The 43,709-nt window shown below is 54.8% G+C and carries 39 protein-coding genes (1 of these 39 running past the window's edge); 15 read left to right on the plus strand and 24 right to left on the minus strand.

Annotated elements, in window-relative coordinates:
- Both uvrB and AABZ39_10245 read left to right on the plus strand, forming a co-directional pair.
- Nucleotides 1–2,022, plus strand: partial view of an excinuclease ABC subunit UvrB gene (gene uvrB, locus AABZ39_10240; protein MEK6795147.1) — the 3' portion only. The gene continues 21 nt to the left of window position 1, outside the view; the window shows 2,022 of its 2,043 coding nt (coding positions 22–2,043); the start codon falls outside the window, past its left edge; its stop codon occupies nt 2,020–2,022.
- Nucleotides 2,019–2,423, plus strand: coding sequence for a hypothetical protein (locus AABZ39_10245; protein ID MEK6795148.1), 405 nt, complete (start codon nt 2,019–2,021; stop codon nt 2,421–2,423). The genes uvrB and AABZ39_10245 overlap by 4 nt, the downstream gene beginning before the upstream one ends.
- Nucleotide 2,424: 1 nt before the next feature.
- Here AABZ39_10245 and AABZ39_10250 read toward each other — a convergent pair whose 3' ends face one another.
- Complete coding sequence (locus AABZ39_10250; protein MEK6795149.1) at nt 2,425–3,309, minus strand: DUF4412 domain-containing protein; 885 nt, start codon at nt 3,307–3,309, stop codon at nt 2,425–2,427.
- Nucleotides 3,310–3,498: 189 nt separating this feature from the next.
- On the opposite strand from AABZ39_10250, the gene AABZ39_10255 reads away from it, so the two are divergent.
- The 3 genes from AABZ39_10255 to AABZ39_10265 are packed head-to-tail and all read left to right on the plus strand — an operon-like array spanning nt 3,499 to nt 9,273.
- Nucleotides 3,499–5,850 (plus strand): hypothetical protein, encoded by a 2,352-nt coding sequence (locus tag AABZ39_10255; GenBank protein ID MEK6795150.1) that lies wholly within the window; start codon nt 3,499–3,501, stop codon nt 5,848–5,850.
- A complete protein-coding gene (locus AABZ39_10260) occupies nt 5,847–8,198 on the plus strand; it encodes a hypothetical protein (GenBank protein ID MEK6795151.1) in 2,352 nt (783 codons plus the stop codon). The genes AABZ39_10255 and AABZ39_10260 overlap by 4 nt, the downstream gene beginning before the upstream one ends.
- A 13-nt stretch (nt 8,199–8,211) precedes the next feature.
- On the plus strand, nt 8,212–9,273 hold the full coding sequence (locus tag AABZ39_10265) for a metallophosphoesterase (protein MEK6795152.1): 1,062 nt from the start codon (nt 8,212–8,214) through the stop codon (nt 9,271–9,273).
- Between the two features lie 39 nt (nt 9,274–9,312).
- Here the strand turns inward: AABZ39_10265 and AABZ39_10270 are convergent, their stop codons facing one another.
- Genes AABZ39_10270 through AABZ39_10330 form a run of 13 tightly spaced genes read right to left on the minus strand, consistent with a single transcriptional unit; the run spans nt 9,313 to nt 20,552 of the window.
- Nucleotides 9,313–10,743 (minus strand): NADH-quinone oxidoreductase subunit N, encoded by a 1,431-nt coding sequence (locus AABZ39_10270; GenBank protein ID MEK6795153.1) that lies wholly within the window; start codon nt 10,741–10,743, stop codon nt 9,313–9,315.
- 11 nt (nt 10,744–10,754) lie between these two features.
- A complete protein-coding gene (locus AABZ39_10275) occupies nt 10,755–12,278 on the minus strand; it encodes an NADH-quinone oxidoreductase subunit M (protein MEK6795154.1) in 1,524 nt (507 codons plus the stop codon).
- Nucleotides 12,279–12,288: 10 nt separating this feature from the next.
- Entirely contained in the window at nt 12,289–14,085 is a 1,797-nt protein-coding gene (locus AABZ39_10280; protein ID MEK6795155.1) for a Na(+)/H(+) antiporter subunit D, read from the minus strand.
- A complete protein-coding gene (locus AABZ39_10285) occupies nt 14,075–14,344 on the minus strand; it encodes a hypothetical protein (protein MEK6795156.1) in 270 nt (89 codons plus the stop codon). Before AABZ39_10285 ends, AABZ39_10280 begins: the two co-directional genes overlap by 11 nt.
- Nucleotides 14,341–15,813: a monovalent cation/H+ antiporter subunit D family protein gene (locus AABZ39_10290; protein MEK6795157.1), complete on the minus strand. Its 1,473-nt coding sequence runs from the start codon at nt 15,811–15,813 to the stop codon at nt 14,341–14,343. The genes AABZ39_10285 and AABZ39_10290 overlap by 4 nt, the downstream gene beginning before the upstream one ends.
- A 2-nt stretch (nt 15,814–15,815) precedes the next feature.
- Nucleotides 15,816–16,142, minus strand: coding sequence for an NADH-quinone oxidoreductase subunit NuoK (gene nuoK, locus AABZ39_10295; protein ID MEK6795158.1), 327 nt, complete (start codon nt 16,140–16,142; stop codon nt 15,816–15,818).
- Nucleotides 16,139–16,672 (minus strand): NADH-quinone oxidoreductase subunit J, encoded by a 534-nt coding sequence (locus AABZ39_10300; protein MEK6795159.1) that lies wholly within the window; start codon nt 16,670–16,672, stop codon nt 16,139–16,141. The genes nuoK and AABZ39_10300 overlap by 4 nt, the downstream gene beginning before the upstream one ends.
- Nucleotides 16,669–17,112: an NADH-quinone oxidoreductase subunit I gene (locus AABZ39_10305; GenBank protein MEK6795160.1), complete on the minus strand. Its 444-nt coding sequence runs from the start codon at nt 17,110–17,112 to the stop codon at nt 16,669–16,671. The genes AABZ39_10300 and AABZ39_10305 overlap by 4 nt, the downstream gene beginning before the upstream one ends.
- Nucleotides 17,109–18,116, minus strand: a complete 1,008-nt coding sequence (gene nuoH / locus AABZ39_10310) for an NADH-quinone oxidoreductase subunit NuoH (protein ID MEK6795161.1) — start codon at nt 18,114–18,116, stop codon at nt 17,109–17,111. Before nuoH ends, AABZ39_10305 begins: the two co-directional genes overlap by 4 nt.
- A 4-nt stretch (nt 18,117–18,120) precedes the next feature.
- Nucleotides 18,121–19,230 (minus strand): NADH-quinone oxidoreductase subunit D, encoded by a 1,110-nt coding sequence (locus tag AABZ39_10315; protein ID MEK6795162.1) that lies wholly within the window; start codon nt 19,228–19,230, stop codon nt 18,121–18,123.
- On the minus strand, nt 19,214–19,672 hold the full coding sequence (locus AABZ39_10320; GenBank protein MEK6795163.1) for an NADH-quinone oxidoreductase subunit C: 459 nt from the start codon (nt 19,670–19,672) through the stop codon (nt 19,214–19,216). The genes AABZ39_10315 and AABZ39_10320 overlap by 17 nt, the downstream gene beginning before the upstream one ends.
- Complete coding sequence (locus tag AABZ39_10325) at nt 19,669–20,175, minus strand: NADH-quinone oxidoreductase subunit B family protein (protein MEK6795164.1); 507 nt, start codon at nt 20,173–20,175, stop codon at nt 19,669–19,671. Before AABZ39_10325 ends, AABZ39_10320 begins: the two co-directional genes overlap by 4 nt.
- On the minus strand, nt 20,145–20,552 hold the full coding sequence (locus AABZ39_10330; protein MEK6795165.1) for an NADH-quinone oxidoreductase subunit A: 408 nt from the start codon (nt 20,550–20,552) through the stop codon (nt 20,145–20,147). The genes AABZ39_10325 and AABZ39_10330 overlap by 31 nt, the downstream gene beginning before the upstream one ends.
- Nucleotides 20,553–20,683: 131 nt before the next feature.
- Between AABZ39_10330 and AABZ39_10335 the strand changes: the two genes are divergently transcribed.
- Nucleotides 20,684–21,088: a DUF1761 domain-containing protein gene (locus tag AABZ39_10335; protein MEK6795166.1), complete on the plus strand. Its 405-nt coding sequence runs from the start codon at nt 20,684–20,686 to the stop codon at nt 21,086–21,088.
- A 22-nt stretch (nt 21,089–21,110) separates the two neighbouring features.
- Entirely contained in the window at nt 21,111–21,773 is a 663-nt protein-coding gene (locus AABZ39_10340; GenBank protein ID MEK6795167.1) for a YceI family protein, read from the plus strand.
- Between the two features lie 68 nt (nt 21,774–21,841).
- On the opposite strand, the gene AABZ39_10345 is transcribed toward AABZ39_10340, so the two are convergent.
- From AABZ39_10345 to AABZ39_10360, 4 genes are all read right to left on the minus strand, one after another.
- Nucleotides 21,842–22,540 (minus strand): hypothetical protein, encoded by a 699-nt coding sequence (locus AABZ39_10345; GenBank protein ID MEK6795168.1) that lies wholly within the window; start codon nt 22,538–22,540, stop codon nt 21,842–21,844.
- A gap of 137 nt (nt 22,541–22,677) precedes the next feature.
- Entirely contained in the window at nt 22,678–24,132 is a 1,455-nt protein-coding gene (locus tag AABZ39_10350) for a porin (GenBank protein ID MEK6795169.1), read from the minus strand.
- A gap of 149 nt (nt 24,133–24,281) precedes the next feature.
- Nucleotides 24,282–25,301 carry a HAMP domain-containing sensor histidine kinase gene (locus AABZ39_10355; GenBank protein MEK6795170.1) on the minus strand — a complete coding sequence of 340 codons (1,020 nt, stop codon included), beginning with the start codon at nt 25,299–25,301 and terminating at the stop codon, nt 24,282–24,284.
- Nucleotides 25,294–25,878, minus strand: coding sequence for a response regulator (locus AABZ39_10360; protein ID MEK6795171.1), 585 nt, complete (start codon nt 25,876–25,878; stop codon nt 25,294–25,296). Before AABZ39_10360 ends, AABZ39_10355 begins: the two co-directional genes overlap by 8 nt.
- 359 nt (nt 25,879–26,237) lie before the next feature.
- On the opposite strand from AABZ39_10360, the gene tpiA reads away from it, so the two are divergent.
- The 5 genes from tpiA to AABZ39_10385 all read left to right on the plus strand — a co-directional run bounded on the left by tpiA (nt 26,238) and on the right by AABZ39_10385 (nt 32,208).
- Entirely contained in the window at nt 26,238–26,999 is a 762-nt protein-coding gene (gene tpiA, locus AABZ39_10365; GenBank protein MEK6795172.1) for a triose-phosphate isomerase, read from the plus strand.
- A gap of 69 nt (nt 27,000–27,068) precedes the next feature.
- Nucleotides 27,069–28,073 (plus strand): aspartate-semialdehyde dehydrogenase, encoded by a 1,005-nt coding sequence (locus AABZ39_10370; protein ID MEK6795173.1) that lies wholly within the window; start codon nt 27,069–27,071, stop codon nt 28,071–28,073.
- An 86-nt stretch (nt 28,074–28,159) separates the two neighbouring features.
- A complete protein-coding gene (locus AABZ39_10375; GenBank protein MEK6795174.1) occupies nt 28,160–30,580 on the plus strand; it encodes a PEP/pyruvate-binding domain-containing protein in 2,421 nt (806 codons plus the stop codon).
- Between the two features lie 49 nt (nt 30,581–30,629).
- The gene (locus AABZ39_10380) at nt 30,630–31,124 is read left to right on the plus strand and encodes a hypothetical protein (GenBank protein ID MEK6795175.1); all 495 of its coding nucleotides are present in this window, start codon (nt 30,630–30,632) and stop codon (nt 31,122–31,124) included.
- Nucleotides 31,108–32,208 (plus strand): tetratricopeptide repeat protein, encoded by a 1,101-nt coding sequence (locus AABZ39_10385; protein ID MEK6795176.1) that lies wholly within the window; start codon nt 31,108–31,110, stop codon nt 32,206–32,208. The genes AABZ39_10380 and AABZ39_10385 overlap by 17 nt, the downstream gene beginning before the upstream one ends.
- A 14-nt stretch (nt 32,209–32,222) precedes the next feature.
- Here AABZ39_10385 and AABZ39_10390 read toward each other — a convergent pair whose 3' ends face one another.
- The gene (locus tag AABZ39_10390; GenBank protein MEK6795177.1) at nt 32,223–33,251 is read right to left on the minus strand and encodes a radical SAM protein; all 1,029 of its coding nucleotides are present in this window, start codon (nt 33,249–33,251) and stop codon (nt 32,223–32,225) included.
- 34 nt (nt 33,252–33,285) lie between these two features.
- Nucleotides 33,286–34,092 (minus strand): AraC family transcriptional regulator, encoded by an 807-nt coding sequence (locus AABZ39_10395; protein MEK6795178.1) that lies wholly within the window; start codon nt 34,090–34,092, stop codon nt 33,286–33,288.
- A 111-nt stretch (nt 34,093–34,203) separates the two neighbouring features.
- On the opposite strand from AABZ39_10395, the gene AABZ39_10400 reads away from it, so the two are divergent.
- Nucleotides 34,204–35,415 (plus strand): glycoside hydrolase family 172 protein, encoded by a 1,212-nt coding sequence (locus AABZ39_10400; protein ID MEK6795179.1) that lies wholly within the window; start codon nt 34,204–34,206, stop codon nt 35,413–35,415.
- A 30-nt stretch (nt 35,416–35,445) separates the two neighbouring features.
- On the plus strand, nt 35,446–36,576 hold the full coding sequence (locus tag AABZ39_10405) for a glycoside hydrolase family 172 protein (GenBank protein MEK6795180.1): 1,131 nt from the start codon (nt 35,446–35,448) through the stop codon (nt 36,574–36,576).
- Nucleotides 36,577–36,596: 20 nt separating this feature from the next.
- Here the strand turns inward: AABZ39_10405 and AABZ39_10410 are convergent, their stop codons facing one another.
- The 3 genes from AABZ39_10410 to AABZ39_10420 are packed head-to-tail and all read right to left on the minus strand — an operon-like array spanning nt 36,597 to nt 39,471.
- Complete coding sequence (locus AABZ39_10410; GenBank protein MEK6795181.1) at nt 36,597–37,430, minus strand: sugar phosphate isomerase/epimerase family protein; 834 nt, start codon at nt 37,428–37,430, stop codon at nt 36,597–36,599.
- Entirely contained in the window at nt 37,427–38,467 is a 1,041-nt protein-coding gene (locus AABZ39_10415) for a zinc-binding dehydrogenase (protein MEK6795182.1), read from the minus strand. Before AABZ39_10415 ends, AABZ39_10410 begins: the two co-directional genes overlap by 4 nt.
- Nucleotides 38,468–38,484: 17 nt before the next feature.
- Nucleotides 38,485–39,471 (minus strand): LacI family DNA-binding transcriptional regulator, encoded by a 987-nt coding sequence (locus AABZ39_10420; GenBank protein MEK6795183.1) that lies wholly within the window; start codon nt 39,469–39,471, stop codon nt 38,485–38,487.
- A gap of 275 nt (nt 39,472–39,746) precedes the next feature.
- Here AABZ39_10420 and AABZ39_10425 point away from each other — a divergent pair, with 275 nt between their 5' ends.
- Nucleotides 39,747–40,592 carry a cation diffusion facilitator family transporter gene (locus AABZ39_10425; protein ID MEK6795184.1) on the plus strand — a complete coding sequence of 282 codons (846 nt, stop codon included), beginning with the start codon at nt 39,747–39,749 and terminating at the stop codon, nt 40,590–40,592.
- A gap of 14 nt (nt 40,593–40,606) precedes the next feature.
- Here the strand turns inward: AABZ39_10425 and AABZ39_10430 are convergent.
- Nucleotides 40,607–43,709: hypothetical protein (locus tag AABZ39_10430; protein ID MEK6795185.1), on the minus strand; the 3,103-nt coding region annotated here is incomplete at its 5' end.

The following is a 43,709-nucleotide window of genomic DNA, read 5'->3' on the forward strand; positions in this document are numbered from 1 at the left end:
GACTTCGCCCCCGCGGGGGATCAGCCCGAAGCGATAGATGCGCTCACCGCCGGCCTTACCGCGAATAAAAAGCATCAGACGCTTCTCGGTGTCACCGGGAGCGGAAAGACATTCACCATTGCCAACGTCATCGCCCGCGTCAACAGGCCTACACTCGTGCTCTCTCACAACAAAACACTCGCCGCGCAGCTCTATCGCGAGTTCAAGGATTTCTTCCCCGAGAACGCCGTCGAATATTTCGTGTCGTATTACGATTACTATCAGCCCGAAGCGTATGTGCCGTCGAAAGACCTTTACATCGACAAGGACGCGCAGATAAACGACGAGATCGATCGCCTCAGATTGAAAGCGACGACAGCGCTCCTTGAGAGGAAGGATGTGATAATCGTTGCGAGCGTATCATGCATTTACGGTCTCGGTTCACCCGAAGACTACCGCGAGCTCTATGTCGGTGTGGAATCGGGCAGGGATTACGACCGCGACGACATTCTCCGCCAGCTCGTGAAGATACAGTATACGCGAAGCGCATCGTCGCTCGAGCGCGCGCAGTTCCGTGTCATCGGCGATACGATAGAGGTGATGAGCGCATACTCGGATGACATCACGCGCATAGAGATGTTCGGCCCGACGGTGGAGCGCATTACGCGCATCAATCCCGTTACACGCAACCGCATCGACACGCTCGATCGCGCGGTCATCTATCCGGCAAAACATTTCGTCACCACCGGCGAAAAGATCGCACGCGGCCTTACGCTCATCGAATCGGAACTCGCCGCGCGATACGACGAGCTCAAGGCGCAGGGAAAGCTCCTCGAAGCGGAACGCATCATGCAGCGCACGAAATACGATGTCGAGATGCTCCGCGAGATGGGATACTGCTCGGGCATTGAGAACTATTCGCGGCCGCTCTCGGGGCGCAAAGCGGGTGAACGCCCGGCATGTCTCCTCGATTATTTCCCGTCGGATTTCCTCACCGTCATCGACGAATCGCATGTGACGATACCGCAGGTGCGCGGCATGTATTTCGGCGACAGGAGCAGGAAGCAGACCCTCGTCGATTTCGGCTTTCGCCTCCCCTCCGCGCTTGACAACCGCCCGCTCTTTTTTGAAGAATTTGAAAACATCATCCATGAGCGCATGTACGTGAGCGCGACGCCCTCCGAGTATGAGCTGAAGAACAGCGGCACCGTCGTCGAGCAGATAATACGCCCGACAGGGCTTATCGATCCGTCGATAGAGGTCCGCCCGAGCGAGGGGCAGATCGATCATCTCCTGGGCGAGATACACGCGCTCGAAGCGAAGAACGAACGCATGCTCATAACGACGCTCACGAAAAAAATGTCCGAAGACCTCACTAAATATCTTGCCGAGAACGGCGTGAAAGTGCGCTACCTGCATTCCGACATCGAAACGATAGAGCGTGTGGAGATAATTCGCGATCTGCGCAAAGGCGTGTTCTCCGTGCTCGTGGGCATCAATCTCCTCCGCGAAGGCCTCGACATGCCCGAGGTATCCCTCGTTGCGATACTGGACGCCGACAAGGTGGGATTCCTCCGCTCAGGTACTTCGCTCATACAGACCATAGGCCGTGCGGCGCGCAATGTCAACGGCCGCGTCATCATGTACGCTGACCGACAAAGCGATGCGATGGAGATGGCCATTCGCGAAACGGGACGCCGGCGCGAGAAGCAGCTTGCCTACAACAAAGCGAACGGCATTACGCCCAAGACCATCGTTAAGAAGATACAGGATATCGTCGAGCGTGAGGTGGCCGTTGAACGCAACTACGAAGTACATTTCGATTTCCGGCGCTTCGCCTCCGAGCAGGGGCTTGACCCCGACCGCGACAGGAAGCGTTTCCTCGCCGCGCTCGAGGCGGAGATGAAGAAGGCGGCGGACAATCTTGAATTCGAGAAGGCGATAGAACTGCGCGAACGTATCGCAACGTTCTCAGGGAAGTCCAAACGCGGGAAGCGGATAGCGCCGCAGAGGGCGGATGAGGAAGAGAAGGAGTCATTATGAATATACCGACAAAAAAACGATGCCATCCCGCACTGCCGTTCGCCGTTGGCGCATTTCTGCTAATGTTCTCATGCGCATTCGATCCGATGGTGACCTACGGACCCGAAGGGCGTGTTTCCGACGATCGCATACGCGTCATCGGCGTGGGGAGCGCAGGCAGGATAGACAACCGTTCACAGCGGCGCACGATGGCGAGCGAGGCAGCGCTCATCAACGCGAAGGAAAAACTTGCCCGTGTTGTGACCGCGATCATCGCGCCCGAGTCATCCGGCGTCCGCGAGGCAGTGGTGAAGACCGTGCCCGGCGCGCGCATCGTGGCGATGGAATGGTCAGGCGATGATACCTGTTATATTATTTACGACCTCGAAACAAAAGAGCTTGCGAAAATAAAGAAGCGATAACCTATTTAAATAGGTTCTTCATCATCTCTTTCGCGGCTTTCTCCGCCTTCTTCGCATCGTCCTCATCGTCGCCGGCTTTGGCTTTCGACTTCGTCGTGCCTGCGCCGGTGGACGTTCCGGTCGATGCCGGTGCCTTCGTATCAGCGAGCGATGTTTTCTTGTAATCCGCGGGGACGGTGAAGAGATCGTTCCCGAGCGCTTTTGTCGTTATCGATTCTATCGTCATGACCGATGTGTTGACCGTGGTCTTTCCGTCGGATGTGCTCTTCTGCGTCATTATCGTTTTGACGGGGAAGGCGTTCCCGAGCGCCGCCATTTCCCTGGCGACGAGCTTGTCAAGGTCCTTCATCCCGGTCTTCGCCGCCTTGCCGCGATAGGCATCGCCGAATTCACCGACCGATACGTCCTTCGTCGCCCATATCTCCTGCGTCTGTTCGACATGCGATTTGGTGGTCATGAACATTACTTTCATTTCCATGTCGTATGAGCTCGTTATCACGATCTTTTTGCAATTATACCCGGAGACCTTTTCGCCGCCCTCCGCTTTCGAGCTCACTTTCGGGTTCGATACTTTCATTTCCATCATGCCGCCCATCATCTGCCCCATGGCGTCGAGCGGCATTTCCATATAGCTTTTTTCCTTCGTGTCTACGATATACATGGTGTTCTTGTCCGAGCGATAGATGATGTAATCGCCCTTCTCCATCGCGGCCGCCCCGCGCACTTCCGCGAACTCCTCGCGGACATTGCCTTTCTGGGCATACCCGTTCATGACGGTGACGGTCTCTTTGCCGTCGTTCTTCGATGTCATCGTGCCTTTCCAGGTGACCCCGGCGAATGAAACCGCCGCGCAGAGAACGGCGAGTGCGACTGTCCGTACTATCATGGAAAACTCCTTCTATGTACTTGTAACGCAGCGACGACAGTATATGCAACTGCTGTCCGATGTCAACAGCGATATTCGCTTGCCAATAAGCATGGCTCCCTGTATAATCTCGCCGCATTTGTCGGCCGGCATTCCATAGCGGCTTTGCCGCCAGGCTGCGTGCGTCCGTTCATTATCGCGAGGACAACAGTGAACAAAAAGAACATCCCGCTCTATATCGGAGTTTTCGTCATATCCCTCGCTGCGCTCGCGTATGAGGTCGTCGTCAACCGCGTGTTCTCGCTCGTGTTCTGGTACCATTTCGCGTTCATGATAGTATCGATAGCCCTCTTCGGCATCGGCTTGGGTGCGCTCATCGTATTCTTTCTTAACCGCTTTCTCAAAGAAAAGCCGGGCATCGTCCTTGCAGTCGCTTCGCTCCTTCTGGCGATAGCGCTCCCCATAACGCTCATGGCGATAAATGCCATACCGCTCCAGATGGAAAAGATAGCGCTCGAGGCCGTGCAGCGCGGATATTTCATCCGATACTTCCTTCTTCTTGCAGCACCGTTCGTGCTCGCGGGTTTCATCTTTTCCTATCTCTTCACGAATTTCCGCGAGGACATAACGCGCATATATTTCTTCGATCTCGTCGGCGGGGGCATCGGCTGTTTCGCCGCGCTCGCACTGTTCCCGGGACGCGGCCCGTTCATCACATCGATAATACTCGCGATAATGATGATCTGTGCGGCGGGTGCCTTCGCGTTCCGCGACATCAAATGGTATGCGCTCATCATCCCGCCGGTGTTCATCGCGCTTACGCTCATCATCCTCTATCCGATAGCGGCGAAAACGGAGATACGGATAAGCAATGCGAAGCGCTATCTGTGGGGCCTCTCGACGAAACCGGTGTACAGCAATTGGGATAATTTCGGCTACACGGCGGTGCACCCGCGCGAACCGGGGAAGAAAAGCCTTATCGTCACCGGCAATTATTCCACGTATACCTACATGTATGACATGCGCGATGTCGATCTCACGAAGCCCTTCGATATCTCGCGGCGCGGGCTTGAGGGCCATGCCTATCCGTTCGTCATTCACGAGCACGCGGAGAACGTGGGCATTGTCGGCGTGGGCGCGGGCAAGGATATACTCCTGGCGCTTCATCGCGGGGCGAAGAACATATACGGCGCCGAATTCAATCCGACGATATACGATGTGTTCCAGAACCGCTACGCGGAGTACACCGGCGGTCTCGGGAAGCTTTCGAACGTGCATATCGTCTGCGACGAGGGGCGCTTCTTCCTCCGGTCATCGAAACGGAAATACGATATCCTTCTCTTCGATAATGCCATCGCCATTGCGGCGGTGCAGTCCGGCGCGTTCACGCTCGCGGAAGGATATCTCTACACGGTAGAGGCCATCATGGATTACATGGGGAAGCTCACGACCAACGGTGTGCTCTATCTCAGCAACCCCCTCTCGGATGCGGAACGCTTCATAACGATAACGCGCGAGGCGTTCAGGCGCATGGGACGCGAAAAGGAATTCCGGAGCTCGATCGTGACCGCTGAGGACCAGAGCAAGGTGTACCCGCGCTGCAAGATAATGATCAAGAATACGCCGTACACCGCGGCGGAAGTGGCCGCGCTTGAGGCGTTCACCAAGGGCATACGGCAGGTCATGACCTATGCGCCGGGGCGTCCGCCGGCATCATATACGGCACGGCTCATCACGACGAAGAACATCGAGCGTGAATACCTCGCGAGCGAACGGGAGCTTCGCCCGTCTACGGACGACTGGCCGTTCTATTCACAGGCGTTCAAGGACCATGTCAATGCGCGCGATGATATGAAGGCTATGAAGAAAGACACCTATAATTACGGGCCGTTCCTCATGCTCCGGGAAATAGCGCTCTATGTCCTTCTCGGATCGCTCATCTTCCTCATACTGCCGCTCGTGCTGTTCAATCTGAAGGGCTTTACGGCGCTTCCGAACAAAATGGGGAGCATCATCTATTTCGCCTGCGTGGGCATCGGCTTCATGCTCACCGAGATAGTGCTCATGCAGAAGTACATGCTGGTGCTCGGCCATCCGGTGTATTCGTTCTCGGTGGTGCTCGCGTCGCTCCTCATCGCCACCGGCATCGGGAGTTTCGTTTCTGAGCGGATACACAAGCCCTTTATCGCGGTGCTTATCGGGTTCAGCGGCATCGTCGTCATGACCGGGATCGGCCTTCTCTGCATGAAATTCTTCACGGGGAGCATCATCGATCTTGCCTTCTGGCAGCGCTCGGCGATAGTCGCTCTCCTCACGTCGCTCTCCGGCGTGTTCATGGGATTCATGATACCCTCGGGCATTCGCTCCGTATCGAGCGTTGCGGCATCGATACCGTGGCTCTGGTCGATAAACAGCGTATTCTCCACGGTGGCCGGCTTCATCGCCGTCTATGTGTCCATACAGTTCGGCTTCACCGCCGTACTCGTTCTGAGCATGCTCTGCTACGCCATCGGAGTGTTCTTTTTCGTGTTTCGTATATCACCGCGGGAGAATATGCTATGAACGAACCAAGACGCCTCACCGCCGTATACGCCGGTGTGTTCACCGTATCGCTTGCCGTGCTCGCGTACGAAGTGATAATCAACCGCATGTTCGCGCTCATGTTCTGGTATCATTTCGCGTTCATGATAGTGTCGGTGGCGCTCTTCGGCATCGGCGTCGGTTCGCTCCTCGTGTTCTTCCTCAACCGCTTCCTCAAGGAAAAGCCCGGCATCGTTCTCGCGGCGGCCACGCTTCTGCTCGCGGCGATGTTCCCGATAGCGCTCCTCCTCGTGAACGGCATACCCCTCGAAATGGAAATGCTCGGGTCGAAAACGGCGGCGGATGCCCTCGTGCATCGGCAGTACTTCATTCAGTTCTTCATCCTGCTCTCGCTGCCGTTCGTGGTCGCCGGGTTCGTCTTTTCGTATCTCTTCACGAATTTCCGTGAGCGGATAAACCGCATCTATTTCTTCGACCTCGTCGGCGGCGGTCTCGGCGCCCTCGCGGCGCTGCTCCTGTTCCCCAATCGCGGGCCGCTCATGTCCGCGTTCATTCTCGCTGTCGTGCTCATACTCGCCGCGGCGTTCTTTGCCTGGCATGATATCAAATGGCTCGCCTTCATCGTGCCGGCGGCGGCGATACCGCTCCTCTGCGCACTGCTCCTCCCTGTCGTGAACGCGAGCGAGGTGCGCGTGAGCAAGGGGAAGCGCGACCTCAAGCAGTTCGAAGCGAAGAAATTCTCGCGCTGGGATAATTTTGCGTATGTGGCGATGCATGAGCGTTACGGGCATCTCCTTATCACCGCGGATTATTCATGCTATACCGATCTCTTCCGCATACCGAAACGCAATGACTACAGGAAATACAGCGGCGAAGGCCTCATCTTCGATCATTTCTATCCCTATGTGGTCATGTCCAAGCCGTCGAACGTCGGCATCGTCGGCGTGGGCGGCGGCAAGGATGTGCTCATGGCGCTCCATGCCGGTGCGAAGGAGATATACGGTGCGGAGTTCAACGGCACGGTCTTTGATATTTTCGCGAAGGAATACGCTGATTATGTCGGCGGCATCTCGCAGCGTTCCAACGTTCACCTCTCGCGCGACGAGGGGAGATTCTTCATACGTTCATCGCCGAGGGCGTATGATGTCCTCGTATTCGATAATGCGGTGGCGCAGACCGCCGTGTCATCCGGCGCCTTTACTATAGCCGAAAGCTATCTCTACACGGCCGAGGCCTTCGTCGATTATCTCTCGCATCTATCTCCCGGCGGCGTCATCTATTTCAGCAACCCCCTTCCCGACGCCACACGCTTCATCCCAGTCATACGCGAGGCCTTCAGGCGTATGGGGCTCGCCGATGAGGCCGAACGCCTGATATTCGTTTCCGACAACAGGTCGAAGGCGTACCGCAAATGCAAAGTGCTCGTCAAGCGCACGCCGTTCACCGAGAAGGAAGTCGCTGCGCTCGAAGCGTTCGTCGCCTCGATGGGGCATGATGTGCTCCATGCGCCGCGCCGCGAGAACGGGAAGAACGATGTGACGCGGCTGGTGACGACGAAGGACCTTCTGCGCGCGTACGCGACAGCGAAATCCGAGCTTCGCCCGCCGACGGACGACTGGCCGTTCTTCACCCAGCGCGTGAAGCCCGACCAGAAGGAATACACCTGGGAGAACCATGCGGTCAATAATTTCTATCCGGAACCGTTCCTGATGCTCCGCGAAGCGGCGAAAAACGTGCTCATCGGCGCGCTCGTCTTTCTCCTCTTCCCGCTTGTCGTGCTCAATCTCAAGGGGCTTCGCGCGCTCAAGAACAAGGCGGGGAGCATCTTCTATTTCGCAGCGCTCGGTCTTGCGTTCATGTTCGTGGAGATAGTGCTCATGCAGAAATATATGCTCATCCTCGGACATCCCGTGTTCTCGTTCTCGGTGGTGCTGTCAGCGCTCCTCGTCAGTTCCGGCATCGGGAGCCTCGTCTCCGAACGGTTCAGGAACCCGTTCACGGCGATACGCATCGCGGTACTTGCTGTCGCCGTTGCGCTCGGCATATCGTTCGCCGTCATACATTTTTTCTCCGACGGCATCATTCAGCTCGCCTTCCCCATGCGGGTGATCATCGTTGCACTTCTTACGTCTATGGCCGGCGTCTTCATGGGATTCCTCATGCCCTCGGGGATACGCGCGGTTTCCGCCGTTGAGGAATCGATACCATGGCTCTGGTCGATCAACAGCGTGTTCTCCACCGTCGCGGGTTTCGTATCGATATACATCTCGATATTGTACGGCTTTACCGCGGTGCTCGCGGCAAGCGTGGTCATCTATATCCTTGCGGCGGTATTCTTCACGTTCTCGCTCAAGTTCCGCGCGGGATGATCTCCGGGGGCGCATGAAAGACGGTGAAAACATAGAGGTCTTGCAGGAACTTTTCCAGGCATCCCCGAAGCTCGATCTTGAACGCATCGGCCCCGTGGTCGTCATGTCCGATCTCCATCTGGGCAATGGAAAGCGCTCGGACGATTTTCGGTCGAATTCCGAGATCGTATTGTGCTCATTGCAGTTTTATCTGAAACATGGGTACACCCTTGTCCTCAACGGCGATATCGAGGATCTCTACCGATTCGAGGAACGCGATATTCTCCGGACATGGACCGAATTCTATCGGCTGCTTGATTCATTCCACGCGGCCGGAAAACTGTACAAACTTTTCGGCAATCACGATATGGAGCTCAAATACGCAGGGAAATCCGCGTTTCCTCTCGGCGAGAGCCTTCGTTTGAGCCATACCCAGGGGGAGATATTCATATTGCACGGGCATCAGATGACCAAGTACCACCGGACCTATAATCCGATAGCGGCTTTTTTTCTGCGGTATGTGGCGACGCCGCTCGGCATTAAAAGCATCTCGGTCGCAGAGAACAATCCGAAGCGTTTTCAGGTCGAGAAGCACGTGTACGCGTTCGCCCAGCAGGAGCGCATCCTCACTATCATCGGGCATACCCATCGCCCCCTGTTCGAATCGATGTCGAAGATCGATTCGCTGCGCTTTGAGATAGAGATGCTCTGCCGGGAATATCCGAAAATGCCCGAGGAGAAACGGAAAAGGGTCGCCGCTCGAATCACCGCTATCAAACAGGATATGATCGATGCCATGGCGAGACGAAAACAGCGCGGGGAATCGATCGTGAGCCTCTACCATGAGAACATGCTGGTGCCCTGCCTTTTCAATCCGGGTACACCCATCGGCAAACGGGGCAGCACGTGCCTTGAACTCGATGCCGAACGGATTCGCCTCGTCTCCTGGCATCGAGGGGAACCTCTTGAACGGCGGTTTCGCCCCCGCAGGAAAAAAAGGAAGGCCGGCATTGAATTCATGTCCTGTGCCCGGCAGGTGTTGAAAGAAGAAGCGTTGTCCTATATTTTTTCCCGGATAACCCTTCTCGGCGGATAATGCAGAAAAGCGGTTGATGACAGGCACTGCCGTCCGCGATCAGAACAGGAGTCTCGCCGCTTCGGCGGCCACCGCGAGTATCGGCTGCGGATACACCCCGAATGCGAGAATAGCGGCGAAAAGGATCAAGCCGAGTCCCCACGATATCGGTCCGGTCTTCAGTTTCGGCTTGACATCCCCCTCGGACGCATAGGCGATGCGGACTATGTTCAGATAATAGTAAATACCGATGGCGGTGTTGAGCACGGTAAGTATTACGAGCCAGAGAAGTCCTTTCTGGAATGCCGCTGTGAGCACGAGGAATTTCCCCATGAAGCCGACGAACGGCGGTATGCCGGCAAGACCGAACAGCCCCGCTGCGAGGAGCGCCGCAAGGAGCGGGGAGCGTTTTGCAAGACCGGCGATATCGTCTATCGAAACATTCTCGCCGGATACGGACACTTTATCAATGACAAGGAACACCGCGATGGTCATGACGGCATAGCCGGCAAGATAGAATATGGCGAAGGAAAACCCGTCCTGGCCCATGGTCGCCACGCCGACGAGAAGATACCCCGCATGCGCAACACCGGAAAACCCGATGAGTCGTTTTATATCTTTCTGCATTATCGCGGAGAGATTTCCCACGAGCATGGATGCCGCCGCGATGATCGCGATAATCGTCACCATGAGACCGCCGCCGGAGACGGCGAAGGCGCTTACACGGAGGAGTACCGCGAGCGCGCCGAGCTTGGGCACTGCGGCGATGAATGCCGCTGTTTCATTGGATGCGCCTTGATATACATCGGCTATCCAGAAGTGAAAGGGCACCGCCGCCAGTTTGAAGAGCAGCCCCGAGAGTACGAGTCCGACGGCAGCAATGACGATGGGTTCCGGTCCCGCTTCCTTAAGATGTGCCAGTATCGCATACAGTGACGTCGAGCCGGTAAGCCCGAAGAGATAGCTCACGCCGAAGAGCATGATACCCGTCGATGCGATGCCGAACATCACATATTTGACGGCGGCTTCCATATGACTGCGTATATCGCCTGCTTCGCTGCGGAGCGGCACGAGAAGATACATCGTGCAGGAAGCGAGTTCGAGTGCGACGAAAAGCGTAATGAACTCGACGCTGCTCACAAGGAAGAGAAGTCCGATCGTCGATACGGTGTAAAGGAAATACCATTCCGGGCGGACATTATCATCGATGCCGCGGAGACTGCGTCCGAGATAGAGCACGGCAGCGGCAGCGGAGAGTATGATGAACTTCATGAGCTGCGAAAAAATATCGACATGATAGGCATCGTAAAAGAACGATCCATGCGCACGAAGTGTGATCGCAGAGGCGACTGCACCGAGGATGAGTACCACCCGCGTTGTGTTGCGGGCGACGGCATCCTGCCGTTTGCCGAGCGTTGCGATAAAGAGTGCGAGCGCACCGACGGCCAGTATCGCTTCGGGTGCGAGAGGCGTGTATGCCGACAAATTCATGAATGACTCCTTTACCAAGGCAGTAACGCCTTTACGCCCGCGGCAGCTGATGCTGTCTGCACCTGACCAACGAGATGCGCAACGCTTACATGCATCGCATTGAGGAACGGCTTGGGCGCAAGTCCCAGCCAGAACACGAACACAAGCGGTACACTAAGCGTGATGATCTCTCGTACGGAAATATCTTTCAGCGTCGAATGATCCGGATTGGCTGTACCGCCCCATATCGTCTTCTGCAGGAAGCGGAGCATGTACGCCGCGGAAAAAAGCGCACCTGGAATCGCCGCTGCCATCACCCACGGCGAAATGGCGAACGCACCGGTAAGCACAAGGAACTCGCCGACAAAACTGTTCGTCCCGGGAAACGCCATTGCGCTTAAGCCGAAAACGGTGAGAAAGACGATGAACATCGGCATGAATTTTCCGATGCCGGCCATGGCGGAAAGTTCGCGTGTGTGGAGACGCTCATAGACGATGCCCACTGCGAGAAAAAGAGCACCGGTGGTAATACCGTGGTTTATCATTTGAAGTATCGCGCCTTCGAGCCCGTTGACGGAAAGAGCGAATATACCGAGCGTTACGAATCCCATGTGGCCGACGCTCGAATAGGCGACAAGCTTTTTCACATCTGATTGTGCGAATGCGGTAAGCCCGCCGCACATGATCGATATTATCGAAAGGAGAATGAGCCACGGCATGAGCACTGTTGCCGCGAGCGGCGTCATCGGCAGACAGAATCGCAGAAAGCCGTAACCGCCCATCTTGAGGAGAATACCTGCCAATATCACGCTGCCCGCCGTGGGTGCTTCCACGTGTGCGGCAGGGAGCCATGTATGGAACGGGAACATCGGCACCTTGATCGCGAAGGCGAACGCGCAGGCGAGGAAGACCATCAGCTGGAAACTGAAGCCGAACGGCTGACCCATGAGCAACGGTAGGGAGAACGTATGCGGTTCGCTCATGAAATAAAGCGCGATGATGGCCGCGAGGAGCAGAACAGAACCGACGAGCGTGTATATGAAGAACTTTATCGACGCATATATCCTCCGCGGACCGCCCCACACCGCGATGAGAAGGAACATCGGAATGAGCATCGCTTCCCAGAAGAGGTAGAAGAGCACCGCATCGAGCGCACAGAAAACGCCTACCATAGCCATTTCCATGAGAAGGAGGCTCACATGGAATTCCTTCATGCGTTCGGTTATCGAACGCCATGAGGCGAGCACGGCAAGCGGCATGATGAACGTTGTGAGGAGTACGAGGAGCAGACTTATGCCGTCTATGCCGAGCGTATAATTGACATTGATCGCCGGTATCCATGCATGATGCTCGCCGAATTGAAAGAGGGCGGTCGATGCGTCGAAGTCATTCCAGAGCAGGATCGAAAGCGCCGCAGTAACGACCGTTATCGCGAGCGTCCACCAGCGCACTGCGCGTAGAGGGAGCACGAGCGCGATGAGAGCCGCCGCCGCCGGCAGAAAGATGATGATGCTCAGGAGAGGATGGGAGAGATGGTTCAATTTCAGGAATTCCACGACTACACCCTCACCGGATCACAATGAATGCAAGCAATACGAGAAACACTGCGAGGAGCACGGCGAGCATCAGCAGCCCCGTCTGTATCTGCCCCGGCTGCAGTTTGCGGACAACATCGCCGAAGGAGCGAACTGATGCGGCTGTTCCATCCACGACCCCGTCGATTATCTTCGCATCGAAGACGGATGCGGTACGCGCGGTCAGCGACATCAGGAAAAAACCGACAGCGCGATACGCTTCATTCACCATGGTGTCAAACCGCTGAGCGGGTTTTTCCGCAAGCCAGAGAAAAATGCGGCCGCCGTTGCGGTAGAACCAGTCGAGGTCCACGCTTGTCGTCGCATGCGGCTCAAGGATCTTCAGGCAGATGAAAAATCCGAGCGCAGTGAACGCGAGTATCTGCATCGTCTCTGCGATGTGATATCCCGTATACGGATGAAAGTCCATCGCGAACGGGAGGAGACGATAGAGCGCGTCGGGGAAGCATCCGATGCCGATGCAGAGTGCCGCCGTTATCGCCATTGCAAGGTTCATGTTCCACGGTGCGTCTTTCGCTTTCTCGCGGATGTCGGATGTGCAATTGTCCTTTCCGAACCAGATGAAGTACGGCACTTTCAATCCGGTGTGAAGGAATGTTCCCGCCGAAGCGACGAGGAGGAGCATCCCCGCCCACAGGCGATGATCCTCGAAACTTGCGGCGACTATTATCGATTTGCTCACGAAGCCGCTGAAAAGCGGGAACGCAGAGATCGATAATCCCCCGATGAGCGTGAACAAAAATGCAAGCGGCATTTTCTTATACAGACCGCCGAGCGCGCTGAAGCGGCTTTCTCCCGTCATGTGCAGCACGGCGCCGGTTCCCATGAAGAGAAGTCCTTTGTAAAGAATATGTGCGAATGCGTGTGCGCATGCACCGTTGATCGCGAGCTCGGTGCCGAGACCGACCGCTGCGACCATGTATCCCACCTGGCTTATGATGTGATATGCAAGAAGTTTCCTGCTGTCATTCTCAAGCACGGCATAGACGACACCGTAAAGCGCCATCGCCACACCGAGTGGAAGAAGTATATCCATCCCCGACACGCTCCGTATGAGAGCGTACACGGCTGTTTTCGTCGTGAACGCGCAGAGAAATACCGAACCGGTGACGGTCGCTTCCGAGTATGCATCGGGCAGCCACGCATGAAGCGGCGGTACGGCGGCATTGAGCAGGAATCCCGCAGCGATGAGATAGGTGGAGATATCGGGATTCGCGACTGACAGGTGATCGAAGGCGAACGATCCCGTCGCTTTCCAACGGAGGAGTATGCCGGCAAGGAGCGATAATCCGCCCGCAACGTGGACGAGGAGATATCGATAGCCTGCGCCCTCGGAGCGGGCGGAACGGCGGAGCCATATGAGGAACACCGAAGAGAAGGCCATCATCTCCCAGAAGATGAAAAGCGTTATGAAATCGCCGGCGAATATCACACCGAGCGATCCGGCGACGTATATCCATGAAGCTGTATGGTGACCGTTCTCTTTCACATGAAGTCCGTACACCGTGCCGAGCAGGGCCATGATGCCCATGATAATAGCGAAGATCTGGCTCAGGCGATCGACGCGCCCGAAGATGAGATCGAGCCCGAATGTATGAAGCGTGCCGAATATGCCCGGGCCGGTGATCTGCATCGTGATTATGCGGACAAGTACAAGGAGCGGTACGATGATGAGATACGCTGTCCGAATTTTTTTCGGGATGAGCGGCAGAAGCAATGCCCCTGCGATCAGGATGAGCGAGGGATGAAGCCAGAAGCTACTTGTCATAGTAGTCCTCCCGCTTTGACACACCGATGATGCCGAGAAGTTTTGAGACAACAATTATCACAAGGCACGATACGAGACCGAATATCGCCCAGAATGCCGGGAGTTTTTCGATATCGGCATGCGTGTGCGTTCTATCGACGAGCGTGCTCAGCCCGACAAGCGCCGCGAGGAGCACGACCGAAACGATGATGACGATGCGCATATGCTTTTTCATCATATCGATGACGCGTACGATGATATTCGATGGGTCATTGCTCATTGCAGTACCGCCTTGAGGAACGGAGTGAAAATATCCGGATAGAGACCGAGTGCGAGAGAGAGCAGTGCCGTGATGGAAAGTGGTATCACCATGCGAAGGTCCGCCTCACGCAGTCCGTTCGGTGCTTCGGCCGGTTTTCCGAAAAATGCGCGCACGACGATCGGAACAAAGTACGCGGCGTTGAGCAATGTGCTGACAAGAAGAACGGCAAGCAGTATCGGCTGACCCGCCGCCATAGTGCCGATGAGAAGCTGCCATTTTACGGCGAAACCGCCGGCCGGTGGAACGCCTATCATCGAAAGCGATGCGATGGCGAACGCCGCGAACGTGAACGGCATCACGCGTCCAAGCCCGTTCAGTTCGGATATCTTCCTTCGATGGGTCGCAACGAATATCGCGCCCGCGCAGAAGAAAAGCGTTATTTTCGCGAAAGCATGGCTCGCAATCTGCAGTATGCCGCCGGATATCCCGGCAGTGGTGAGAAGCGCCGCGCCGAGTATCACATACGCGAGCTGGCTCACGGTGGAATAGGCAAGCCGCGCTTTGAGATCGTCCTTGGAGAGCGCGATCACCGATGCGGCGAGTATCGTGATAGAGACACAATATGCGGTGGGGATCCCCAAGTTGAACGCCTGCATCGTATCGGTGCCGAAGACATAGAGCATGACGCGGACGGTTGCGAACACGCCCACTTTGACGACGGCGACGGCATGGAGCAGCGCGCTCACCGGTGTGGGGGCTACCATGGCGCCGGGCAGCCAGCCGTGAAGCGGCATAAGGCCGTTCTTCGCGAAGCCGAGTATACAGAAAATGTAGAGCACCGTAACGAGAATGCGATGCGAACCTTTCGGCAGGATGCCCGTGTGTATGTTCGTGGCGAAGTCGAGAGAACCGGCGAGCATGAATACGCCGACCAGGGCGGGAAGCAGGAAGAATTTTGCGGCAGCGGTCAAATAAGCGATGTATTTTTTACCGCCCTCATATCCCTCCGTATCCTGGTGATGTGCGACGAGCGGATACGTCGTAATGCTCACGATCTCATAGAAGAGGAAAAGCGTGAACAGATTATTGGAGAAGGCGACGCCCATGGCGCCGAATATCGCAAGCGCGAAGCTCGCATGAAAACGCGTCTGTGCATGCTCTTTCAGGCCGCGCATGTAGCCGGTCGAATAGAACACGGCGAGTATCCAGAGGAATGATGCGACGAGCGCGAACATCATCGAAAGCGCGTCCGCGCGGAGCGTTACGCTCATGCCGGGGAGTATAGAGAAAACAGGAACGACGGTCATTGTGCCGCCGAGAGCAGCAGGTATAAGCGAGAGCACGGCAAGGAATGTTGCTGTCGCTGCGATGCAAGAGATGGTCTCGCGCACGTTCGGATGCTTTCGCGCGATCAGTACGCCGAGCGCTCCGGCCAACGGTGACAGTACAGCGATGGCGATTCGTATTTCAGTAGGCGGTAGTACCATGATCAGCCTTTCATGTCCTGCGTGTCCTCACCGGCGATGGATCGGAAATGACGATATACGCCGACGACGATGCTTAATCCTATTGCGGCTTCCGCAGCGGCTATGCCCATGATAAAGAGCGTGAATACCTGCCCGGCTATCGCGTCCGCGGCCCCGAATCGGCTGAACGCCATGAAGTTAAGCGATGCGCCGGCGAGTATCAGTTCGCTTGCGATGAGCATGCCGATGAAGTTCCTCCGGCGAAGCAGACCGAACAATCCTGTGACGAACAGCACCGCGCCGATGATAAGGTACACGCTCAGTTCGCTGGTAAGGGTCGTGAATGTCATGTTTTCGTTCTTCCTTCGCGCGCAACGATGATGGCGCCGAGTATCGCGGCAAGGAGAACCAGCGATATCATTTCAAAGGCGAGACTGTACGTCGACAGAAGGGCGCGTCCTATCTCTTCTACGCTTCCCATGTGTTCGGCGGTGGCGGCTCGCGGCCAGGGCACTTTTATCGCAATCATCGTGAACGCCCAGAGTATCGCGGCGGCGGCGGGGATGGCACCGATGGTCAGCAGCGTGTTCTGACGGCTTCGCTTTGCAAGCGCATCCCCCTCTGCGAGCATTATCCCGAACATTATCGTTATGCATACCGCGCCGATATAAATGAGTATCGCCATAAGCGCGAGGAAAGGGCTGTCGAGGAAATAGAAAAGTCCGCCGAGGCCGGTGAAGCAGAGCGCAAGCCCGGCGACAGCGCGTATGAGCCGCCGTGCGAGCACAGCAATGAGCGCACCGAGTATTGTGATGAGCACGAATCCCAGGAAGGCGATGGTGGCCATTACCGGGAGCGTGAACAGTATCGTTATGTTCATGACCGCCCCTTGCGTACGCGTTCAAGAAGATCGTATTGAAAATCCGCTTTGTTCGTGCTTGCCTTATTGTATTCATCGGAAAAGACGAGCGCATCGAATTTGCAGCTTTCGACGCATAAGCCGCAGAGACTGCATTGTGTGAAATCAAGATGATACGTAGCGAGCGTACGGCCCGGGCGGTTCTCCGCTTTCACGCCGGTAAGCGCTATGCATTTCGACGGGCATGCTTTTTCGCAGAGCATGCACACGGTACATTTCGGCTCGAGTTTTTCATTATCCCAGGTCAACGCAATGCGTCCGCGGAAATTCTTCGACATCGGTATCGACTTTCGCGGGTATTGGACGGTTATTGCTGGCTTCAACATCTGCTGGAACGTGATCGAAAGCCCGACGAGCATGCTCCAGAAATCGAGTATGACAGTGGTGATGTGACGTATCATGGGCCGAACACCTTTATCCAGAATCCCGTAAGAAGCAGATTGCCGAGCGTGAGCGGAATAAGCGTTTTCCATGAGAGATTCAGGAGCGAATAGAACTGTGTACGCGGGAACGTCCAGCGCACCCATATGACGAAGAACACAAGGAAGTACAATTTCGCCGCGAACCACCACACGCCGGGGAAGAAGCCGAAGGGATCATGCCAGCCGCCGAGGAAGAGAATGACGGCAAGTGAGCAGCCGACGACGATGTTCGCATATTCGGCAAGGAAGAACAATCCCGATCCCATCCCGGAGTATTCCGTGAATGCGCCCGCGATCAGTTCGCTTTCCGCCTCGGCGATATCGAACGGCGTGCGATTCGTTTCGGCAAGCATGCAGATGATGTAGACGATGAAAAGCACCGGCAGAAGCGGCGATGCGCTGAAGCGGAACATGTTCCAGTGCCAGAACGCACCGGCCTGCTGATCGACTATTGTCGTGAGGTTCATCGTTCTCGTGATGAGTACAACGGTGACCACGGATATGAGCATCGGTATCTCATATGCCACGTTCTGCGACACCGCACGCGCAGCGGATATGATCGCGTATTTATTCCTGCTTCCCCATCCGCCGACGAGAAGCCCGAGGATAACGACGGTGGTGAACGCATAGACCATGAGTAAACCGATGTTGATATCGCGTGCAAGGAGTCCCGGGGCGAACGGAATCGCGACGAAGCTCATGAGTGCGGGAATGATGGCAAGCGCCGGTGCGGCAAGGAAGAGCATGGTATCGCCGCCCTTCGGGGTGCGGAACTGCTTCGCGAGAAGTTTTATCACGTCAGCGGGTATCTGCAGAAGACCGAAGGGGCCGACCTCTTTCGGACCGATGCGTCGCTGAATACGCGCCATTATCTTTCTTTCGCCCCAGCCGAGTATGACCGCGTTGAATATCGCGAAGGCGAGAAAGCCCACCACATAGAGGGCGAAGCGGATGAATGTTTCGATAGAGAACGGCAACTGCATTGATCTACCTGTCTATTTCCGGGATAACGAGATCGAGACTGCCCATGAAGGCGAGCATGTCGGCGAGGAGCATTCCCTCGACGACTTCGGGTAAAAGACTGAGATTGGACAGACACGGCGAACGAAGTTTCATGCGGTACGGCGTATTGCTGCCATCACTCACCATGCGAATACCGAACGCGCCGCGCGGCGTTTCGACGGCCTGATAGAAATCGCCGACTGCGGGTGTAAGCGTACGCGGGACTTTGCCGTTGCGGTAAGCACCGGCGGGGACGTTCTTTACCGCCTGCTCGATGATGCGAAGCGACTGCTCCATCTCCTCCATCTTCACGGAAAAACGCGCCATGGAATCGCCGTCCGTGCTCATGGGGATATCGAAATCATAGCGCTCATAGCCGCTGTAGGGCTCGGCCTGCCGAACGTCGTGTTTCACACCGCTCGCACGAGCGACAGCGCCGGATGCTCCGTATGAACGGCACATCTCAGGCGTGATGTTCCCGATGCCGACGAGACGCTCTTGGAGGATGGCATTTCGGCTCACAAGCGCATGGTACATTTTCAGCCGCGTACGCATGTAGGGAACGATGTCGCGTACACCGGCAATGAACGTATCATCGATATCGCACGATACACCGCCGAAGCGCAGATAGCAGAACGTAAGACGCGAACCGGTGATGCTGTCCATCATATCGATTATCTTTTCGCGGTCGTCGAAGATATAGAGCATCGGCGTGAACCCGCCGAGGTCGACGATGAGCGCACCGAACCAGAGGAGATGACTTGTGATGCGATTGAGTTCCGCCATGATAACACGGATGACGGTCGCGCGTTCCGGGACTTCTATCCCGCAGGCCTTCTCGACAATAAGACAATGCGCGAGACTGAACGATATCGCACCGAGATAATCGAGCCGGGAGAGATTCGGCAGATACTGCGCGTATGTTCTATTCTCCGCCATTTTCTCATGCATGCGGTGAATATAGCCGAGCACGGGTTCCGCGTTGACGATATACTCGCCGTCCATCGTAAGTTTGATGCGAAGCACGCCGTGAGTAGCAGGATGCTGCGGCCCGAGATTGAGGACGAATGTTTCTTCTTTATGTTTGGTGTACATCGTTCGCCTGCGCACCGTAGTCTTTTCTGAGCGGATGATAGTCGGCATCTTCGGCCAACAGCAGCGGTGTGTGATCCGCAAGGCCTTCGAAGCGTACGCCGAAGAAATCATGCGCCTCGCGTTCATGCCACGCGGCGCCGGAAAATAGAGAGGATATACTTTTCGCTTCAGCACCGTCACGACCGATACGGACACGCAGAACGGCACGCTCGCGGCGGTCACTGTGGAAAAGATCGTAGACTAATTCGATATTCCCCTGCTCGGGCCAGTCGACACCGGTTATCGTTTCAAGCGTGTACCCCGCATCGGCGAGCACCCTGGTCGCATCAATTATCCTTTCGGTTACGATGAGCGCATCGAGATGCCACCCTTTTTCCGTGTACGTCACAAAACGCGGTGTGTGGACGGAAAGCGGTGTAAGCAGCGACACGATATCGTTCATTTCTGCGCTCCCGATTCCACGCGGGGGAATCGCCGCTTGCCGGTGAGTTTTTCTTCGAGCGTTAATATACCTTCGATGAGCGCCTCGGGACGCGGGGGACATCCGGGTATATATACATCGACCGGTATGAGCTTGTCGATGCCTTCGATGATGCCGTATTGTCCTTCGAACACGAACGGTCCGCCGGAAATAGCGCAGTTGCCCATAGCGATGACCCATTTCGGTTCGGGTATCTGATCATACAGCGTTACGACCGAAGGCGCCATTTTTCTGCTTATGGTGCCGTTCACGATGAGCACATCCGCCTGACGCGGCGACGGGCGGAACACTTCAGCGCCGAAACGCGCGATATCGAAGCGCGATGCCCCGGTAGCCATCATCTCGATGGCGCAGCAGGCAAGACCGAAGGTGAGCGGCCATAGTGAATTCGCCCTGCACAGTGAAAGCAGGTCGTCAAGAACGGCGAGTTGTATCAGCCCTTCCGGAATTTCCTGCGGTTCCATGTGAATACATCCTTTTTCCAAGCATAGATGAGAACGAGCGAAAGTATGCCGACGAAAACAGCGAGTTCGATAAGATCCTGCCAGCGGTACTGCGTGTTATAGACAACGGCGACCGGGAATAGAAAGAGGACGTCGACCGCGAACGCAATGAATATGAGCGCATAGAGATAGTATACGGCGCCGTAGCGCATCCATGCATCGCCGATGGGCGGCACACCGCATTCGACGATCTGCTCGGTGCGGTTATCGTACTGGCGAGTGCGCCTCGGAGCGATGAGCTTTGAGATGATGATCGGCGAAACGACCACGACCACTCCGCCCAGGAACAGTGCGATGATATAAAGCAGATCTACTGCTGCATCAGATGATATTGACATAGAGTTCCAATGACTACTAAATCTATAGAGTATAATATGTAAAAATCCCGGAAAAGCAAGCCCATCGCTTGACAATTCCTATGTAATTAGTAGTATATAAGCAGTCATAATCTTGCGGTCAGGATGGAATCATGCTGGTAAACACACATTTCAATGTGTTGGCGTTTTGCACCGCCATCGCAGCGCACGTGGTGATCGGACTTCTGTGGTATAGCAAACTGCTGTTCGCAGAAACATGGGCGAAAGAATCGAGCACTGCCCGGGAGGGAAAGGGATTCCCGCTCCTCTCCATGGCGGGGCAGTTCATTTCAACGGTGTTGTTCACGCTGGGTATCTATCTGGTCGTATCTCTCGGCGGGTTCTATACTATAAAAGGCGCCGCGCTGGCTTCGTGCATCGGCGTCATCTGTTTTGTTCTCCCTTTGAACACCGGGACTTTGTTCTTCAAGAGAAAACCAAGGCTCTATTTCATTGAATCCGGTTATCAGGCATTGGGAGTCTTTGTTTCAACGTTCATTCTCGCACTCTGGAAATAAGCGCCTCGCGTCAGGTTCACCGATGAAAAGGTCAGTAAAGGGCAAAACAATGGTTGAGCAGAAAAAAGCGATGAGCACGAACGTGCTGCGGTCGGCGGTCATCATTACACTGTACTGCGTATCGGCGGCGTGGGTATACGGTGCCGCTCAAAAATCGTATGGACTTGCACCGGTGAGCGGCAGCAGAATATGGCTCTCCGGCACATCAACATTGCATCCCTATACCAGTATAGCATCGAATTTCAGCATGAGAGCCGGTGTCGCATTCTCGGGCGTGCGGAGTTCGGTGCCGGAGGTCGTTACATTGTCCGTAAGCATTCCCATAACGAATCTCAAATGCGAAATAGGCGGTCTTGATAATAATCTCTATGAAACGATGAAGTACAAGGAAGTACCGAATATAACGTTCACCATACGGAAATGCGAACTATCGATGGATCCGAAGAACACGAATCGATACATTGTCCTTGCCAAAGGAGATCTTGCAATTGCCGGTAAGGACCGTGAAATTACGCTCAATGCTGTCGGCGAGCTCACCGATAGAACATTGAAGATATACGGTACAAAAGATGTGCTTATGACCGATTTCGGGATATCTCCCCCGTCGTTGATGTTCGGGCTCATCGTTTGCGGTGATAAGATCTCGGTAGGCTGGGAGCTCATCTTCTCGGTGCAGATGAATTAATATCAATGGGCAATAGAACGTACGCTCCGCATGCAATCCGGTACGCCCCGTAACCGATATGAACGATTTCAGCGTTCAGTACGGATGGAAAGATGATCGCTGTTCATAAGTGTATTGCTCGCTGCGGATGAAGTGTTCATGACGGGTTCCGCCGCAAGGGAAAGGTCCCATTTCACGACGATCCTGTCATCGCATACGATCAGACCGAAAAAGAGATTCGGCGGGGTAATGCCGAAATCCGACATGGAAAGCTCTTTTGCACCGCTCACCCGTGTCGTGTTCGAGATGTCGGCTATGGTATCGATTGAGATGATCTTTTCTTTCCCGGCGATCTTTATGACGCCTGTTGCCGTTATGCTGTATCGGTTCGTGATCTTTGCATCCGGCTCAATGATATATCTCGTTAAGCGAAACGAAATGAAAGGGTTCTCCCGTGATTTCATCGTCTCGTACAGGAATGGATCGAGGCCGATCGTTTCTGACTTAAGGTTCGTTACCGGTATGGTGAGGAAGATGTTGGTTATCTGCGATTCCTGTATGGTCTGTAAAGACGCCTCTTCCGGCTTTTGACTTGCCCTTGCTTCGCCCAATTCCAGGCTGAACATAGTGGCTTTGCTTTCATACGGCATGAACGAAGATGTCCCTTCTATCCAGATCCGGCTCCCGCTGTGTATGGTGAGGCGGACAGCGTTCGTCGCACCCATTCCGGCAGACACGAACACCGCGCTCACGATCGCGATACATGTTATCACTTTCACGGTCCGCATGCGTTCACGCCTCCCGGCACCATCATGCATCATTCATCAGGAACATCCCCGACCCCCTGCCCGGTTGACGTGACAGGGAGCGGGGAATTCTTCATTGCATAACTGAAAAGAGCGCTTTGATCGACCCTTTCGTATCGTTAAAACGTAAACTGCATTTGACCGCGTAGCACTACAGGGTTCTCGATAAGGAAATTACCCGTCGATACCTGATTCGGCATGAGCAGTATATTGTACGATCCGTTGTTCTTTTCCCAGGCGACAAGCGCATTCCTCTGGAAATTCACTTCGAACATGCACTTTACATCGAAAGCCGTGAACGTTACCACCGGTGATATCTCATGCATCAGTGTCTGCGGGATGGAAACATACGATGTCGTTGTGCTGGTATTGACGGTCCAATTCGAGCTGGCGGCATTCGTCGTTACGTAGCTCGATGTTGTTGTCACGGCATTCTGCGCGCCATTCGGGGTGTTGAGCAGCGAGTAGCGTATCCCGATGCCGACATTCTTTATCATGGGCAGCGGAGTCGTTTTCAGCGTTATCATGGCATCTACGACACCGCCCCACATGGTAAGCCCGACAGCGGCATTGCCGAATTGGCCGTAATTCGCCTCCGCGCTTGCATTCACTTCAACATCTTTCATTACCGGTATTTTGACCGCCGCATCCGCACCGTACTGGAAAAATATCACGGTGTCATAATAGGCCGTGGACGTTCCTAATGGATTCCATTTCGGGTTGAGAAGCAATCCGGTGCCGTATTGCGCCGTATAGTAGCGCGTTCCCAGCGACGAACCGTGTCCGATGCGTGAGTTTTTGTAAATAACGGCGCCGTTGAGATATGCGGCATACTTTATGCCTTCATCCGCATCACCATGCCCGGGCGTAAACGCATCCTTGTCAAGCCCGTTGTTTATGCCGATACGACCCGTCAGCATGGGAAGCCCCAGGATCTCCGGGAGGTAACGCTGCGGAACATCGATCCCGCCGCCGGTAAACACGCCGAGAGCGCCGGAAAAGAGGCCGATCTTGCTGTGAACTGCGAGACCGACATCGCGCCCGAGGTCGAAGCCGATCGTGTTCATTGAGAAATCGACGTTTTGCTTGGTGGTCTCCACGGTCAGGCGTTCACGGCTGTAGGGGACGAGGAATTGCCCAAAACGCAGTTGGAGCGCATCCCCGAAGAAATGGACATTGCCGTATGCATCAAGCAGTGAGAGTATTGAATTCACACTTGATGATGACGACGGTATCATCTCTCCGCCGAAGGCGAGTTTCATGCGATAGTCCACCATTTTAAACCTGCCGTTGAAATCCAAGCGCGCCTGTTTCAGGAACATCGTAACGCGTCCGATGTCTTTTCCCACATTATTCGTCGCTTTGATATCGAACATCGTCGCATTCGTCCCCACGACCCCCGCTTGGTTATTTGAGAAAGCGGTGTTGTTCGGGTTCAGATCGTCGGTAAACTCGTCAACGACAAGCCCCTGGATCGTACCGTCGATGTTGAATTGCACATCCTCATTCGAGATGACCGTGATCGCAGAGAGCGAGACCGCTGCGAACGACAGCATAAGCAACTTTCTGATCATAAGAGAAACTCCTCAGGAATCATGGTATTACTATATATCCTATAGATATTATAGTAATTGTAGTTATTATACTAATGCTACGCAAAAAAGGCAACAAGGAAATGGAAATTTGTCGTTTTTCAGCCCATAGGGAAGTATGCCAAAGGGGGCTATACCTTCTCTTTCAGGGTGAACGAGAAGGTGCTGCCTTCCCCCAATACGCTGTTCACCTGAATATCGCCGCCATGCTGCTGCACGATGTTCCTGCTTATGGCAAGACCGAGGCCGCAACCGCCGTATTTTCGCTTGCCGGACGAGTCAACCTGATAGAATTTGTCAAATATCTTGTCACAGTGATCTTCTGGGATGCCGATGCCGGTGTCGGATACCCGCAAGGTGATCGTCCTGTTGGTTGTGTCCCGTTCAGATGCGATCACCACTGCTCCGCCATTTTTGTTGAATTTTATGCCGTTTTCCAGAAGATTCACGATGACCTGCAATAGCCGCGCCTCATCCCCTATGATGAGCGGCAAATCACTCGGAAGGCGGTTTTCCAGTGATATACCCGATTTCCCGGCGGACAGCGCAAGCGAAGCGACCGCCTTCTGTACAACGGTCTTCATGTCAGCTTCGGTCAGCTGAACCTTAAAGTCACCGCTCTCTATTTTTGTAACGTCAAGAAGCTCCTCGATCATATGGTTGAGGAATTCAGCTTCCCCTTCACTTATCGATAGGAATTCCTTCTGGTTCTCGCTCAATGGCCCGGCCCGGCCTGTTCGCATGAACGTTATATATCCGAGAATGGTGGTCAGCGGCGTGCGTAGCTCATGGGATATCATCGATAAGAAATTCGATTTCAGCCGGTCAAGTTCGCGGATCCTTCTTTCTTTCGTATGGCGAACGGTGCCCATAGCACCGAAAATAACCCCGAAAAGCAACGGATGGAACAGGAAAAAAACGTGAATCGGATACGAGGCAATGACGGTCATGACATTCGTGACGGACAGCGCAAGATGAGCGATATGCAGATGCATGCCGATAGTGACGAAGGGAATGGGCATGCCCCATAAAATACCGAAAAAGCAGTACCAATTTCTCCGTACATTATACGTCTCGGCTTCCCCGAGCGCCTTGATGAATTCCCTCACAATGAGCAGGAACGATCTCAGATCGATGAACAATCTAACCATTCGCGCTCTCGAAATGCAGATGTTTTTTCACCATGGCGATGATATCGTCGCTTTTGAACGGCTTGGCAACGTGATCGGTGATGCCGGCGGCTTTCATCTTGTTGAGTTCATCGGGGTTCTTGAGGACGGTCACGGCGATGATGGGAATATCCTTTGTGCGCTCATCAGCACGCAGCCTGCGGCATACCTCAAAGCCGTCCATGTCCGGCATGAGAAAATCGAGAAGGATGATGTCCGGGGTGGTGCTGGAAACGACCATGCCCGCATGAAAACCGCTTTCCGCCGTTACAACCTCTAAATAATCTTCACCGGATACTATCATCGAGATCATTTTCAATATCTTCGGGTCATCATCGATGATCAATACCCTGAATTTGTCCGATTGTGACAATTCCGTCGGGATCGGCATATTATTTTTCTTCATCAGCTGAAGGATATCGTTCTTTTTAATGCGCCTGTGCCCGCCCGGCGTGGTATATGCCGGCAGGAGGCCGTCCTTTATCCAGTTGATCACCGTCGCCGGGTACACGTTGCAGAACCTGCTGACCTGATGTGTGGTAAAAATATCCTTTGTCATTTACAGGATATAGTACATATCGCGATCGTTTTGTCAAACATATGCCGTTTCGTAAGCGATCTTTGCCCGTGCTCATCGGACGGGTGTATACACCCCGAATCATCACGTAAGAAAATAAAACCACGGAGGGCACAGAGAATGTATGAGAATGCAATGAAGCGTATGGAGGACAATGCGCAGCAGGTATCATCTTTCGGGTGAAAATGTTCAGCTGCCCTTCCGTTCTTTCTCGGCCTTTTCTCCGTGATCTCCGTGGTTTCTCTTTATCCTTATGTGAGGATTTGGGTACACTTTTATTATTGCATTTTCTCGTCAATCGGATATATTATCGCCGTTCAATTATTTCGAAGGATTCAGGTATGGCACGCAAAAAACTCATCGCCGGCAACTGGAAGATGAACAAGACCCCGGATGAAGCGGCGGTACTCGCGAAAGAACTCGTCGAGAAAGCGAAGGGTGTGACCGATCGCGACATCATGATAGCCCCGGTGTTCACCGCGCTCGCGAAAGTGAACGATGTCGTCAAGGGGACGAACGTCAAGCTCGGCGCGCAGAACATGTACTGCGAGGACAGCGGCGCCTTCACCGGCGAAATAAGCGCGGACATGCTCCTGGCGAGCGGCGTGACCCATGTCATTCTCGGCCACTCAGAGCGCCGTTCCATTTTCAAGGAAGATGATGCGCTCATCAATAAGAAAGTGAAAAAAGCGCTTGTCAAAGGGCTTGTCCCGGTATTCTGTGTCGGCGAAACGCTTGCCGAACGCGAGTCCGGCAAGGCGGAGGCCATCGTCGGCGACCAGGTGAAAAAAGGACTTGAGGGCCTGGCGGAAGCGGATGCGAAGAAGGTCGTCATTGCGTATGAGCCCGTATGGGCGATAGGCACCGGCAAGACTGCAACGCCGGATGATGCGGACGCCATGCACAAGCATATACGCAGCGTACTGTCAAAGGTATACAGCGGCGCCTTTGCGGACGCCATGGTGATATTGTACGGCGGATCGATGAACGATAAGAATGCGGATGAGCTCCTCAACATGCCCAACATCGACGGCGGGCTTGTCGGCGGGGCGGCGCTCAAGTCCGACTCGTTCGCACGCATCTTCAACTACACGAAAAAATAATATCCGGGGAGACCCGGAACTGCCGCGCACCGAGACGCGGCCGAACAGAACACAAAGAGGAGTATACGTATGGCCAAACAGATGAATGTAGCGGTTGTCGGCGCCACCGGAGCGGTCGGCGTGGAGATGTTGAAGACACTTGATAAGCGGAATTTTTCCGTCGGCGAACTTTTCCTTTTTGCGAGCGCGCGCTCCAAGGGGAAGAAAATGGAGTATCGCGGGAAGAAGTATCCTGTCGAGGAGCTCGTGAAGGGATGTTTCGCGGGAAAGAAGATCGATGTTGCGCTCTTCTCGGCCGGTGCCGGGCGCTCGCGCGAATTCGCGGATGAAGCCGTCAAGGCGGGCGCCGTCGTCGTCGATAATTCGTCCGCGTTCCGCATGGACCCGAACGCGCCGCTCGTGATACCGGAGATAAATCCCGAAGATATAAAAAAGCACAAGGGGATCATCGCCAATCCCAACTGCTCGACTATCATCATGCTCATGCCGCTGTGGCCGCTCCATACGGTCAACAGGATAAAGCGTATCGTCGTTTCCACCTATCAGGCGGCAAGCGGCGCAGGCGCACAGGCCATGGCCGAGCTTGAGGACCAGACACGCGACGTGCTTGCCGGCAAGCCCGCTGTGCCGAAGATAATGCCGCATCGCTATGCGTTCAATCTCTTCAGCCATAACACCAAGATAGCTGAGAACGGATACAACGAGGAAGAGAACAAGATGGTGAAGGAGACATGGAAGATATTCCATGACGATTCCATCAGGATATGCCCCACCTGCATACGTGTGCCGGTGCTCCGCGCGCACAGCGAGAGCATTGTCGTTGAATTCGAACGCCCGATGTCAGTGAGCGATGCGAAAAAGCTTCTCTCCGCTGCGCCCGGTCTAAAGATCGTCGATGACCGCGAGAAAAATCTGTTCCCGATGCCCATCGATGCTACCGAACAGTATGACTGCCTCGTCGGCCGCATACGCGAGGACATAAGCAACCCGAACGCGCTCGCGCTCTTCGTTGCCGGGGATCAGCTCCTTAAGGGCGCGGCGCTCAATGCGGTGCAGATAGCGGAATTGCTGTAAGCAGCGATAGGCACACCGTGCATACGCGCCTGTTCTCGTACGGTCGATGTCAGCTCTGAGCAGATCCCGTTTGCAGGGGAGACGTCATGGATGCATGCACGGCACAGTTACATGAGATCGATGATGAAATATCGCGATGGGGGACGAAAGCGGTCTCTCTCGGGAAGCTGATACGCGCAGGGTTCCCGGTGCCGACCGGTTACTGCATCGACAGCATGATGTTCCGCGAGTATCTTCATCACAACAACATCTCTACGGACCGGAACATCATCCTCCGTGAAGCTGACCGCATACGGGAAAAGATCATCGGCGGCGAACATCCTCCGGAACACCGGCGCCGCATCGATATGATATTCGATACGCTGTCACATGTCAGCCGCGAACTCATCGCGCGATCATCATGTCCGCTGGAGGACGGTGCCGATTTCAGCGGTGCCGGTCTGTTCTCGTCGCACGGTGGTATTACTTCGCGGGCTCTCCTCGTACATGCGATAAAGCAATGTTATGCGGCGGCATTTTCCGACCGGGCGCTTTCCGCACTTCTCGACCGGTACGGATATCTTCCTGACATAACCATGCCTGTCATCATTCAGGTCTATATTCCGGGCACGCTTTCCGGGGTTGCTTTCACCTGCGATACGAAAGAAGCCCGTGACGACCGTGTAGTCGTGAATTTCACGAGAGGAGCATGCACCGGTATCGTTGAAGGAAGCGCCGAGAGCATGCTCGCTGTTCTTGAAAAACAAGATGCCGAGAGCGGTATACAGGTTATTGAGCGCAGTAATACCGATGCCACCTCGCTCACCACAGTGCGATCATGCGTTCCCACCTTCCTGAAGATCGAGCGGACGCTTGGCGATCACCAGGATATCGAATGGACATTTGACGGGAATACGCTTCATATCCTTCAATCGCGCCCGGTCACGACGTTCAAGCGGCAACCGGAGCGGCCGGCATGGTTTACGGACAGCGATGGCCCATGGAAACAGAACGCATTACTGTATCCTCTACGCCCGCTCGAAATTGAAGCGGCACTCGCCGGGGCACGGGGGACATTTCGCATCGCGCAGGAACTCGGCTATGCATCGATGAGCAGCCGCACCGAAGCATGGAACGGATTCCTCTACTCATTGCCGGTACCGCTGCCTGAAAAAACCGGCCGCGCAGCATTCGAGAACATCGTGGCGTCGCTCGGTGCACAGGGAAAAAACGCTTATCACGATCTTGCGCTACTGGAGATCGGATCATTGCAGCGTCCGATAATTGCACGTCTGAAAAAAAAGAACGATCGCCGCACTATACGTGGTCTCATCCCGAAGGCGATCGCGCACATCGATGCAAGCGCATATGGACATTGGAAAGCGGTATGGGGATTGTGCTATATCGAGGGGGCTCCTGCAGACCAGCGAACGATCGAAAATGATCTGCCGGGGTTTCATGACGTGTTCTCTGCAGCGGAGCGATTTGACCTGCTCTATATCCCGAGCCTTGAGAGTATCCGCCGCAGAAAGCTGCTGCAGATGGCCGCTCTTGTCCAGCGCACGGATCTGGCGCGATTATTCGATGCCATGCCATATGACAGAATAGTCTACGCGCGTTTGCCGCGGACACATGACGGCAGAAGGCTCCTCCATCTGATCGAGGCATATATACGCCGCTTCGGCATGTATCAGACCTATGGCGACTATCGCCTACCGTTCTCTTTCACCGCATTGATATCTCCGCATCTTGTCATCAGTGAGCTTCGGGACATGCTTCGCACAAAGCGTGCGATACCGGTCTCCGCTGATCGCGAGATCGCATCCCGTCAAAAGGCGCTGTTCAGGAAATTACGCTCGCATTACCCGAACATACCGCTGCGGGAGCTTTCACGCATCGTACGCCAAGGCCGCCGTGCGTTCCAGGTGCGTGACGACCACGGCATTCACTTCGACAGCGCAAAGAACGGCCTTTTTGTCTCCGCATGTCATGCGGTCGGTCGTGTGCTGTCGAGATGCGGCGTGATAAATGATTGGCAGGATATCTTTTACCTCTCATCGTCTGAGATCGAAGGACTTATCAGCGGGAATGCTATTTCCCCGGAACTGATCAACGAAAGAAAAGCTGCATACAGGGCGCATCGATGTACGCTCCCGCTTGCTACGGCGGATACGAACGCTGTTCCGACATGCGAGACCAAAGCATCACCCACTGCCGTTCTCTCCTGCCAAGCGACCATGAATGCACGGGTCGAAGGATATGCGTGGATAGCAGGAAAGGACCCGAAGCCGGACCAAGAGAGCATCATCCTGATCGTTGCGCATGAACGGGCTCTGCCGATAATGCCGTATCTTTCGCAGATACAGGCGCTCGTCATCGATAATGGTTCCCCATATTCACATCTTGCGATAACGACACGGGAGTACGGCATTCCTGCGTTCTACAATACAAAACATGCGTGCAGCATTGCGAACGGGCAGAAGATCGTGCTCGACGGCGCATCAGGCACACTGACTATGTTGACATAATTCCCCATCTCGATTACTATGAAACCATCGTGTCATCAACGGGTATCGCATGGACATAGGCGCACTTATCCGCGAATTCATCGAACAGGCAAAGGCGTTCATTCTCGCCTATCGTATCCCCGTTATCGCCGGGGCTTTGCTCATCTTCATCCTGACCTTCTTCATCATCTACCGTCCCGGGAAAAAACCTGTAATGAAGGATGAAGCGGCCGTGAATGCATCATTGGCAACGCGTGAGCGCGGTACCGATGAAATGCTCGCCGCCGGCAGGATGCTCTCGACACGCGACAACACGCTGCCCGATAAGATACGCCGCTACAATCGCATCGAGCGCAAGGCGCTCCTGGTCGACGACAGCATATTCTCCAACGACGGCGGGGCGACGCTCGCCGATGAGCCGGTGACGGGAAAAATAAAGGAACCGTCGCGGGGTATGCGCCTTAACGATACGGATAGCGCTCTCATACGACGGACATCCATTACCAATAAGCGATATGAACTTGAGGATGTGAGGAAACGACGTGGCAATGCCGAACTTCCTTAGCATAACGCTCCTGTGCATCGCCGCTGCTGTTTTCGCAGAGACGAATACGGAAGGTACATCGCCTGGCGGCGGTACCGGTGCAGCAACGAACGGTGCGACCAATGATTTCTTCGACGAGATGATATACGAGGAGCGTCCGGGTTTCGAGAGCGTGAAAGAACTATCCGCTTCCGTCAATGAAGATATCATCATCCAGATAGCGACGACGAATTTCAACACCTATGTACGTATCAACGGTTTCGATACGAACGCGCTCACGTTCCTGCAGGTGACACGGGACGATACACGTTCGCAGCTCATGTTCAAGGCCGTACGCGAAGGCATTGCATCGGTCTCGGTGGACCTTATCGAGGATCTTTCCGTCACGGCGCGTACGACATACCGCATCACGGTAAAGAAAGCGCTTGAGTCTAAGACGAACGCCGCCGCCGTCGGCAAGAAGGACAAGGATACTGAGGAGCGCAAGCAGTACCAGATAGCGATGGACCTCTTCAAGGCGAAGGCGTACACCGAAGCGCGTGCTCTCTTTTCGACGATAGCGCAGAAATATCCGTCGAGCGAGTACGGTGCGAAAAGCGCCATAGCGCTCGGGGATATCGCGTATGCACAGAACAATTATCAGGAAGCGATAGGGGCCTATACCCGCGTGGGGACGATCACGGGCATACCGGCGTCGGAACGCGATCGCTCGCAGCTCGCTCTCGGGCTCTGTTATCGTGCGCTTAAGGACAATCAGAAGGCGTTGTCTGCCTTCCTTACGCTTGAACGCATGAGCCCCGACGGGCAGTACGCGGGGAACGCGCTCTACTATGCCGCGCTCGTTCTCAATGATACGAAGAACCGTGCACAGGCGATAGAAACATTGAAGCGTGCGCTCGCGAAACACAAGTCATATGAACTTCGCCCGGAAAGCGTGTATCTCCTTGCATCCATTTACGATAAGGGCGGGAGCGATGTGCGCAATCTCACCGAGGCGTATAAGCAGTACGGCGAATATGCGTCAAAGTACCCCGCAGGTGTGCATATAACGGAAGCTATCGCGCGACGGGCGTATCTCGAGAAGCATTTCATCAATCTTCGTTGATCGATCCGTCCGGATCATCGATATGCCATCGTATGCCGTTTCCACACGCAGCGTATGCACGCGGGGTTCTCTCCGTTCATAACGGCCGTGCGGAAACGCTCTGCCTTTTCCGAACGGAATATTTCCTCGACAGCATGTTCTCGCACGTTCCCGATCGAGCCGTCGGTGATGTCAAGACAGAACGATGTGTTCCCGTTGCTCTGTATCGAGAGCCGCCGCCACGGCGCATAGCAATGATGATCGACAATATCCTTGTCGGGGCTGTCGAACCACTCGACGATGTCCTCGACCGTCATGGCATGTCCGCCAAGCTGTATCGGAAGGTCCCCGTTCGCCGCAATGAGCTTTTGCACGGTATCCGAAACGAGCACGCCGTAGCCCGGTGAGAATTCATCCTTCCAGCTTATCGATGATGCATGCGCAACGCCGATCGACCGCTCGAATTCCTCATATCGTTCCTTACGCGGCCCCGAGAGGAACATCTGCGCATCGAGCGACCAGTGATCCGCCTTCCATGCGCGGATGTGCGGTGCGAGCACAGCGAGATCATTCAAGTTCTCACGCACAAGCGTCGTTTTGATGCAGAGCTTCTGCCCCGGGAGCACTTCGCGCACCGTGCGTATCCCTTCGTCGACACGCGCGAATGTGCCGGCCACTCCGCGCACCATGTCATGTATCGGCGCGCTTCCGTCCACTGAGACGAACAGTGTTGTGAATAGGTCCTTCATCTCGGGGGCATGTTTCTTGAGAAGCACGCCGTTAGTGACGATACTCGTGGAAAAACCGCGCCGCTTGAGCAGCCGCGCGATATCGATGCAGTACGGGGCGAGGAGCGGTTCCCCGCCCCAGAGCGTGATGTTCATGGGCGGCGTGAGCTCACCGATGATGCGTTCCCAGTCCGTGCGCCCAAGCTCCGTTTCCGCGGCATGCTCGCGCTGATACCCGTGTATACCCCATTGCCCGCACATGCGGCAGCGGAGATTACAGCTTCGGGTAAGCTGAAAATGCACGGCATTAAGCGCTGCGGTGATCATAACCTTCATAATATGTACGCCGGTTGATTTGTCAATCGATGGGTCATTCGCTCCCGCGGTATGCGCGCGGACTCTTCCCGAAACGCTTCTTGAAGAGCTTCGAGAAGTGATAGATGTCCTCATAGCCGACAGCCGCGGCTACGTCGCGTATTTTCATGTTCCGGTTCGCGAGCAATGTCGACGCTTCGAGCATGCGCAGTTCTATGATGTGCGCAACGGGGGCAAGCCCTACATGCCTCTTATACATCGTGCCGAAATGCGCCGGTGTGAGGTTCGCAATGGCGGCGAGATCGGCGATAGACAAGGGTTGCGTGTAATGCGATTCTACGTGTTCCCGCACACGCAGAATATACTCCGGCATGAAACCTCCTTCGGCCCCGCGGAGCTCACGCGCAACGGAACGTATCATAGTATGGAATATATTCTCGGTGATAACGGTATCTTCCGTGCGAAACGCGGTTATCTCGTTATAAAGCTCGGTGATATACCGTTCGAGGACGGCCGGATGTTCCAATCGAAGCATTGTGTTCATCGGCAAAGCGCTTTCGCTGAGAAACGCCCCGATGGCGCTGCCGCTCGCATGTATCCAGGAATGGCGCCATCGCTCATGCTGATTCCCGTAATGCTGCCGCTCCCCCGGCGGCCATATCATGAGAACACCGGCATCCCGAACCAGCTCGTTTCCCGTCTGTATCGTGACCGAGTCATAGAAATACATGAAGAGATAATCGCCTTTGCCCCTTGGCCTATCGATCACCGCTGGCGGCATACGCTCATTAAGACCGAGCGCCCGAACATAGCATTGTTCCCCACCGTCGGGGTATCCCCTGAAATGCTTGAAATAACGCATAGGCCACCGAATAATACTACAAATATTTATATATATTATACATTTTTTATGAAGAAATCAATGACTATTATATCGCCGTACCGTTGAAAACGACATATTCCGGAGTTCACCATGATGTCCAATATCCTTTCTTCCCTTGCAGTAGTAAGCAATGCAAAGAGCGGCCGATCATCGTCTTGGGCCGTTGACGGGCGAAATCACGATGCTTGGACGATACGCGCGGGAAAACGTGCCGTTCTCGCCGACATAAAGGGCCCCGGCTGTATACGGCATATCTGGCTGACACAAAGGGAGCACTACCGCGAATGCCTTATCAGCATTACCTTCGATGACGCCTCGCATCCCAGCGTGCTCTGTCCGCTCGGCGACTTCTTCGGCCTCGGTCATTCCATCGTGAACTCGTATCAGTCGCTTCTTTTCAGCGCATCGACGAACAATAACAATCAGTTCAATCAGGGCTGTGCGCTCAACTGCTATGTGCCCATGCCCTTCGCCAGGCGAGCCGTCTTCGAGATCATCAATGAAAGCGATGAGGACCATGGCCAGTACTTCTATGTCGATTATGAAACGTACGATCGAGCGCCGCATGAGGAGATCGGGTATTTCCATGCGGAGTTCCGCCGCGAGAATCCGTTCGGCGGCTGGGGGCATGAGATCGCGGTGAATACACCGGAGGCGAATATCGCGAACAAAGAACGCCTTGCCTGGGATAACAACTACATAATCCTTGAAACGAAAGGCCGCGGGCATTACATCGGATGCAATATCAGCGTGACGAATTTCCAGGGAACATGGTGGGGTGAGGGCGACGATATGATATGGGTGGACGGCTACAAATGGCCGCCGGACCTTCACGGCACGGGGAGCGAGGATTATCTCAATCAGGCATGGGGCATGCAGCCGAACGCCTTTCTCAGGAACGGCTCATCGATCTGTGAACATCATACGAAGAACATGTTCCCGCTCACGAAGCCCCTCCCCTGGAACAAGCCGCTTGGCGGCTATCAGACAAGCTATGTACATCACATCGAGAACCCGGTGCACTTTCAGAAAGAGATAAAGGTAACGATAGAACACGGCCACGGGAATCATCTCGCGAACGAGATGTCCAGTGTCGCCTATTGGTACAGCGACAAGCCGGTCAAAGCGGCCACACCGCCGCCGGTGGAAAAGCGCTTGCCGGTGCTTCGCGACGAAAGAGGCAATTGGCGTATCCCCAAAGAGAACCGTATCACATCTCGGAAAGTCCTGCTCAATGCGGAAATGAAAAAGAACAAGGCGCTTTGGGCGAAGAAGCATCCGACAGCGCGCAAGAAGAAATAACAGTATTGAACTCGAAAGAAGGAGCATAGTATGTTCAACGGACTCGGCATGAATCTCGGAAATCTTTCGCTTCTCTCGAAGGCGAAGACACGTTCAATAAGCCCGGAGAACACCACCGGAGAAAAAGGCAAAGGCGCGATGACGATACATCCAGAGCACGGGCCGTCGCGTGACCTCGGTCAGGGATGGAAAGTCCGGCCCTGCATCAGCATCAAGGCAGGTGAGACGGTGACCATTGCCGACATCGAAGGACCCGGAGCGATACAGCAGATATGGATGACGCCCACGGGCAATTGGCGTTTCACGATAGTGCGCATCTACTGGGACGGACAGGCACAGCCGTCGGTGGAGGTTCCCATCGGCGACTTTTTCTGCTCAGGGTTCGGCACCGATGACGGGAGCAATCATAAAGGCACGAATTTCCGCCAGCTCTCATCGCTTGCCGTGTGCGTGAACCCGGGGAGCGCGTTCAACTGCTACTGGGAGATGCCGTTCCGCAAGCACTGCCGGATCACCATCGAGAACATACAGCCGAAGGATGCCGTTGATGCGAACAAGAACAGCATGGTGCTTTACTATCAGATAAACTACACGCTCACCGATGTTCCCGATGACGCCGCCTATTTTCACGCGCAGTTCCGTCGGACAAATCCGCTCCCGTACAAGAGCGTGTACACGATACTCGACGGCGTGCGCGGACACGGCCACTATATCGGCACCTCCATGGCCTGGGGCGTGAACAATAACGGCTGGTGGGGCGAGGGCGAGATAAAATTCTTCATGGACGGCGATACCGAATTCCCTACTATATGCGGCACCGGCACGGAGGATTATTTCTGCGGCTCGTATAATTTCGATGTCGGCAAAGAGAACGGCGGGTACCGAGAATTCACCACGCCGTATGCGGGGCTGCATCAGGTACTGCGTCCGGACGGATTATACAAGGCGCAGCAGCGCTTCTCGCTCTATCGCTGGCATATCATGGATCCTGTCCGCTTCGAGAAAGACCTCCGCGTGACGATACAGGCGCTCGGCTGGCGCAAGGATGGGCGATATTTGCCCTTGCAGGACGATATCGCATCGACAGCGTTCTGGTATCAGACCATCCCTGCCGCGCCGTTCCCGGAACTCCCGGCGCGGGATATGCTTGAGGTTGTATAGCAGAACAACGGCCGGGAATGTTAACGGGTAAAGTGCTTAAGATACATGAGCGACCGCTTGCACCCGTCCTCGACATCCTCCGTCGGTTCATATTCAATGAATGCCGGGCCGTCGTAGTCGGTTAGCGACCGCAGCAGCGTATTCCAGTCGAGTACGCCTTCGCCGCAGCCCACCGGCATGACAACATCGTCTTTCACAACACGATAATCCTTCAGGTGTACATACTTCACACGCGGCCGTATGATCGAAAGCACGTTCTCCGGCGCAATACGCTCCGCCGCCCACACGTTCGCCGGGTCGTAATTGAATGCAAGCGACGGGTGAATCTCGTTCATCATCCTTGCAAGGGGCTCTTTTCCGGTGGACGCACTCGGCATGTGAATGAAGCCGGCATCGGTCTTTTTCACGCCGCCATGCGTTTCTATCGCAAGAAATATCCCCTTCGGATTCGCGTACTCGGCGGCTTTGTTAAGGCAGTCTATCATTACGTTCCATCGCTTGCCGATGACGTCTTTTGCTGCGGAAAACCCCGCGAAGATGCGGATCCCCTTCACGCCGAGCTTTGCCGCGATATCTATCTTTTTTTTCACGGCATCGAGCGCGGCATAGTTCTGCTTTTCATCCGCACTTGTGAAATCATTACCGATGGATGCATAATCCAGCCGTATATTGTTCGCAGCGAACAGCGACTTCACCCGTGTAATATCCGTATCCGTTGCGTTCATTTGTATCAGATCCGCCGGTATCGATGCGATGTGAAGCTCCAATATTGAGCATCCCATCGACTTTGTGATGGCTAATTGCTTTTCCAACGGTGTTTCCCGAAAGCCCCATGCTGCGTTGCCTATTATCATACCCCCCTCCAATCAAACACGATCTTGAACACATCGCCTTTCTTCTTGTCGAAATACTCATACGCTTCGGCGCATTTCTCCACCGGCCACGTCTCCACCGGCAAGCCCTTCAGTTTCAGTTTCCCCTCCGATATCCACGACAGTATCTGCGGCTTGCATTCGCCATACATGGCGCAGGTCATCGATAGCGTGCAGTTCTTGCCGAACCAGCGATGATAATCGTCGAAGATGAGCTTTTCGGGATAATCACCTTGGAGATGAATGTGGCCGCCGGAACTATCGCGCGACCAGCCGCCGTCCTTGAGGAATTTATGGAGTGTGCCGGGCACGGCGGGATTGCCCGAGCATTCGATGATGACGTCCGCGCGCTTGCCGTTCGTGACATCGCGGAGCTGCTGTTCCTCGGTGCCGTCGGCGAGAATGACCGCGTCCGCAAAGCGCTTTGCTATCTCAAGCCGGAAGGGATGACGTTCAAGCGCGATGACGCGCGTTTTCGGATAGAGTATCTTTACTATCTGCATAGCCGATATACCGATGAGCCCTGCGCCGACGACGAGCACGGTATCGTTCTCTTTGATCGGTGTCTTCCAGACGCCCTTAAGCGACACACAGCCGAGATAACCGAGCACTGCTTCCACATCGGAAACATTGTCAGGTATCTTATACATCATATCGTTGCCGCCTGCGCTCGTCTTATCCTTCTGCGCGATGTGCGTACCGCCGCCCCACGCCGAACAGATATTCCCGAATTTTCGGACTTCATTGATCATAACGCGGTCGCCTTTTTTCAACTGCGGCGCCCACGATCCTTCCTCTTCGATAACGCCGACATTCTCATAGCCGGGAACGCAGGGATAGTAGAGCTTATCCGGATGCTGTTCGCCGCGCCATGTCTTCATGTCGGTGCCGGCGCTTATCGCGTTCATTGTCGTGCGCGCGATGACGCTGTCGCTCTGCCTTGGCGCGAGCTCGATATCACGGAATACCGCCTCGCGCGGACGTTCGATGACGATGGACTTGCATACGGTGCTGCTCATAGATCCTCCCGATATATTTAAAAATTCATGAAAATGCCGGGGACTCTCTCCGAAACATGCGCACCGCTCAGTGCCGCATCGACGGATTTCTCTGCTATCGTCCGTCTGTCCTGCAGTATGAACGGAATGGGTGATGCAAGCGATGCCGCGATCTTTCGTATCGTCTCTGTCGGGTTCGCTATGATCGGTTCATCGAAGCCGGTGATGAACACATCGCGTCCCACGACAATACCATGTTCGCTGCAGGCGGAAAGATACGGTTCACAATGAAGGAGCGATGCAAAGAACATGAGCGGCGGTGTCTTCGCTGCTTTTATTCGGGCGATGAATCGCTGCGTATCGGCATTATCGATGTCCTCGTACTTCTCCTGTGCTGCACCGTGCGGGAGCGCTTCACAGAATCCCTCGTAGCGGCTTTTCAGCACCGGCAATGAACGCCCGGCCCCTTGGTAGATGAACTCACGCACTCCCCGGTCGGCAAAATGCTTCACCGCTTTTACCGCATCGCCTTTATTGTCACCGGTAACGGATACGGCATCGGGGAACGCGGGATCGGAGTCGATGAACACCGCCGGTATGTTCGCAAGCGCCGCGCGGTACGTATCCATCGATGTACTCCCGTCATATTGCGAGACGATAAGGAGCGCGTCGGTACGCCGCCGCATCGCATTGATGAGCGCGCATTCATGAACGACATTATGCTCCGATGATGCAAGCAGGAGCATATGCTTCTTTCGGGAAAGACATATCTCTACCTCGGCGAGAAGGCCCGTCATATGCGCATCGATATGGCTGAGTATAACGCCTATTGTTTCACGTTTGCCGCTTTTAAGCGACCGAGCAGCGTGGTCGGGAATGTAATTAAGCTCGGATACCGCCTTGCGTATGCGCCGCTTGGTCGATTCCCGTATCGAGAAATTATCGCCGTTATTGAGGAATCTGCTCACCGATGCGAGGGATACCCGCGCCCGTTTCGCTATCTCTTTTATGCCTGTTCTTTTCATATTTTGGTAAAACGTTTTACTAAATATATGCATGAATGTCAGTAAAGTCAAATCCCATCCGTGCCCCGGGGCGATGGCATGGAATATGCCCGGGATATTGACAAAAGTCGCGGAATACTGTACAGTGAAGTGGTATTGGAGGATCAGGTTTTTCCGAACCGGGCTTTCACGTAAAGCAGCAGCGATAATGATCGTTGTGGGACTTCCGCGACATACGACGAACACCGTTCGCGATCCGGATATACAATAATCCCGGACGCCCACAGGAGCACCGCATGAACAGGAAAGCCCGCGCTGCACGTATCTCCGTACTATCCAACAGTGTACTCATTGTCATCAAATGCGTCGCAGGCGTCCTGAGCGGTTCGGTCAGTATCGTGTCCGAAGCGATACATTCCGGCATGGACCTTCTCGCCGCGCTCATCGCTTTCTTTTCGGTACGTGTTTCCGACAACCCTCCCGACAATAAACATCAGTACGGTCACGGGAAATTCGAGAACATATCCGGCGTCATTGAGGCGCTCCTTATCTTCGTCGCATCGGGATGGATCATCTACGAAGCGATCATGCGGCTTTTTCACCGCACGGCGATACATTCCATTGATATCGGCATAGCCGTGATGGCGATATCTTCGGTCGTGAACATTCTCGTGTCGCGAATGCTCTACCGCGTTGCACGCGAGACCAATTCCGTCGCGCTCGAGGCCGATGCACTCCATCTGAAGGCGGATGTGTATACGTCAGCTGGCGTCGCCGTTGGGCTTCTCATCATACGCTTAAGCGGGCTTGCCGTCATCGACTCCATCGTCGCCATCGCGGTGGCGATATTCATACTTCGCGAAGCGTTCCTGCTTCTCTTGAAGGCGGTGCAGCCGCTCATCGATGTGGGGTTATCGGCGGCGGAAATGGGCGAGCTTGAGGGCATCATCGCGAACTATAAGCTCACGTATCACAAGCTCCGCACGCGGCGTTCCGGAAGCCATGTCTTCATCGACATGCACCTCTTGTTCCCCGGCGGCATATCGATAGGCGATGCGCATGACACAACCGATATACTCAAAAGCGATATACGAAAGGCGTTCAGCGGCGCCGATGTGACGATACACATGGAGCCGGAATAAGACCCGCTTCCTTGTTACTTCACCTTCACCCGCGGGAGTTTTATCGTCGAGCACATTTCCGGAGCGCTCATGTGCCGTACGAAAACATATCCCTCGCTCTCGCCGGCGAGGGCCGCTTCGACAGAAAGCGTGAGCGTCCGCGAGCCGCGGAACGGCACGGTAATGAGCATTATCTTCTGGCCGCCGGTAGCGCGCTGTCCGTAGAGGAGCTGCCCTTTGTAATCCGAAAGAAGGTCCTCGGTCTGGCGTACGGATAGCGTCGTCGGTACGGCGATGACGGCATAATATTCCGCCGGGTCGCGGTCCTTATTGAGTTCCACCGTGAGCGTTGCTTCGTCCCCGACAGCAAGCGATGTATCGGATACAGACGCATGGAAATATTGTTTGTTCTGCGTGTACGAAAGGATATTCACCTCTTTCTTTTTATCCACGCGTACCGCAGTGAACGCCGGCGATGTTACCGATGAAACACCTTCACGCGTGACGTAACCGCGCGATATCGTGATCGTCTCTGCCTTGCCGTTCTTTGTGACGGTTATCGACGGGGCTTTTGTGATTTGCTTGTCATGTGACATCGTCATGAGAAGGTCGAGGAATTTCACCACCGATCCGGGGGATGAGTACACGCCGCCGAGAAGCGCCGGACCCTGAATCAGACCCGGCTCGCCGGTGAGAACGATGTTTTTCGCCACGGCACTGAACAATTTCCCGAAATTCGGATCGCCTGCGAGATAGAGCGCTTTCGCGTTGAGCAGGAGATAGTGTGCCATGCCGGTACGTTCGAAGGAGCGCAGGAAACGGTAGGTATCATAGAGCTTTACGAAGTTCACGCTCATATCACGCTCGTTCTTCGCCGTATCGATCGAGAGCTTGGGCATCGCCTTTTTCACGAACCATTCCGCCGCCGCAGGGTCGGTCACCGCACGGTATACGACAACACCGTTCACCTCGATAGGTATCGTTTCCTGATGCTTTGCCGCATCATAGCCGTTCTCCTCGGTCTTTACGCCGCGTTTTTTGAGTTCGGCGTATATCGCTTCGGTCATCGACTTCGCGTGCGAAATCGTATCCTTGAATTCGCCCGCGCGGCTGCCGTCGAGATAGACGAGCATGGTCGAGAGATTGTTCGCCGCCCACACGCTCCAGAGCTCCTGTGCGGCAAGTCCCGGATACGGTCTGACAAGATGAGCGCTCTCGTCGTAGAACGTTTCAGAAAGGTCTTTGACGGTTTTCGCGAGATCGCTCTTAAGAGTATCGCGCATGCCCCCTGATTCTATGAGACCTTCATCGATTGCCTTGATGAGCACCGCGCGTACTGCCGCCGATGCCGAGAGCGCTTCCGCGTGACCGAACCATGAATACATCGTTGTCGTGATGTTCATCGCGATATTGTTGAGCATGAGCGACGAATTCGCGTACACCGTTATCGCATCGCCGTCGACGGAAAGCGGCTTGCCGTCCGAGATGAACACGTCGGAATACGTCATCGTCATAGTGCTGACATTGCGTATGGTCTTCTCGCGTTTATCGAGGGCTTTGCCGCTCTTGTCAACAAGCGTAAAGAGTATCTTTCCATAGCGATCGCCGGTCAGTTCGAACGTTCCCTCATACGCGCCTGTGCCAAGCGCGATGGCACGTTCCTTATCGATGCCCTCGCCGGATATCATTATCTTCGCGCCGTCGACCATGGCGAACGCCGCGATACGCGCGTAGATGCGCGAACCCGGCATGACAAGTTCGGGCATGCTCACCTCGAGATAATTGTCCTTGGCAACATCGATATCGCGCACCGCTTCCGCATAATCGAATCTATCGACAGCGGTGAAGCGCATCGAACAGCGTCCCGTCTGCGGCGGGAGCGTTACTGATATAACAGCCTTGCCGTCGGTGCCGGTCTTCACTATCGCGCAATAGACGACTTTCTTCTCGCCTTCACGTATCGCTTCCTGGTCATCCGGAATTTCGACTGCCGTTGTCTCTGCGCTTTTCCCCATCGGCGAAGGTGCCGGTTTGGAAATGGCGGCACGCGAGCGCTGCGCCATCTTTTTCGGCGAGGGGGCATCCTCATCCTTCATAGCGCCCGCAATACTCTGCGGTGCAGCGGTTTTTGTATATTCCTTTTCGGCCTCTTCCGCGACCAGACCGCTATGATCGACCCAGCTTGTGAGATGATCGCCGAGTGCACGAGCGCTATCGCCCACGGCGGACGCGAGCGGTTCTTTCGCGCTTTTTGACTGCACGCGATTATCGAATACTTCCAATATCCCGTAGCCTGCGAGCCCTTTTTTCGTCAAGCGGTCCGTCGTAAGCACGGACACCTGGAATTCCTTAAGCGGCTTTCCGCTCTCAGACGATGACAGTGCCGCTTCCAGATGCGATTCGGGGAATACTATCGCCCACGCTTCTTTATATTTCCCATCAGCAAAACCCGCTATCGCTACGAACGTGTACGGTGCTGCGACGGGTATCATCACTTCATTCCCGCTTTTCAGAGCGGTCACCGTTATCTCCCGGCCAGCGAATGATCCGTCAGCTTGTGCGGTATACGCGAATGCACGTACGCCGCTCATGTCCTTGAGAAGCTTCACGGATAATTGTTTCCCGGGCGCAGGTGCCGGGGATTCTATCTCGAATACCGCGTTCTTATCGTCGCCTTTTTTTGCGATGAACATATCGCGTCCGAACACCGGCGTCGTCTTCTCGTAGGGCGCAAGCGTAGCTTCGAACATCTTCCGCATGCCGCCGGTGAGCGGTATCGTCTGTCGTTCGACGTGTCCCGAGCGGCCGAAAAGATACGACACGCTCCCCTTATCGCATATCACTTCGATGCCGAACGGTCCGCTGTGGCCGCCCACATCGAGCGTAACCTCAAGCTTACCGTCCCGTATCTCCTTTGTCTGCTCTGCTCCGGCTTCAACGCCGTTACAGCCGGAAAGGAAACATCGTGATTTGATCTTCACTTTTCCCGAATACGGCTGATTGAGCGTACGCAATTCGTTCTTCACATTAAGCCCGTTCCCCCAGCGGCTCCCCACGCCGCCTTCATTACCGAAGAACCAGGCCCCTTTCTCTTTATCCAGGTCTTTCACGCTCGTGACCTGTTTGAAATCATGCGCG

Source organism: Spirochaetota bacterium (assembly GCA_038043445.1).
Lineage (GTDB): Bacteria > Spirochaetota > Brachyspiria > Brachyspirales > JACRPF01 > JBBTBY01.

Excerpts from the sequence above, each read along its gene's own strand:
- AABZ39_10245 (MEK6795148.1), top strand. The coding sequence starts at position 2,019 with ATGAATATACCGACAAAAAAACGATGCCATCCCGCACTGCCGTTCGCC.
- AABZ39_10250 (MEK6795149.1), bottom strand. The coding sequence starts at position 3,309 with ATGATAGTACGGACAGTCGCACTCGCCGTTCTCTGCGCGGCGGTTTCA.
- AABZ39_10260 (MEK6795151.1), top strand. The coding sequence starts at position 5,847 with ATGAACGAACCAAGACGCCTCACCGCCGTATACGCCGGTGTGTTCACC.
- AABZ39_10265 (MEK6795152.1), top strand. The coding sequence starts at position 8,212 with ATGAAAGACGGTGAAAACATAGAGGTCTTGCAGGAACTTTTCCAGGCA.
- AABZ39_10270 (MEK6795153.1), bottom strand. The coding sequence starts at position 10,743 with ATGAATTTGTCGGCATACACGCCTCTCGCACCCGAAGCGATACTGGCC.
- AABZ39_10280 (MEK6795155.1), bottom strand. The coding sequence starts at position 14,085 with ATGACAAGTAGCTTCTGGCTTCATCCCTCGCTCATCCTGATCGCAGGG.
- AABZ39_10285 (MEK6795156.1), bottom strand. The coding sequence starts at position 14,344 with ATGAGCAATGACCCATCGAATATCATCGTACGCGTCATCGATATGATG.
- AABZ39_10290 (MEK6795157.1), bottom strand. The coding sequence starts at position 15,813 with ATGGTACTACCGCCTACTGAAATACGAATCGCCATCGCTGTACTGTCA.
- nuoK (MEK6795158.1), bottom strand. The coding sequence starts at position 16,142 with ATGACATTCACGACCCTTACCAGCGAACTGAGCGTGTACCTTATCATC.
- AABZ39_10300 (MEK6795159.1), bottom strand. The coding sequence starts at position 16,672 with ATGAACATAACGATACTGTTCACGCTCCCGGTAATGGCCACCATCGCC.
- AABZ39_10305 (MEK6795160.1), bottom strand. The coding sequence starts at position 17,112 with ATGATACGTCACATCACCACTGTCATACTCGATTTCTGGAGCATGCTC.
- nuoH (MEK6795161.1), bottom strand. The coding sequence starts at position 18,116 with ATGCAGTTGCCGTTCTCTATCGAAACATTCATCCGCTTCGCCCTCTAT.
- AABZ39_10315 (MEK6795162.1), bottom strand. The coding sequence starts at position 19,230 with ATGTACACCAAACATAAAGAAGAAACATTCGTCCTCAATCTCGGGCCG.
- AABZ39_10320 (MEK6795163.1), bottom strand. The coding sequence starts at position 19,672 with ATGAACGATATCGTGTCGCTGCTTACACCGCTTTCCGTCCACACACCG.
- AABZ39_10325 (MEK6795164.1), bottom strand. The coding sequence starts at position 20,175 with ATGGAACCGCAGGAAATTCCGGAAGGGCTGATACAACTCGCCGTTCTT.
- AABZ39_10330 (MEK6795165.1), bottom strand. The coding sequence starts at position 20,552 with ATGTCAATATCATCTGATGCAGCAGTAGATCTGCTTTATATCATCGCA.
- AABZ39_10335 (MEK6795166.1), top strand. The coding sequence starts at position 20,684 with ATGCTGGTAAACACACATTTCAATGTGTTGGCGTTTTGCACCGCCATC.
- AABZ39_10340 (MEK6795167.1), top strand. The coding sequence starts at position 21,111 with ATGAAAAGGTCAGTAAAGGGCAAAACAATGGTTGAGCAGAAAAAAGCG.
- AABZ39_10345 (MEK6795168.1), bottom strand. The coding sequence starts at position 22,540 with ATGCGGACCGTGAAAGTGATAACATGTATCGCGATCGTGAGCGCGGTG.
- AABZ39_10350 (MEK6795169.1), bottom strand. The coding sequence starts at position 24,132 with ATGATCAGAAAGTTGCTTATGCTGTCGTTCGCAGCGGTCTCGCTCTCT.
- AABZ39_10355 (MEK6795170.1), bottom strand. The coding sequence starts at position 25,301 with ATGGTTAGATTGTTCATCGATCTGAGATCGTTCCTGCTCATTGTGAGG.
- AABZ39_10360 (MEK6795171.1), bottom strand. The coding sequence starts at position 25,878 with ATGACAAAGGATATTTTTACCACACATCAGGTCAGCAGGTTCTGCAAC.
- tpiA (MEK6795172.1), top strand. The coding sequence starts at position 26,238 with ATGGCACGCAAAAAACTCATCGCCGGCAACTGGAAGATGAACAAGACC.
- AABZ39_10370 (MEK6795173.1), top strand. The coding sequence starts at position 27,069 with ATGGCCAAACAGATGAATGTAGCGGTTGTCGGCGCCACCGGAGCGGTC.
- AABZ39_10375 (MEK6795174.1), top strand. The coding sequence starts at position 28,160 with ATGGATGCATGCACGGCACAGTTACATGAGATCGATGATGAAATATCG.
- AABZ39_10380 (MEK6795175.1), top strand. The coding sequence starts at position 30,630 with ATGGACATAGGCGCACTTATCCGCGAATTCATCGAACAGGCAAAGGCG.
- AABZ39_10385 (MEK6795176.1), top strand. The coding sequence starts at position 31,108 with ATGCCGAACTTCCTTAGCATAACGCTCCTGTGCATCGCCGCTGCTGTT.
- AABZ39_10390 (MEK6795177.1), bottom strand. The coding sequence starts at position 33,251 with ATGAAGGTTATGATCACCGCAGCGCTTAATGCCGTGCATTTTCAGCTT.
- AABZ39_10395 (MEK6795178.1), bottom strand. The coding sequence starts at position 34,092 with ATGCGTTATTTCAAGCATTTCAGGGGATACCCCGACGGTGGGGAACAA.
- AABZ39_10400 (MEK6795179.1), top strand. The coding sequence starts at position 34,204 with ATGATGTCCAATATCCTTTCTTCCCTTGCAGTAGTAAGCAATGCAAAG.
- AABZ39_10405 (MEK6795180.1), top strand. The coding sequence starts at position 35,446 with ATGTTCAACGGACTCGGCATGAATCTCGGAAATCTTTCGCTTCTCTCG.
- AABZ39_10410 (MEK6795181.1), bottom strand. The coding sequence starts at position 37,430 with ATGATAATAGGCAACGCAGCATGGGGCTTTCGGGAAACACCGTTGGAA.
- AABZ39_10415 (MEK6795182.1), bottom strand. The coding sequence starts at position 38,467 with ATGAGCAGCACCGTATGCAAGTCCATCGTCATCGAACGTCCGCGCGAG.
- AABZ39_10420 (MEK6795183.1), bottom strand. The coding sequence starts at position 39,471 with ATGAAAAGAACAGGCATAAAAGAGATAGCGAAACGGGCGCGGGTATCC.
- AABZ39_10425 (MEK6795184.1), top strand. The coding sequence starts at position 39,747 with ATGAACAGGAAAGCCCGCGCTGCACGTATCTCCGTACTATCCAACAGT.